The following is a 57,671-nucleotide window of genomic DNA, read 5'->3' as shown; positions in this document are numbered from 1 at the left end:
GAGCGGAGCGCTGATGATTTGTGAGAAGGCGCCGCCGTCTGATACAATCACGGTATTCACACTCCTTTGCACACTGTCCCTTCACGGTATGAAGCACAACGTGAGTGGGTGCAGGCAGAATGCCAACGAGGAGACATGACCGTGAAGCGGATTCAATATTTGTTATACGTCGTTGCCGCACTGACCGTTGGATTTGATCAACTTCTCAAGTGGATTGTGCGTCGAACCTTGCCCATCGGTGACGCTGTGCTGGTCATCCCTGGCGTCGTCGAATTGACGCATCTGCAAAACCCCGGTGCCGCATTCAGCTTGTTTCCCAATCAAACGTGGCTGTTTGTTCTCATTGCCGCGATCGTCGTGGTGGCCGTTATATTCGTTCACCAGCGCTGGCATTTGGATCGCCTTGCACAGGTGGGACTGGGATTGTTGCTAGGGGGAGCGCTTGGCAACATGGTGGATCGCATCATTTCGCCAACGCACACCGTAACCGACTATGTGTACTTCTATACGATTCATTTTCCAGTATTTAATTTGGCGGACGCGTCAATCGATTTTGGCGTATTGTTTCTCCTCATCAGTTCGTTTCGGTCCGGCACGGAGCGATCCGACGACGGGAAGGGGGATCCCAAGTGAGATCCGCGGTGCGGGTTATCTATGAGGTTGCGCCATCCGAAGCAGGAGAACGCCTTGACAAGTGGCTGACTGAGCGCCTGCAAGAGGATGAGGTTGATATCTCGCGGACGGTTGTCCAGCAATGGCTGAAAAGCGGTTGTGTCACACGGCGGCGCCCTGGCAAAGTCAAGGCTTCGGATCCATTGGAGCCTGGCGACGTGTACGAAATTGAGGTGCCAGCCGAGGAACCGTTTGTCATCGTCCCGGACGATGTTGCCATGCACATGATGTATGAGGACGACGACCTGGTTGTCGTGGACAAGCCACGCGGTGTCGTCGTGCATCCCGGAGCCGGTAACGAACGAGGGACCTTGGTCAATGGACTTGCGGCCCGCGGTGTTCGGTTATCGGCACTCGGGGGTGAGATGCGCCCTGGTGTCGTACACCGGATCGACAAAGACACGAGCGGCCTTGTGATGTTTGCGAAGACAGAGCGCGCCTATTATGGCTTGACTGAGCAGTTGCGGGAACACACGGTGACTCGGCAGTACCGAGCTATCGTTCACGGAAAAATGGAACATCGGTCGGGCACGATTGATATGCCCATCGCTCGCGATCCGAACGACCGGCAACGCATGGCTGCGCGCCTCGAAGGCAAACGCGCCGTCACCCATTTTCAGGTCATCGAACAATTCGACCGCTATGCGGTTGTCATGTGTCAATTGGAAACGGGACGAACGCATCAAATTCGCGTCCATTTTGCGGAAATTGGCCATCCACTCGCTGGCGACAAGGTCTATGGCAGACGGCATACGCTGCCGATTGACGGGCAGGCGCTGCATGCCGAGACGCTTGGTTTTGTGCATCCGGCGACAGGGCAGTGGATGTCGTTTGCGAGTCCACTGCCTGCCGATATGGAACAGTTAATCGAGTGGTTGCGTGCGGGTAGAATTGGCTAGTTATTGGCTTGACACAGGAATCCTGACATGATAGTCTTCTTGCAAATCCCATAGTGTGAACTGCCTTTAAACCAATCCCGTGAGGTTGGAAAGGAGTCGGACAGCGCAGAACTGGTGTATGCTAGCCATGTGTTCTGGGCAAACGGCCACCTCCTAACCGGGGTGGTCGTTTTTCGTGTAGATATCCTTTCCAAAATGAAAGAGGGAAGAGTGTGTCGCAAAAAACGCAAATTATGGACGACGCGGCGATGCGTCGGTCGCTAACGCGCATGGCTCATGAAATCCTTGAGCGTAATAAAGGGCTGGACGACGTCGTGCTCGTAGGCATCGTGACGAGAGGTGTCGCACTTGCAGAGCGGATTCGCGAAAAATTGGCCGAGATCGAAGGGCAAACCATTCCCTGCCTGTCGCTTGACCCGACCCCCTATCGGGACGATCGCGCCGATGCGCGTCCGTCTAAGGCACATGTGCCGGCTCTTGATGTTGCGAAACGGCGTGTGATTCTCGTCGACGACGTCTTGTACACAGGGCGTACCGTGCGCGCCGCGCTCGACGCCATCATGGATGCTGGACGAGCACAATCGGTGCAATTGGCGGCATTGGTCGACCGCGGGCACCGCGAACTTCCGATTCGCCCCGATTTCATCGGCAAGAACGTGCCCACGTCGCGGGAAGAACAGGTCATCGTGCGGTTGCGCGAGGTCGATGGCGAAGACGGCGTGTGGATTGCCCACAGGCAGTCTTGACTGAACTGGACTGAGTCAGAACTGGAGTGATTCCTAGATGTTTCACGCACTCTCCATTGCGCAATTCGATGTCGATACGACGTTTCAATTGATTCGCCGCGCTGAAGCGTTGCGCGCAATGCCCCGCCACGAGGCCCGCGCACTGCTCGCCGGCGATATTGTCGCAACGCTGTTTTACGAACCAAGCACGCGCACGCGCCTTTCTTTTGAGGCGGCCGTTTATAGGCTCGGTGGACAGGTCGTAAGCGCCGAAAATGCGCGTGAAAATTCCTCTTCAAAGAAGGGCGAGAGTTTGGCCGACGTGTTTCGTGTCGTCGGCTGCTACGCCGATGCGATTGTCATCCGCCATCATAGTGCAGAGGAATTAGATGCCGCGGCTCCATTTTCACCGGTACCTGTCATCAATGCTGGGGCGGGATCCGGTGAGCACCCTACCCAAGCTTTGCTCGACGCGTACACGATTTGGCGAGAACTTGGCCGCCTGAGCGATTTAACGGTCGCCGTCCTTGGCGACTTAAAATACGGTCGCACGGTCCATTCTTTGTTGCGCCTGCTCGCCAAGATGGATGGTATTCGGATTCGCCTATTCCATCCCGAACCGCTCGGCCTACCGCCCGAACTGGCAGCGGAAATGCGCGATAGCGGGATTCCCATCGAGATTGCGGAAGATTTGGAAGATGCGGTGCGTGGCGCAGATATCGTGTATCAAACAAGGATTCAGGCAGAACGGCTACAAGCGGAACACGAGCTGTGCGCGACTGATGACTACGCCATTCGACGCAGTCACCTGGCGGTGTTACCGGAACATGCGCGCATCTTACACCCGCTACCACGCGTCGGCGAGATCGATCCGGCCATCGATCCTGACGATAGAGCTGCGTACTTTCGCCAGGCGGAAAACGGCTTGTACATGCGCATGGCCTTACTGGATCACATGCTGAGAGGGGAATTGGGATGATTGTACGAATCGACGGTGGTCGCCTGTGGGACGCCGAAAGCGGCCAGTTGCGCGAGACGAGTGTCGCGTTCGACGATGTGACAGGCGAGATTGTCGCACTTGGTCGAGGACTTAGCGCCGAAAAGGTCATCGAACTGCGTGGTGAAGCAGTGTTTCCGGGGTTCATCGACATGCACGTGCACTTGCGCGATCCCGGTTTAACGGCGAAGGAGTCTTTGGAAACTGGTGTGCAAGCTGCGGCCGCGGGAGGTTTTACGCAAGTCGCCTGTATGCCAAACACCAAGCCGCCGATTGATAGTCCAAAACTCGTTGCGGATATCGTAGAACGCGCCAAAGCCATCGGGAAAACAGAGGTACACCCAATTGCCTGCATCACACAAGGCCAGGCTGGGGATGAGTTGGCCGATTTTGAGGCATTGCGTGCGGCCGGTGCGGTCGGCTTTTCCGACGACGGGCGCGGCGTTCAACATGGTGGACGGATGCGCGAGGCGTTCTTGCGTTTAAAGGAGCTTGGGGTGCCTGCCATTATTCACGCGGAGGATGAGACGATTTCTGGAAAGGGCGTACTGCATCCAAACGCAGCCAGGCGCCTTGGACTCCTTGGCATCCCAATTGAAGCGGAGGCCGCGATGATTGCCCGGGACGTGTTACTCGCTGAACAAACGGGTGCTCATTTACACGTCTGCCATGTCAGCACAGAGCCGTCAGTGGCGGTCATTCGCTGGGCAAAAGCGCGCGGTATTCGCGTCACTGCTGAAGTGACACCGCATCACTTGTTGCTTTCTGAAACGGCGATTAAGCGCGACGATGCAAATTGGAAAGTCAACCCGCCTTTGCAAAGCGAACGCGATCGCGAGGCATGCCTCGAAGGTTTCCTCGACGGTACGCTCGACATCATCGCGACGGATCATGCGCCGCACACGCCGGCAGAAAAGGCCCAGTCGATGGCGACGGCACCGTTTGGCATGGTGGGATTAGAAACCGCGTTCGGACTCCTCTACACGTATCTTGTACTTCCTGGCACGGTGCCGCTCAAGCGCATCATCGAAGGGATGACGTCGCGGCCGGCCCGTCTCTTTGGCCTTGCGGGTGGCTCTATTCGGCCAGGGGCGCGTGCCGATTTTGCGATTGTCGACTTACATGCGGAACGGACGATCGACCCAGCCTTGTTCTACACGAAAGGACGCAACACTCCGTTTCTCGACTGGCGGATCGCAGGCGTCATCAAAAGTACCATTCGCAGAGGGCAAGTGATTTATGAAGCGGGAGAGGAGCGGTTGTCATGACGATGAATCGTCGCGCGATGGCGCGGTTGATTTTAGAAAATGGCTTGGCGTTTGAAGGTACGCACTTTGGTGCAGAGGGCACGCGCTTTGGTGAAGTGGTCTTTAATACGGGGATGACGGGCTATCAGGAAGTGCTTACGGATCCATCATACTTCGGGCAAATCGTGACGATGACATATCCACTCATTGGCAATTACGGTGTGAACGTCGACGACGTGGAATCCCGTCATCCGCATGTACGTGGCTTTGTCGTCAAGACATTCGCGGAAAGTCCATCGCACTATAAGCAGACAGACAGCCTGGAGAGGTATCTCCAGCAGCACAACATCGTTGGCATCGCGGGCATCGATACGCGCGAATTGACCAAGGCCATTCGCACGGTTGGAGCGATGCGGGCGGTCATTACGACAGAGGATGCGCCAGTCGACGAATTGTTGGCGAGGATGCCAGAGGCGTTGGTGCCTGATGCGGTAGAGCGCGTGACGACGCAGACCGTGTATCGCAGCCCGGGTCCAGGGCACCGCGTGGTGCTCATCGACTACGGCATGAAGGCAGGCATCTTGCGCAGTTTGCTCGATCGCGGTTGCGACGTTATCGTCGTGCCTGCGACGTCGACGGCGGCGGATGTTCTCTCCTGGCATCCACACGGTGTCATGCTCAGCAATGGGCCTGGCAATCCGGAAGACGTGCCGTTTGCCATTGCGACGTTACGCGACCTCATCGGTCGCGTCCCCATCTTTGGAATATGTTTGGGACATCAATTAATTGCGTTGGCGTGTGGTGCCAAAACGCGAAAAATGAAATTTGGTCATCGCGGAGCCAACCACCCGGTCAAAGACTTGCGCACAGGTCGCGTCGACATCACTTCCCAAAACCATGGCTACATGGTTGATGCGGACTCGCTGGCAGGCACGCCTTTACAGTTGACGCACGTCAATTTGAACGACGGAACGGTCGAAGGATTGGCGCACAAGCAGGAGCCGGTGTTCTCCGTGCAGTATCACCCTGAGTCGCGGCCCGGCCCGACCGACGCAAGGTACCTGTTTGACAACTTTATGGATATGATCAGCCAGGTGAGGGAGGGGCGGTTCACACATGCCTAAGCGGACGGATATACACAAGATCATGGTCATCGGCAGTGGCCCCATCGTCATTGGCCAAGCGGCGGAGTTTGATTATGCAGGGACGCAAGCCTGTCAGGCCTTAAAAGAAGAAGGCTATGAGGTCGTGCTCGTCAACTCGAACCCGGCGACCATCATGACCGACCAAAACATGGCTGACAGGGTCTACATCGAGCCGATCACGCTCGACTTCGTCGCGCAGATCATCCGCAAGGAGCGGCCAGACGGATTGCTGGCGACGCTTGGTGGCCAGACCGGGTTGAATATGGCGGTACAACTCGCCAATAGCGGCATTCTCGAGCAGGAGGGCGTACAATTACTCGGTTCTCCGCTCAGCGCGATCGAAAAGGCAGAGGATCGCGAACTGTTTCGCCAACTGATGAAGGAGATTGGCCAGCCAGTTCCACAAAGCGCCATTGTGCGAAATGAACAAGAGGCAAACGCCTTTGCTGAAGAAGTCGGTTTCCCCATTATCATTCGGCCTGCCTATACCCTTGGTGGCACGGGCGGTGGCATCGCAAACAACTGGCGCGAGTATCAAGAGATTGTCGAGCGCGGTTTAACGCTCTCGCCCATTCATCAAGTGCTCGTCGAACAAAGTATCGCGGGTTACAAGGAAATTGAGTACGAAGTGATGCGCGATGCGGCCGGCACGGCCATCGTCGTTTGCAACATGGAGAATTTCGATCCGGTCGGCGTCCACACGGGAGACTCGATTGTCGTCGCGCCGAGTCACACGCTGTCCGACGAGGACTATCAGATGTTGCGCAACGCCAGCCTCGACATCATTCATGCACTGGGCATCGAAGGCGGGTGCAACGTGCAGTTGGCACTCGATCCGAATTCGTCGCAGTACTACGTGATTGAGGTCAATCCGCGCGTCAGTCGATCCAGTGCTCTGGCATCGAAGGCGACCGGCTATCCTATCGCGCGCATCGCGACGAAAATCGCCGTAGGTTATCGCTTGGATGAACTCAAGAACCCAGTTACCCAGGATTCGTACGCGGCGTTTGAACCGGCGCTCGACTATGTCGTCACCAAAATTCCACGCTGGCCTTTTGACAAGTTTCGCAGTGCGAACCGAGCACTGGGCACACAGATGAAAGCGACTGGCGAAGTGATGGCCATTGGGCGCACGTTTGGCGAATCCTTGTTGAAGGCGATTCGCAGTTTGGAGATTGGAACCTATTCGTTGTGGACCAAGCAGGCTGCGCATTGGTCGGATGTGGACATTGAAAAGAAAATTGCGATTGCGGACGACGACCGGCTCTTTGCTATCGCAGAAGCACTGCGCCGAGGGATAAGCGTCGAGCAGATGCATAAGTGGAGCCAGATCGATCGGTGGTTCCTGTGGCAGCTTGAGAAATTGGTACAACTGGAGCAGGCGATTGCAGACTTGGGACGGACTTCATTGTCTTTGCCGACGCTGCTCGAGCAAAATGAAGAGCTCATTGTACAAGCAAAGCGGCATGGCTTTCCAGACAGAGAACTGGCCCGTCTGCTCGGCACCGATGCACTGACAATCCGCAGTTGGCGCAAAGAGCATGGCATTGTACCCGTGTATAAGATGGTTGACACCTGTGCGGGCGAATTTGCGGCGACAACGCCGTATTATTACAGCACCTACGAGCGTGCGGACGAGGTTGAGGAGTCAAGCAAGAAAAAAATCGTCGTCCTTGGATCTGGGCCGATTCGCATCGGTCAGGGCATCGAATTTGACTACTGCACGGTACACGCGGTATGGGCACTGCAGCGCGAAGGTTATGAGGCGATTGTCATCAACAACAACCCGGAGACGGTCTCGACCGACTTCAGCACCTCGGATCGGTTGTATTTCGAACCCTTGGACGTTGAGGATGTGTTGAATGTAATCGATCGCGAACAACCGGAGGGCGTGATCGTCCAGTTCGGAGGCCAGACGGCCATCAACTTGGCGGGCCCCTTGGCCGATGCGGGTATACGCATTTTGGGTACGTCGCGCGAGAACATCGATGCGGCTGAAGATCGCGAGAAGTTTGACGAGCTCTTGACCGCACTTGAGATTGCGCGACCGCAGGGACGCACAGTGACGACGGTGGAACAGGCGGTTGCCGCTGCCGAGGCGCTGGGCTACCCGGTGCTTGTGCGCCCGTCGTACGTGCTCGGTGGCCGGGCGATGCAGATCATCTCCGATACGTCGGAACTTCTTCAGTATATGGATGAAGCGGTAGAAGTGTCGGATCAGCATCCCGTTCTCATCGACCGTTACGTAAATGGGATTGAGGCAGAGGTCGACGCCATCGCGGACGGCGAGACCGTGATCATTCCAGGCATTATGGAGCACATTGAGCGCGCTGGCGTGCACTCGGGCGACTCGATAGCGGTCTATCCGCCGCAAAACTTGACGGAAGACGTGAAAGCCGTCATGGAGGATTATGCGACTCGAATCGCGCGCAGCCTGCAGGTGCGCGGGCTGATGAACATCCAGTTCATCGTGCACGACGGCAAGGTCGAAGTCATCGAAGTAAATCCGCGCTCGTCACGAACCGTACCGTTTTTGTCCAAGGTCACAGGTGTGCCCATGGTGCAGCTGGCGATGCATGCGGTGTGCGGCGGATCGCTTGCCGAACTGGGGTATCAAAGTGGACGTGTCGCCGAAGCGAACACCGTTGCGGTGAAGGTGCCGGTGTTCTCGTTTGCGAAACTGCATCAGGTCGACATCAGCCTGGGTCCGGAAATGAAATCGACGGGCGAGGTGATGGGGCGCGATACGCACTACGAAAAGGCACTTTACAAAGGCATGTTGGCAGCTGGAACGAACATCCCGACACATGGCACGGTTCTTGCGACCATCGCCGACAAAGACAAGGCCGAGGCCTTTCCTTTACTCGCCGAGTTTGCCCGGTTGGGTTATCGCTTAGCGGCGACCGAAGGCACCGCGCGCTACTTGCGCGACCGCGGACTTGAAGTCAGGATTGTCAACAAGTTGGCGCAAGGGACCCCCAATTTGGCCGACGATATCCGTCAAGGGCGTATCCAACTGGTCATCAACACGTTGACCAAGGGCTTGAAACCAGAGCGGGATGGCTTTCGCATTCGCCGCACGGCTGTCGAGCATGGGGTTCCATGTTTGACATCGCTCGATACGGTGAGGTCTGTACTGGACATCGTCAAATTGATTCACTTCCAGACACTCGCGCTTGGTGACAATCCGACGTCGGCGATCCCGGCAAGTGGGTGGCGTGCATGAATACAGAGCAGATGACGGAGCTTTTGGCGACGACGTACGACGACGTGCGTCGCGCCACTTACATTGCGCTCGACGTGGACACGGAAGCGAAGGCGTTAGCCGTCGTGGATCAGTTGGGACCTGCGGTGGATGGCTATAAGGTCGGGCTCGAATTGTTTCACGGAGCGGGCATGCGTTTGGTTGAAAAATTGCTTGCTCGCGGTCTGCGAGTCTTTTTGGACATGAAGTTGCATGATATTCCGAATACGGTTGCAGGTGCGCTGCGTGCCATTTGTCAATATCCAATCGAAATGGTCAATGTGCACGCGCAAGGTGGCCCACGGATGCTACAGGCAGCCCGCGAGGCGGTCGCCATGAGCCCGTACAGCCCTTTGCTGATTGGGGTAACGGTGTTGACGAGCCTTGGCGACGACGATCTTCAAGCCATGGGTGTCGCCGGCGGTCCTGCCCAGGCTGTCGTACGGCTTTCCAAACTGGTGCAGGAAGCCGGGCTGAATGGGGTCGTCTGCTCTGCGCAGGAACTGCAACTGCTGCAAGGTATTGTACCGCCCACGTTTGAACGCGTTGTCCCTGGAACCCGCTTGCTGGAAGATGCGGCGCAGGATCAAACGCGGGTTGCCACGCCAAAACTTGCGATGCGCGATGGTGCGACGCGCCTTGTATTAGGACGAGCGGTCGTCGCAGCGGAGGATAAGCTGGCGGCTTTGCAGAAGTATTGGCGGGCGATGAAGGAGGGGTTGAACGGATGAGCGATACGTTTTCCATCGAATATGACGGTCTTTCGTATGTCATTGCACGCGGCTTGTTGCAGATTGGCGCAGTCGAATTGCGTCCCAGCCAGCCCTTTACCTGGTCGAGTGGTTGGCGCTCACCAATTTATTGCGATAATCGCTTGCTCTTAGGCTATCCTGTGTTGCGCAACGCTGTCGTCACGGGCTTTGAGGCGATCATCGAGAATGAATTGCCGGCTGTCGAACTGATCGCCGGTGCGGCGACGGGAGGGATCCCGCATGCCGCCATGCTGGCGGATCGCATGGGGCTACCATGTGCGTATGTACGATCCGAACCCAAAGCACATGGTCGTGGCAAACAAATCGAAGGGTACGCCCGGCCGGGGATGAAGGCCGTCGTGATCGAAGATACGCTGTCCACGGGCAAATCAGCCTATAACGCGGCGCAGGCCCTGCGCGACGCGGGGGTCGACGTGATCTCCATCCTCACGATACTGTCTTACGACTTCGACATTGCGAGCGAGAAAGCCATAGAAACGGGCATTCCAGCGTACCGGTTGGTCCCGTATGAGGTATTGCTACAAGTGGCACTGGAGAGGGGCGACATCGAAGAGTCGGATATTGACCTACTGATGAAGTGGCGCAAGTCGCCTGATACCTTTGGGGTGTGAAGGTTTTACCAGCCCGCCTCGACATGAGTGCGTGGCAGTGAAGCCTTCGTGGACGACCTTCGCAGGCGGCCAGCAGGTTGGCTTGGTTTAGCCCATGCGGCTCGCCTGCGTATAGGGGCGCCTCACGAAACCTCGCTGACAGAAGAGGTGCCAGACGGCAACGTCGGTGGCCGCTGCGGCAGGCAAAGCAGGGCGACGCCGAGTGCGGAGACGGCGGCAGAAGCGAGAAACACCGCTGACAGCGACATGTTGTGCGTCAATGCAGTGCTCAGAATGGGTGCGACGGTACCGCGAATGCCAAACAGCAGGTAATGCAAACCAAATGCGGTGGCCTCGCGGCCTGGCGACACTTTGAAGATGTACGCCATGCAGCCGATGTCCCACGCGGCGTCGCCAACCCCAAGGAACATACAGGAGACGATCACGCCAAAGTACGATCCGAACACGACGTACAGAAGAGGCGCGAGGGTATATGCGAGCATGCCGACAAACATGGCGAGCCGCGGCGATGATTTGTCGATGAGCCATCCTAAGACAAAGTAGGCCACGAGAAGTGCAATGTAGTAGGCCACACGAGTCATGCCAATCTGGTCGTTTGACAAGTTGAGCCTATGCACCTGATAGATTTGATAGATAGGGCCCGCAAGCAGGTTGCCAAAGCCGGTCGCTGTCGTTGCGGCCAAAAATAGCGCAAGCGGACGATTTTCGCGCACAAGCAACCACTGTCGGCGAGCACTTGTCAGAAACGACCTGCGCGGCGCACTTAACATGTTCTCGTTGGTTTCCGGGCGCGGTTCGACTTCGCGCACGCGGCAGAACAAGATCACAGAGGCCGTGCCAAAAAGTGCTGCGAGTATAAGTGGCCAGCGATCCCCAGTTGCCTGGCTCCAGATACCTACGACGTAGGCGAGCGGAATGAGTAAAAATCCTTGTGCCACACGGACGTAACCCATGAGTCGCCCGCGCAAGTGCGGCGGATACACGCGCGTGAGCAGCGAAGGGTAGGCGGGTGCCTGAATGCCGTTCATAAAATTGACGACAAAGGATATGAGAACAAAGACGAGGGGAGATAGAAACATCCCCGCGATTACGACGGACATTCGGCCTATCGTCAGCGGCCAAAGCACAAACGGCTTCGGCGAGCGTTGACCCATCAGTCCAGCCCACAAGGGCGACAAAAGCATGCCGATAGCTGGGGCGGCGCTTAACAGACCGACATCCAGGTTGGTTGCGCCGTGGCGAATGGCCATCGGGGCGTAAAATTGATTGACGACAACGTTAAATAATGCAAATAGTACGGAACCCCCAAAATCGATTTGGAAGTTGCGCCAAGTTTCGCGACGCATCTGCATGCCGAGTCGATACGTCACCGATTCTGAATGTGACAGCGCTTTCCCCATGTCTATCCCCAGTTGTCCGGGCGCCGTGGACGGCGCCCTTCGCGAATGATTCTGCTGTCGGCAACAAGCGACGGCGATTCTTCAGGAACTCGATTATACCCAACCGCGCCAACGCATGGCCTCGGCAAACGGGCGAATTCCGACCATATAGGCAGCCAAACGCGGCGATACGCCATAGCGCTCTGCTGTATCGAGGATGTTGTGAACGCTTTGCACCATCATGGCCTCTAAGCGTTGGTTGACCTCATCCTCAGTCCAATAGAAACCTTGGTTGTTTTGTACCCACTCGAAGTACGATACCGTGACACCGCCTGCATTGGCCAGCACATCAGGCACCACGACGATGCCTCTGTCGTGCAGGATTTGATCCGCGTCTGGCGTCGTGGGGCCGTTTGCCGCTTCGATCACCATCGACGCCTGCAATTTGGGCGCGTTGTCTGCGTGGATTTGGTTTTCGAGGGCCGCAGGCACCAAAACATCGCAGGGCTGCACGAGAAATTCTTCTGTTGGCATGACGTTAGCAAGGCGCGGAGTGACCATGCCAAACGAGTCCTTTTGGTCAATCAAGTCTGGAATGTCGAGCCCGCCTTCGCGGTAGACGCCGCCTCCCGCATCGCTGATGCCGACAATCGTCGCACCCATCTCGTGGAGGATACGGGCAACATTGCTACCAACATTGCCAAACCCTTGTACGAGTATCCGTAAGTCTTGGACTTGTTTGCCAAGGCGTCCGGCCGCTTCGCGCAGCGCGATCGCCACGCCAAGTGCGGTGGCCGCTTCACGTCCGCGCGAGCCGCCGAGCACCAAGGGTTTACCCGTGATAAAGCCGGGCGAGTCGGATTCGCGGATACGGCTATATTCGTCGTACATCCAGGACATGATCTGCGCGTTTGTATACACGTCTGGCGCTGGGATGTCCTTGGCCGGACCGACGATTTGGCTGATGGCGCGAACATATCCCCGGGCAAGTCGCTCCTGTTCGCCCAGGCTCATCGTGCGCGGGTCGCAGACGATGCCGCCCTTCGCGCCGCCGTAGGGAAGGTTGAAGATACCGCATTTCAGCGACATCCAGATCGAAAGTGCCTTGACTTCGTCGAGGGTGACATCCGGGTGAAAGCGAACGCCGCCTTTCGTCGGGCCGACAGCGTCATTGTGCTGCGCACGATAGCCTGTGAAGACTTCGGTGCGGCCATCGTCCATGCGCACGGGGATTTGTACCGTCATGACGCGCAAAGGCTCCGCCAAAAGTTCGTAGACCGCCTCTTCGTAACCCAAGCGATCCAATGCTTCGCGAATGGCTTCCTGGGTGTTGGTGAGGACGTTTGTCCCGTGCGCGGGCTTGTTGGCACCGACAATCAAGCGTTTGTTCACTGGGTTGGAACTCATGTCCATCTCTCCTTGAGCTTTGTCCGGGCGAGCAGCCATGGTTTAATTGTGGTTCGTATCCGCCCGACGCTGCAATATCGATTCGACCTCGGTGCGATCCGGGGTGACAAACAGTGTTCGCTGCTGACCGTAAAGCACAAAGCCGGGGCGTGCGCCGTTCGGCTTCCAGACGTTGCGCACTTCCGTGATATCGACAGGAACTGTCGCCGAGTCGCGCGCCCGGCTGAAATAGGCAGCGAGTAGCGCGGCTTCCTCGATGGTCGACTCGGGAATGGACTCGGCCTGGCCACGTTCAATGACGACGTGTGAACCCGGCTCGCCTTTGACGTGAAGCCAAAGGTCATGTTTGGCACTCGTGCGCAAGGTGAGTCGGTCGTTTTGTAAATTGTTGCGGCCCACGCGCATGACGAACCCGTCCTCGGACAGGTACGCAGCCGGTTTCGCCTCCGGATCGCGCGAAGCCTCACGTCCGCGTTTGGAGCCAGGTTTTCGCCGTTGCATTTTGGGCGTGAGAAACCCTTGGCTGATGAGTTCGCGCCGGACCTGCTCCAGGTTGTCGAGCGAGGTATCGGCGAGCGATTGCATCACAGCTTCCAGGTATGCGAGATCCCGCTCGGTTTCTGCCATTTGCGCGGCGACCGCGGTTTGCGCGCGCTTGCGTTTCGTCGCCAGCTTGAAGTAGCGCTGCGCGTTTGCGATGGCATCCAGCGCCGGGTCGAGTTCAATCGAAAGGACCTCGCCCTCCCGGTAGTAATTCGGCAGTTCGACCCGGGAAGCTCCCTTTGGCACTTGATAGGCGAAAGCGGTTAACAGCTCTGCCTGAACTCGATAACGCTCTTCGTCTGCACTATCCGCGAGCGAAGCTTCGAGCTTCACGCGCTTGCCGCGCAACTTGTCAATTTGATCGGCGACGACTCGCACCAGTTCGTCCTGCAAGCGGGAGTGGTACAAGATTTCTCCTGTATCCGCGAAACGCCGGCGAATCGCTTCACTCATGTCCGGGCAGTCGGCATAGCGATCGCGGTGCGTTAATAGGAAGGGGGCGCACTCGACGGCGCGACCCATCTCGTCAATCGCAACAGAAGGCCTTTCGCTCGCTTGCTCGACACAGTCCACGAGCGCCTCGGCGCAGTGGAAGACCGCTTCGCCTGCGTCCATCGCGCGCATGCGACTTGCGCGAAATAGAATTTCGCGCGCGGAAACAGGACCGACTCCGGCTAGGCGTTCGACGACGAGCATCACATTCGCGCGACTCAACCAATGGGCCGCATCGACCGCCGCGAATGCGCCTTTCGTCAAGCTCTGGATGGCCTGTTTGGGTTGTGCAGGCGGCGGCACGTACGCGCATCCGGGCAACACCTCGCGATGGCGCGACATGGCCTCGGTAACGCGGACAATCGCGTCAATGACGCCTTTGGTTCCGTCGTCATGGTTGCGACAGAGAACGATGTTGCTGTGCCGTCCCATCATTTCGCAAACCAGCGAATAGACACGCACGTCGCCCAGTTCGTCGATGGATTCGACGTGCAATTCAATCACGCGATCCCATCCCTGTTGCGCGACGCCGACGATCCTGCCACCTTCCAGATGTTTGCGTAAAAGCATACAGAACATGGGAGGTTCCGGCGGATTGTCCGGTTTCTCATGAGCCAAAAAGTGCATACGTGCAAACTGCTTATGAGCCGAGATGAGCAACCGCCTCGATCCCATCCCCGGAGAGCGCAGGGAGATGACGAGATCGCGTTCGCCAGGCTGATGGATTTTTTCGATCTTCGCGCCGGTCAAGGCGCTGTTTAGTTCGTTGGCCAGACGCCGCATGGTTAGTCCATCCACGATCGATGCTCCTCTCCAAAAAGGAGTATACCGCAGAATCCCTTCGCCTGCGCAGATGGATGGATATTTTGTCGCGTGACAAGGGACATGTTCCAGCTTGGCCGGGCATAGAGATTACGAGACAAGTTGGCGAAGGGGTGGCTCAGTTGGAACAGCACTGGCACGCGCTGAGTGATGCGGAGTGCTTGCAGGCGCTTGGTAGCTCCGCAAACGGTCTTTCTGCCGAAGATGTGGAGGCAAGAAGGCGGACACACGGTTTGAACCTGCTAAGCGAAGGCAGCAAGGTTTCGCTATTGACCGTGTTTTTAAACCAGTTTCGCGATTTTATGATCCTGGTCTTGCTCGCGGCGACGTTGATTTCTGGCTTGCTCGGCGAGTACACGGACGCGATCACGATTATCGCAATCATCGTGCTCAACGGTATCCTCGGCTTTGTCCAAGAAATTCGCGCAGAGCGATCGCTCGCGGCGCTCAAAGAACTGACGGCTCCCGTGGCACGCGTGCGGCGCGGCGGCAAGGTGATTGAGGTGCCAGCCAAGGAACTCGTGCCCGGGGACATCGTGTTGCTGGAAGACGGCGATCGCGTTCCTGCAGACGGGCGCATTCTTAAGGCCGTCGCATTCGATGTCGAGGAATCGGCGTTGACGGGCGAGTCGGTTCCGGCAAGCAAGGACCCGAAGGCTGTGATTGAAGCCAACAGCAACCTTGGGGATCGCAAGAACATGGTCTACATGGGCACCATGGTCACGCGCGGCAAGGCGGAAGTCGTGGTCACTGCAATTGGCATGGCCACGGAGATGGGGAAAATCGCAGATTTAATGCAACAGTCCGAAGAACAGTTGACACCGCTTCAGCAGCGGCTTGACCAACTAGGTAAAACATTGGTCTGGATTTCGCTGGGGATCACGGTACTCGTCGTCATCGCTGGTGTCTTGCACGGTCACGCGCTCTACGAGATGTTTCTCGCCGGCGTCTCGCTTGCTGTCGCTGCCATTCCCGAAGGGCTCCCGGCTATTGTAACGATTGCGCTCGCCTTGGGCGTGCAGCGGATGATCAAGCGCAACGCCATCGTTCGCAAACTGCCATCGGTGGAGACGCTTGGCTGTGCGACGGTCATCTGCTCAGACAAGACGGGGACGCTGACGCAAAATCGGATGACGGTGCAGAAGTTGTTTGCCGATGGCACCTATGTGACCGTCACGGGCAGTGGGTATCAACAGACCGGCGAATTTTTGATCGACAATCACAAAATTGACCCGAATAAGCGACCGGCCCTGAAGAGCCTCGTCGAGATTGCAGCGGCATGCAACAACGCCGCAATCGTCGAGAAGGAGGTCGAGGGCGGTGTCGACTACGCGATACAGGGCGATCCGACGGAAGGCGCTCTACTAGTTCTGGCGCGCAAGGCTGGGTTCTCCGATGTCGCGGCCGTCTACGAGCGCGTCGGCGAACAGCCGTTTGATTCGGAGCGCAAGCTCATGTCCGTATTGGTAAAGGCAGGCACGGACGTGTTTGCGTTCGTCAAAGGTGCGCCTGACGTATTGCTCGAGCGCTGTAGCCGCGTGCTCGCCGGTGGTCGCGAGGAATCGCTTGGCCAAAATACGCGCAAGCAAATTCAGGCTGCCAATCTTGAGATGGCCGAAGGGGCAATGCGCAATCTGGCATTTGCCTACCGGAAGTTTCCGAGCATCGAGGCGGCGCGGGAAGCAGAGTGGGAACGAGAATTGGTATTCGTCGGGCTGTGCGGCATGATCGATCCGCCGCGTGAAGAAGTGAAGGACGCGATCGCAACCGCGCGCAGTGCCGGTATCCGCACTGTGATGATCACGGGTGATCATCAGGTGACGGCAATGGCGATTGCAAAGGAACTCGACATTCTGCCGACCAATGGTCGAGTCATGACTGGCGTCGAGTTGGACGCGATGGACGACGGTAAGCTTGCCCAAGTGGTCAACGACGTCTACGTCTACGCCCGCGTGACACCGGAACACAAGCTCCGCATTGTCCGCGCGTTGCAGGCAAACGCACATGTGGTCGCGATGACTGGCGACGGCGTCAACGATGCGCCTGCCATTAAGCAGGCCGACATCGGGATTGCCATGGGCCAATCGGGCACCGACGTCGCTAAGGAAGCTTCGAGTCTCGTCCTTGCTGATGACAACTTTGCGACCATCGTCGCGGCGGTGGAAGAGGGTCGCGGCATCTACGACAACATCAAAAAGTTTATTCGTTACCTATTGGCGTCCAACGTTGGCGAGATTGTGACGATGTTCGCTGCGATGCTCGCCGGGTTACCGCTACCGCTCGCGCCGATACAGATCTTGTGGGTCAATTTGGTGACGGATGGTTTGCCCGCGATCGCGCTTGGCGTGGATTCGCCGGAAGGCGATATCATGAAACGCCGCCCGCGCGACGTCCATGAAGGGATTTTTGCCAAAGGCATGGCAACCAAGATTCTCTCGCGCGGCATTCTCATTGGTTTGGTGACGCTTGCGGTGTTCGTTTGGTCCTTGAAAACAGACAAAAATCTGGCACATGCCCAAACGATGGCCTATGCGACGTTGACCATGGCACAGTTGATTCTCGTCTTCGACTGCAGAAGTCTTGAAGGCGGTATTATGAAACGCAATCCGCTCGGGAACATCTGGCTCATCCTGGCCGTCATCTCGTCGGTTGTGTTGTTTGCCTTTACGATTTACGTGCCAAAAATCGCGAAGGCGTTCCACACGGTTCCGTTGGGTCTGACCGATTGGATCATTGTCCTTGTGCTCGCCGCCATCCCGACGTTCGCTCTGTCGATCCGCCGCCTTGGGCGCAACGCACTTCGCCCCAAAAGCGGAGCCAACGACGACAGAATGGCTGCCTGAAGCAAGCCGAATTGCCCACCGCCCCGGCGCATTGTAGAATGTTGGGGAACATGGGGACGGGGGTAGCGAAATGGCGTTTCGGAGCATGACCGGGTTTGGCCGTAGTCAAGGCAAGGTTGGGCCATATGACGTGACGTTGGAGGTCAAGTCGGTCAATCACCGTTTTTCAGAATTCACCATTCGTCTGCCGCGGGAATGGGCCCTGTTTGAAGATAACCTTCGCAGTCGCCTGCAAACCGCCGTATCGCGCGGCCGCGTCGACGTGTTCGTCAACGTGGCGGATTTCGCGGTGACCGCTGTCGATATCGATGTCAACTGGCCCTTGCTCGACGCTTTGTTAAAAGCCGAGCAAGGGCTTGTCGCGCGCCTGGGTGCACGCGCCGAGCGACAAACGGCGCGCGAGTGGTTGATGTATCCGGGAGTCTTGATCCAGCGGAAAGCAGAGTTAGAAGAAGGGCAGATTGCCGAGGCTTTGTGCAGTCTGCTGGATACCGCGCTCGCGCAACTCGTCAAGGTGCGTTGCGACGAGGGGGCACGCCTCGCTGAAAATTGCCAAGGAAAATTGGCCATGCTGGAAACACACCTGTCTGCCGTACAGGCCAGAGGCCCCTTGGCCGTCGAGGAGAAACGGCAGACGCTTGCGCGGCGAATCGCCGAACTTGGCATCGAGATCGATCCGGCCCGCATGCTGCAGGAAGTCCTGTTGTTTGCGGAGCGCAGTGCAATCGACGAAGAACTCGTGCGGTTGCAAAGCCACATCGTCGCGTTTCGCGAGGCCATGGCAAAACAGGAGCCTGTGGGAAGGCGGTTGGATTTTTTGGTGCAAGAGATGCACCGCGAGACGAACACGATTGGCGCCAAGTCCGCCGATCCGGAAATCGCACAGCGCGTGGTCGAAATGAAAGTCATTGTCGAACAGTTGCGCGAGCAGGTGCAAAATATTGAATAACAATTCCCCACTTGGCTTTGCGCATAACTCGTTATACAATGATGGGTAGTTTTGAATTTGTGATACGAGCGTGTAGATAGGTAACAGGGGCAGGTTTACGCATGTCCTTGTCCGTTTGAGGTGAACGAACGATGATTTATCCGTCTATTGATCGTCTGTTGGAGGTCTGTGACAGCAAATATGCGCTGGTGGTATTGACCGCAAAGCGTGCTCGTAAGTTGCAGACGGAGACGATGAACCAACCGGGTTCGTCGACGACGCGCAACGTCAGCCGTGCACTGTGGGAGATCAGCGACGGTACCATTCGCTACAGCCGGGTTGAACCAGAATCGCATTAATCTTGTGTCAACGGGAGAGGCAGGGCAACCGCGCGTTGTTCTGCCTCTCTTCGTGATGGGTGATGACATGGTTAAAGGGGGGCAGAGGATGGAACCTAAAACCATTCTTGTCGGTGTCGGTGGCGGCATTGCAGCGTACAAATCGGCCGCGCTTTGCTCGTTGCTTGTCAAGCGCGGGTATGACGTGCAGGCGTTGATGACCGAGCATGCGACGCGTTTTATTCAGCCGTTGACGTTGCAGGCCTTGACGAAGCATCCCGTCATCTTTGACACGTTTGCGGAGCCGAATCCGTCGGAAATCGCACATATCGCAGTCGCGGACCGCGCCGCGCTGTACGTGATCGCTCCGGCCACCGCCAATTTGATTGGCAAGCTGGCGCATGGCTTGGCGGACGATATGGTGACGACGACGGCGCTTGCAGCGACGTGTCCGACCGTGATCGCACCGGCGATGAATGTCCACATGTATGAGCATCCGGCGGTTCAGGCCAACTTGGCGACACTTCGCCAACGCGGCAATTTGGTACTCGACCCTGGCGAGGGCCCGCTCGCCTGCGGTTATACGGGTAAGGGCAGGATGCCGGAACCTGAGGATATCGCCGAGGTCATCGAGGCGTTGCTCCATCAGGAGCGCGATCTCGCCGGGTTACACATCGTGGTCACCGCCGGTCCCACTGTCGAGGATATCGATCCGGTGCGTTATCTGACCAACCGCTCGAGCGGCAAAATGGGCTATGCCATCGCGCAACAGGCCGTTGCTCGTGGTGCACAAGTGACACTCGTGAGCGGCCCGACACATTTGCAACCTGTACCGGGGGCCGAAATGCTCTACGTGCGCTCGACCGACGAAATGCTAGCAGGTGTAGAACGTGCCATGGAGCATGCCGACGTGCTCATCGCCGCGGCCGCGCCAGCCGATTTCCGTCCGGCGGTATTCTACGAACACAAATGGAAGAAATCACAAGGTTTGATGCAGATTGATCTCGTTGAAACGCCAGACATCCTCGCTATCATGAGCCAGCGACGGCGGCGCGGACAAACGATTGTTGGCTTTGCGGCCGAGACGCGCGATCCGATTCAGTACGGCAGAAAAAAGCTTGAGGAGAAAGGCCTCGATCTGATTGTCATCAACGACGTCAGCAAGCCAGGGGCAGGGTTTGACGTCGATACGAATCAAGTGACATTGCTGACCAAATCAGGTGAAGTCAACGAACTTCCGATGATGGCGAAGTATCGAGTGGCAGACCAAATTTTGTCGCGCATCAAGGATCTGCGCGCACAGTTGGGCGGCGAACAAGGCGCATGAGCCACTTTGTGGTAGAGGTTGTCATCGATGCGCCGGGTCTCTTTTTGGACAAGCGGTTCGACTATCTTTTACCACGTGCACTCGCGTCGAACGCAAGACCTGGCGTGCGCGTGGTCGTGCCGTTTCGGTCCGCCTGGAAGGCAGGCGTAATTTGGCGCGTTCGTAGCGAAGCGGACGTCTCGTCGCGCGTGCGCACTGTCGCTTCCGTCGTCGATGAGGAGCCCGTGTTGACCGAGGAACAACTCCGGCTTGCCGAGTGGCTTTGCGAACGATATGCCGCGACCTTGCCGGAGGCCTTGTCGGCCATCCTGCCCGGGGCATTTCGTGTCACAGGAGGTTTGCAATTACAGCCCGCACGCGGAGTGGACGTTCCTGACGACGTACGCGCGTCGTCGACCTGGCAATTCGTTGCACAAAAGAAACCGGACGATCGCGCAGTGGCAAAACTTGATTCGGCCGCCAAGGAGCAAATTGAAGCATGGGTTGAACTGGGCTATTTAGAGCGCGTCTTGCATGTGTCAGAGCAGGTGCAGGCGCGCTTGCAGTCGTTTTTGTCCGCCACAAAGGAGCCGGCTGAACTGCTGCAAGCGGCCGCAGCGCGCGAAACCCGTGCGCCGCGGCAAGCGGCGTTGTTGCGCCAGTTGGCTGTGAGCGGGGAATTGGCTTGGGCGCGCAAAGAGTATGCGCGCACGACCGTTCAGCCGCTTGTCGAGGCCGGACTCGTGCGGGTCGACGAACGGGCCGTCTCGCGATTTATTTGGCCGGATCGCGAGGAACGTCCGGCGCCCGCGTTGACGGTTCACCAGGCTCGTGCAACCGCTCGTTTGGCGCAGTTGATCCAGGCACCTGGAGCGCACATGGCCGTTGTTCATGGCGTCACGGGTAGCGGTAAGACAGAGGTGTACATGCGCGCTATCGACGAAGTCGTGCGCCAGGGCAGGCAGGCGGTGTTGCTCGTGCCCGAGATCGCGCTGACGCCGCAAATGGTCGGTCGCTTTTACAGCAGATTTGGCGATCGCATCGCCGTTTTGCATTCGGCGCTCGCGCAGGGTGAGCGGCGCGACGAGTGGGCGCGCATTCTGCGCGGCGACGCAAGTATCGTCATCGGGGCCCGGTCTGCCGTGTTTGCGCCGGTTCGCAATTTGGGATTGGTCATCGTCGATGAAGAACACGAGCCTTCATATAAGCAGGAGGACGCTCCGCATTACGACGCTCGCGAAATTGCTGTAAGGCGTGCCGAAACGGCGGACGCCTTGGTCGTGTTCGGATCGGCAACGCCGTCACTGTGGGCCATTCGCCAGGTTGAGGACGGGCGGGCGACTTTGGTGTCATTGCCACAGAGGGCGAACGGCAAGCCTTTGCCGAAAGTAGAAATCGTCGATATGCGGGAAGAGCTGCGGGCGGGAAACAAGTCGCTATTTAGCGAGCGACTGCAGCAAGAACTTGAGGCAACCGTGCGCTCTGGGCTACAGGCCATTTTGTTTCTTAATCGGCGGGGCTATGCGAGTTCTACTTTGTGTCGCGCGTGTGGTGAGGGCGTTCAGTGCCCACACTGTGACATCCATCTGACGGTGCATCGCGCGGATGGCGGGATGCGGCTGGTCTGCCACTATTGTGGCTACGAGCAATCGTACAGCGATTGCTGTCCGGCTTGCGGCGAGCGCGCCTTGCGAGCGTTCGGAATTGGTACGGAACAAATTGAATCCGCGATCGCCACGCTTTGGCCAGACTTTCGCGTGTTGCGCATGGATGTGGATACCACCCGTAAGAAAGGTGCGTTGCAACAAATCGTCGCCGATTTCGAAGCCGGGCGCGCGGACGTTCTGATTGGCACTCAGATGATTGCCAAGGGTTTGGATTTCCCGCGCGTGCGCTTGGTTGGGGTCGTCGCCGCGGATACGATGTTGACGCTGCCTGATTACCGTGCGCATGAGCGGACGTTTCAATTGTTGACGCAAGTGGCGGGGCGCGCGGGCCGTGCGGAAACCGACGGCGTCACGCTCATCCAGACGTATCGCCCTGAGCATTTTGCCATCCAAGCTGCGGCTGCGCATGATTTTGTGACCTTTTATCGCGAAGAACGCAGTCAACGGGCGTTTTTCACGTATCCGCCATTTTGTGAACTGGCTGTATTTCTTGCTTCGCATCCGGCCGAACACGTCGCACGTGGCGCGGCCATGCGCTTTGAACGCGAGTTGCGCCGTTCGGGTGCTATAGATTACATGACCCTATTGCCCGCGTCGCCGAGTGGAATTCGGCGTATCGACAACCTGTATCGGTATCAGGTTGTGCTAAAGTATGGTCGGTGGGAAGATGTAGGGCAGGACGTCACGCAAAGTTATCGTGTAGTCAAGGAACGGATGAATCGTCTGGGTGGAAGTTGCCGCCTCGACGTCAATGCACAGAGAATCGGCTAAGTGCCATGTATTCTATTTTAAAGGAGGCCGTATCATGGCCATTCGCATCATTCGCAAAGGGGAAGATCAGGCTTTGCGCCAAAAGGCCAAGCCGGTCACACAATTTGGACCGGCTATCCACAAGTTGCTCGACGACATGGCAGAGACGATGTACCACGCTGATGGCATTGGGCTCGCCGCGAATCAGATCGGCATTTTAAAGCGACTGGTCGTCATCGACGTAGCGCCTAATGAGGATAGTTTTGCGAAACGCGCTTGGATCGAATTGGTAAATCCGGAGATCATCGCGCGCGAGGGTGAGCAACATGAGCGTGAGGCGTGCCTGTCTCTGCCAGGGCTCTCCGGTATCGTGGAGCGCGCGGCATATGTCAAGGTGCGAGCTCAGGATCGAAATGGGGAATTCTTTGAAATTGAGGGGCGCGATTTGTTGGCTCGCTGCTTGCAACATGAGATCGATCATCTCGATGGCATTCTGTTTATCGACTACCTGCGCCCGGATCAAATTGAGCGGGCAACGGTCGGGGAGCGTTCCTAATGTCCGTGCGCGCACTCTTTATGGGCACACCAGATTTCGCTTTGCCAGCGCTTGAGGCCTTGGTGCGACTTTCCTGGGAAGTGTGCGTGGTCACACAGCCGGATCGCCCGGCTGGACGCAAGCGGCTTTTGACACCGCCGCCGGTGAAACGGCGCGCGCTCGAACTTGGCTTACGCGTGTTGCAACCAGAGAAAGTGGGCCACCCTGATAGTGTGCGCGCGCTTTCCGAGTGGGATGCGGACATTCTGGTCACAGCGGCGTACGGACAGTTGCTGCCCGACAGAGTGCTTAAACTCGCAAAGAGTGGCGCGGTCAACGTCCACGCCTCGCTGTTGCCGCGCTGGCGCGGTGCGGCACCGATTCAGCGGGCGATTCTCGCCGGCGATACCAAAACAGGCGTGACGCTGATGGAGATGGTGCGCGAACTCGATGCGGGGCCGATGATTGCGCAGCAGGAGTTGCCAATTGGACCCGACACCACGGCTGGCGAGTTACATGACAAGTTGGCCGCACTTGGTGGCCAGATGTGTGCGGAGATCCTGCCCGCTTACGTGCGTGGTGAACTGCAGGCGATCCCACAACCCGCGGTGGGCGTGACGTACGCAGAGAAACTCACGCGCAGCGACGAGTGGATCGATTGGCGGCTCGCTGCAGATGCGATTGCGCTACGGGTGCGAGCATTGGCCCCATGGCCAGGCGCCAGCGCGATCGCGCCGGATGGTCGGCAACTCAAAATCCTGCGCGGTCATGTCGGCGATGGCCACCTGTCAGGCGAACCTGGTTTGGCTCGCCGCTTGGGTGACACGGCAGTTGTCGCTTGTGGCAATGGCGTCTACGTCGTAGAGCAAGTGCAACCTGCGGGCAAGCGGCCGATGAGCGCTGGAGCCTGGCTCGCCGGCTTACGCACCGATACTGTGGTTTTTGAAAGGATCGACACAAGTGATCTCTCCAGCTAGATGGACCGCATACCACGCACTCGTGCGCGTGGCAAAAGACCGGGCGTATGTCAACTTGGCCTTGCAACACGCACTCGCCAAGCGCGAATTGAGCGATCGCGACAAGGCTTTGGCGACGGAAATAGCTTACGGAACAGTCCGGCGCCAGTTGACCATCGATCACCTGCTCGCGCCGTACGTGCGGCGGGGTTTAGCAGCTGTGGAAGTCGCGATTTTGACCATCTTGCGCATGAGCGTCTATCAGCTCAGTTGGCTGTCGAGGCTCCCAGCTTACGCTGTGACCAGCGATGCCGTCGATATGGCCAAGCGAGTCAACCCGCGATCTGCCTCATTTGTCAACGCCGTCTTGCGTAGCTATCTGCGCGATGGGACAGATTGGGAGTCGCGGATTCATGTGCGACGAACCGACCGTGACGACATCGCACAACTGTCGTTACTGCACAGCTATCCGCGCTGGATGGTTGCGCGGTTGGTCGCGGCATACGGCAGGGAGCGCGCCGAGGCTATACTGGCGGCGGGCAATCGCCCCGGCGCGACGGCGGTGCGCGTCAATCCCTTGCGAGCTTCCGTCGAGTCAGTCGCATCGGCTCTTACCGCGCAAGGCGTCGGTGAAATCGAGCGAGGAGCGCTCTACGACGGGGCCTTGCGGATTACTGGCGCGATCGACGTCGAGCGATTGGACCTTTACCGCCATGGTTCGTTGACGGTACAGGATGAAGGCGCGATGTTAATCGCACCTTTGCTGCGGCCTGAACCTGGCATGCGCGTCCTCGATATGTGCGCTGCGCCGGGGGGTAAGACGACGCAAATCGCCGAATTGATGCGCGACACAGGCGTGATCGACGCGTACGACGTATACATCTCGAAGATACAGACGATTGTGGAGGCCTGCTCGCGCCTGCATCTCACGAGTGTGCGCGCACGCCTTGGCGACGGGCGCGATATATCTGGCAATCCGCCGTATGACGCGGTGCTCGTCGATGCTCCGTGCAGCGGGCTTGGCGTGATGCGGCGTCGCCCGGATATTCGGCAACGGCGGACAGAGGCAGACGTGGCAGCGTTGACGGCCTTACAGACGGATTTGTTGCGCCATGCCTGCCGGATCGTCAAGCCAGGCGGCTATGTGGTCTATGCGACGTGTACGCTGTTGCCCGAAGAAAATGAGCAGGTTGTCTTAGGCGTGGTCGATGAACTGCAAGGGGCGGTCTCCTTGGATGATATCGCGCATGATGTCCCGGCACCCTTGGCGGGTCAGGTTGCTGTCGGCTTGACATTGACGCCTGACATGTTTGCGACGGACGGATTTTACATGGCGAGATTGCGACGAAATTGAGGGGGTGAAATGCATGGTTCACTTGTATAACTTTACCTTAGCCGAACTTAAGGACTGGCTCGCTCACGAATTCGGGGAAAAGCCGTATCGTGCGGTACAACTGTTTGAGTGGATGTATCAAAAGCGCGCGACTGGATTCGAAGAGATGACGAATCTGCCTAAGTCTTTGCGAGAAGCGCTGGCCGAACGGGCCTTTTTGCGCAGTGCTAAGGAAGTGGTCCGCCAGGATTCGAAGGTCGATCCGACCTCAAAGTTTCTACTTGAATGGCCGGATGGCGTGACCGTCGAAACGGTGCTCATGCGTCACAATTACGGCAACAGCGTGTGCGTATCCTCACAGGTCGGTTGTAAAATGGGCTGCACGTTTTGCGCCTCGACGCTCGGTGGCATGATCCGCCAGATGCAGGCTGGCGAAATGGTCGAACAGTTGATGTACAGCCAATCGCTACTCGACGGCCAGGGCGGACGCGTATCTTCCATCGTTTTGATGGGATCCGGTGAGCCTATGGACAACTATGACAACGTCATGCGCTTTATCGATATTGTCAGCGATGCCCATGGACTCAATATCGGCCAGCGTCACATTACCATTTCAACCGTGGGCCTTGTACCTGGTATTCGCCGGCTGGCTGACGAAGGGCGGCCGATCACGCTCGCGGTGTCCCTGCACGCGCCAAACGATGAGCTACGGGGCAGAATGATGCCGGTCAACAAGGCATACCCGATTGCCAAGCTGATGGAAGCATGTCATTATTACTATCAAAAAACAGGGAAGCGCATTTCTTTTGAATACGCACTCGTGGCGGGACAAAATGATAGTCTTGCGTGTGCGCGAGAGTTAGCCGAGTTAATTCGCGACCTGCCTTGCCACGTCAACCTAATCCCGGTCAATTACGTACCGGAGCGCGAATATCGGCGTACAGAAAAGAAACAGATTTACGCATTTTGGAACGCATTGCAAGAAGCGGGCATCAACGCGACGATCCGACGCGAAATGGGACATGACATCGCGGCGGCGTGCGGCCAGTTGCGCGCTCAACATATGAATCGGCGAGCGTGATCGAGCGCTCGTTTGGTTTGAGTATTGAGGTGTTGGCATGTTGTATGCTGCGAAGTCGCACATTGGTCTCGTTCGAACCATGAACCAGGATGGCTTCTCTGTCCTGCCAGAGCTCGCCACAGGAGAGCTATTCGTCGTCGCGGACGGGATGGGTGGTCCGCAGGCGGGGGACGTTGCCAGTCGGTTGGCCATCGAGCGCGTAGGGCTCTACGTGCGCGAGCATCTGCGCCCAGATAGCGATCCGGGCGAGATTCTACTCTCGGCACTCGCTACAGCCAATGCTGCGATTTATCAGCAGGCATGCGAAAACGTTAGTTACCGCGGAATGGGCACAACGATTGTCTGCGCGTTTGCAAAGCCTGGTACGCTATACATTGCCCACGTTGGCGATAGCCGGGCGTATATGCTATCCGGCTCCGAGTTCAGCCAGGTGACCGATGATCACAGCCTGGTTGCAGAGTTGGTGCGCCGCGGGCAACTGACACAGGAAGAGGCAAAACACCATCCTCAGCGAAACATCGTGACGAGATCGCTCGGCACAGAACCGCACAGCCATCCGGATTTAAATTTATATCCCTGGCATTCTGACGATGTGGTGCTCTTGTGTTCAGACGGTTTGACCAATCATGTTGCAGATGACGAAATTCGGTCGTTCATGGAAGACGCTCGCGCGGTCGCAACGGTTGTAGATTTGGAGCAAGTGGTCGACGCGATGATTCAAGCGGCGCTGGCGCGCGGCGGTACGGACAACGTGACGGTTCTTGTCGCGGTGAACCGAGAGGAGGCTGGCAACAAATGACCTCGCGCATTCTTGGAGGCCGTTATCGACTGGAGGAGACGATTGGCGACGGCGGTATGGCAGTCGTCTATCGCGCGGTCGATACGCTCTTGGATCGCGTTGTGGCGGTTAAAATGCTGCGCAGCCAATTTGTCGAGGACGAAGAATTCGTCCGCCGCTTTCGGCAAGAGGCGCAAGCGGCAGGGCGGCTATCGCATCCAAATATCGTCAACGTGTACGACGTGGGAATCTCGGAAGGCGAGCAGTACATCGTCATGGAGTACGTCGATGGACCGACACTGAAGGACGTGATTATCGAGCGGGCGCCATTGCCCGTGGACGAGGTCATCGATATCAGCAAGCAGATTTGCTCTGCATTGCAACATGCGCACGATTTGCACGTCATCCACCGCGATATCAAGCCGCACAATATCCTGTTGAACCGCCACGGGCAGGTCAAGGTGGCCGATTTCGGTATTGCACGTGCAGCGACTGGACACACAATCGCGGACAGACAGGCGACGTCGGTCTTAGGGTCCGTGCATTACTTTTCCCCGGAACAGGCTCGTGGCGCGCCGACCACGGCAAAGAGCGATATTTATTCGCTAGGTATTGTGATGTATGAGATGTTGACGGGTAAACTTCCATTTGACGGGAATTCCCCGGTCAGCGTCGCTTTAAAACACCTGCGTGAGCCGTTTGTCGAACCGCGAGACTTGAATAAATCGATTCCACAGAGTGTGGAAAATATCATTCTTCGCTGTCTGGTAAAAGCTCCGGAAGGCCGATATGACAATATGGCTGCAGTCAAAGCCGATCTCGATACGGCTTTGGAACATCCAAACGTTCCTAAGTTTGAGCCAACGCTTGACTGCGATGACAAGACCATCGTGATACCGGCAATGGGGGAGCATATGGGCGACAAGCTGGCGAACGCTGGGACACAGGAGTCCAAGCCCAAGATGCCGCGCTGGAAGCGGATCAGCATGGTGACCGGTATCGCGGTATTAGCTGTCGCTGCACTCGGCCTTGGCGGATACGCCGCCATCGTCTTGGTTACAAACTTGATGACAGTGCCGAACGTAGAAGTGCCTTCTGTCGTCGGTAAACCCGCAGCAAAAGCGGTCTCTACGCTAGAAGCAGCGGGTTTTTCGCGAAATCAAATCGTTGAAAAGCTGGAGCCAAATTTGCACGAAGCGACCGGGATCGTCTATGAACAATCGCCGCCTGGACGGACACAGGTCAAAAAGACGCGGGATATTACCCTTTATGTAAGTCAAGGCGCGCCGAAAGTGGCCATGCCGGACGTGACCAACGAACCGTTCGATCAAGCAAAGCAATCGCTGATCAGTGCTGGATTTTCGGCGAACAACATCACGGAGCAGACGGAACAGAGCACGACAGTGCCATCGGGTCAAGTCATCTCGAGCAATCCGGCAGCCGGAACTTCGGTACCGTTAAATGCAAAAATCACCCTCACCGTGAGTGAGGAGAAATATGTCACGGTGCCGAAACTGGTTGGCTTGCCACTACAGCAGGCGGAAGCGGCGATTCAAGCCGCCGGGCTGACTGTAGGTAGCGTAACGCCAAGCAATCTGGTAAATCAGGATCCGCTGGTGTCGTATGTGTACCCGTATATTGAGGGTGATTCTGTACCTGCGGGATCGACCATCAATATGTACGTCGTCAGCAATCCGTCTGTTGCACCGGACAATAGCACCTCGAACTCGAACAGCTCGGATCAGGGAGCGGGTGGGAACCCCACAGGAAACTCTGCAGGTACGAATGGCACTGGCAATGGTACAGAGCTCGGTAATGGTGTTGGAAATTCCGTAGGCAACGGCGTTGGCAATGCGACAACACCTCCCACCAACAACGCTGTGGCGAACGCTTTAGATGAGCAACCGCACAGTGTACAGGTGACCGTCGATCCGCCGAAAGGCCCGCCGACTGACGTGGAAATTATGATCGACGACGCGCGTGGAACTGGGCAAGTGGTTGTCAATCAGCGAATTCGTCGACACACCTCGTGGCAGGAAGTACTCTATCTGACGCCAGGTGAAAAAGGCGACGTCAAAGTGTACGAAAACGGGCAACTGGTTCGCGACTACCCTGTACAGGGATAATGAGGAGGGCGCTGTGGCGGAAGGACGCGTGATTCGGGCTATCAGTGGTTTCTTCGATGTTCAAGACGGTGAAAAAGTTCGTCGCTGTCGCGCGCGCGGTGTGTTCAAAAAGCGTGGCACGACGGTACTTGTCGGCGACAGGGTCCTTTATGAACCGATCGGTAGCAACGAGGGCGTGATCGGCGAGGTCCTTCCGCGCACGACCGAGTTGGTGCGACCGCCCATTGCCAACGTCGACCACGTCGTCGTGGCTTGTTCCTTCGTCACGCCTGATTTAAACCTATACATGCTTGACAAGACGCTCGTCGCCGCCGCTCTAGCAGGCGTCGAGCCGACAGTTGTGTTGACGAAGTCCGATCTTGTTGTGTCCGAACGCGTCGAGGAAATTGTTAAACTTTATCGCGGCATCGGCTATGAAACGTACGCTATTGCGGCCAAATTTGGCTCCGGCGTCGCCCAGGTCCGCGCTCGCTTAAAAGGTCGCATAAGTGTCTTTGCGGGACCATCTGGAGCAGGCAAGTCAACCTTAGCGAACGCCTTGTTGCCCGGTTTACATTTGCAAACAGGTGAAGTCAGTGAGAAGATTGGCCGCGGTAAGCAGACGACGCGCCATGTTGAACTATTTCAAATGGACGCGGAGAGTTGGGTGGCGGATGCGCCGGGATTCAGTCAACTGCAGCTTGAACTTGCGTCGCGCGATTTGCGCGAGTATTTTTTGGATTTTGCCGAGCCGGCCCAAGCGTGTGGTTATCGTGGCTGTTTACACCTAGACGAAGAGGGATGCGGCGTCAAAGATGCAGTGGAGCGGTCGCAAATCGCTCTGTCGCGCTATACGTCGTATCGCCAACTGTACCACGAGATTCGCGAACAGGAGCTGAACGAGTATTCATGAATGTCACCAAGATTGCGCCATCGATTCTGTCAGCGGATTTTGGATGTTTGGAGAAGGAAGTAGCGTCCGTCGTCGACGCGGGATGTGACTGGATACATATCGATGTGATGGATGGTCAGTTTGTCCCGAACATCACCATGGGTCCTCTCGTCGTGTCCGCGTTGCGGCGCCGGTTTCGTTGTACCCTTGACGTACATCTTATGATCGAAAAGCCTGAGTCTATGATTCCATCTTTCGTGGAAGCTGGTGCAGACGTCATCACCATTCACCAAGAGGCGACTCATCACCCACATCGGGCTTTACAGATGATTCGCAGTTCTGGACTGCGGGCGGGATTGGCAATGAATCCTGGAACAGGACTCGACAGCCTTCCATACTTGGTGGGCGAGATGGACCTGTTGCTGATCATGACGGTGAATCCGGGGTTCGGCGGGCAGACTCTGATTCCCGCGACGGTCTCGAAAGTTGCCTCGGCCCGGCGACAATTGGTTGAATTGGGGCGTGGCGACGTTCTCATCGAAGTGGATGGGGGCATCAATGAGGAAACGATACGAGAGGTCTACGAAGCGGGAGCAAACGTGTTTGTTGCGGGATCGGCGGTGTTTGACCGTTCGGATCGTACAGACGCGGTTGCACGGCTCACAAAGGCCTTGACGATGTAAGTGAGCCGCTTCTCCGGTTTTTAGGCTCGTCCTGGCACATTTCGACAGAATGCGCATATACATAGCTAGCGACACAGGCCTATGCCCAGCGGCAGAGCGGGATTTGCGGCAGTCAGACTCGCTCGGATGATGTTGCGCTGGTTGCACGAGGGGGGAAGTGGTCTTGAAAGTTTACACGATCAAGCTGCCGCGGTTTCTAGGTGGAATCGTCAAAGCGGTTTTGGGTACGTTCACCAAGGATTCTTGAATTCTTTCTGTACATCAGTGGGTCATCAGCGCAATTTCATAGCATGAAAAAAGCACCTGTTCGCAGGTGCTTTTTTCTCATGTTCAGAGTTATACGGCGCGCGTAACTTTGCCCGCCTTTAGGCAACGCGTACAAACGCGGATGCGCTTGGTCGTTCCACCGACGTTCGCGCGTACCACTTGCAGATTTGGAAGCCAGCGACGCTTGGTCAAAATGTGCGAGTGGCTGACCTTGTTGCCAACTTGGGGTCCGCGTCCGCAAATTTCACACCGTCTTGCCATGCGAACACCTCCTTCACCAGGCCTGTATCCGTAATTCAAGCACATGCGTTGACATGCTTGGCGAAAATGACCCTGCCTAGCTTAGCATATCGTCCCGGATCCCGCAACCATCCTTCCGGGGACGAATCCGTTTATAGTACAATGAGGAAAATACGCGCCGAGAGCGGAGGGGTTCCATGCCAAAAACGTTTGATACCCAATACGGGACGATTGCGGTGTCTGAGGACGTAATCGCCACCACGGCAGGGCTCGCGGCCATCGAGTGCGATGGGCTTGCTGGTATGGCATCGCGTCGCCAGGTGGTAGATAGGCTCACTGAAGTGTTTGGGCGTGAGAATCCAGGACGCGGTGTGGAAGTGCGAATCGTAGGAAATGAAGACGTCCAGGTGGAGCTGTTTATCATTGTGCAGTATGGCGTCAACATTTATGAAACTGCACAGCGGGTTCGGCAGAAGGTCGAGTATGTATTGGCTGAAACCGCAGGAATTGAGACGCCAAATATTCAGATCTACGTGCAAGGTGTTAAATTTTAAGCTTTCGTTTTGGAGTGGCCAGGTTTGAATCTGAAACAGCAGAGCGTGCGTGGCTTGCCAGGGGTGGGACCCGCCAAGGAGCATGCCTTGGCGGCTCTTGGCATTCATTCAATTCACGACTTGTTGCACTATTTTCCATTCCGATACGAAGATCGGCAAATTCGACCGCTTGCCGAGTGGCAGGACGGTGCGCGAGTCACGGTAAGAGCTGTTGTCAGCGGCAACGCCATAGTGCGTTGGCGTGGCGCCAAGTCGATGTTGACCGCGCGTTTGCGCGTGGACGGTCAACATCTTGTCCTATGTACTTGGTTTTCACAACATTACCTTAAGTCGCGTCTTACGGATGGGCGCTTGCTTATCGTCACGGGCCGATGGGATGCGAAAACACAGCGCATCGTCGCTGCCGAAACATCGTTTGATGTCGCGGAGCCACGGGGCGGCGCCAACGGTTTGCTACCTGTCTATCGAGCCAATAAGGAAATCGGATCGCGCCAAATCCACCAGTTGATTGGTAAGGCCATAGATTTGCATGCCGACGAGTTACCGGATGTCCTACCGTATGCTTTGGCAAAGAAATATAGGCTATGGAATCATCGCGATGCGGTCGTCGCCATGCATCGTCCTCGTTCGGCCGAAGATTTGCGACAAGCTCGACGGTGCTTGGCATTTGAAGAGTTTCTATTGTTTCAAATTCAACTACACTGGTTTCGCATGCACCGGAAGGAATCCGCCGGCGTTGCACGGCGCGTACCTGATGATGCTGTCGACCGCTTCGCCCGTTTCCTTCCTGCGCCACTCACAGATGCGCAAAGACGGGCGTGTATGGATATTCTTCACGATCTCCAGGCCGACCGTGCCATGGCGCGATTGGTACAAGGCGATGTCGGTTCGGGTAAAACATGGGTTGCGCTGTTCGCGTGTTACGCTGCCTACCTGGCTGGTTTTCAGGCTGCCCTGATGGCACCGACAGAAATTTTGGCGGAACAACATGCGCGAGAGGCTGAACGCGTGCTTACAAGCGCTGGTATCTCCATCCGATTGTTAACCGGATCTGTCGGAAGCAAGGCGCGACGAGAGATTCTTGAAGGTTTGGCGTGCGGTGCAATCCATCTGGTTGTTGGCACACACGCTTTACTTACAGAGGATGTCACGTTTTGCAATTTAGGCCTTATCGCGACCGACGAGCAACATAGGTTTGGCGTATCGCAACGCTCTGCCCTGCGCAGTAAAGGGGCGTCCCCGGACGTTTTGATGCTTTCGGCGACACCTATTCCACGTACATTGGCATTGGCTGTGTACGGTGACATGGACGTGTCATTGTTGGACGAGCTGCCGAAAGGCCGTCAGCCGATTGAGACAATCGCGCTTTCCAAGCATCAAGAAGCACAGGCTATTCGCTTCATCCGGCGGGAACTGGCTGCGGGCCGTCAGGCGTATATTGTAACGCCAGCTATTGAGCAGTCGGAGACCGTGGATTTTACCGCTTTGCTCGACGTATTCGATAAGCTAAGCGAGGAGCTGGTGGGATTTCGACTGGGTCTTTTACATGGCAAAATGGCTGCCGATGAAAAGGATAGGATCATGCGGGCGTTTCGTGACGGAGAGATCGATGCACTTGTTGCAACCACAGTGATCGAGGTTGGCATCGATGTAAAAAACGCCACGGTCATGGCTATCTACAACGCGGAAAGGTTTGGCTTGGCACAGCTTCATCAGTTGCGTGGCCGCGTTGGACGTGGATCACATAAGAGCTATTGTATTTTGCTCAGCGAAGCGAACAACGAAACGGCGCATGCCCGAATTCAGACGATGCTGGATACACAGGACGGTTTTCGCATTGCGGAGCGCGATTTGGAATTGCGCGGGCCGGGTGAGTTTTTAGGCGTTCGCCAGAGTGGTTTACCACAGTTTGCTGTCGGCGATATCGTTCAGGACCAGCGGATGATGTCGGTGGCACGTGATGAGGCAGCACGGCTGCTAGCATCTGACTCGTTTTGGTACTCGCCCGCGACTGAAGCGCTGCGGGAAGCTGTTCAGGTGCCCGTTGAGGAAACGGTCTACCGCGATTAAGGCGTTGGGCGTAAGTGGCAATTATAAATCCTCCCTTGTCGAACATACTACGTGTACCACGCAAGAGGAGGTGAACACATCATGGCGAATCAAAGCGGCAGCAACGAAGTCTTGATCGCAAGCGCAAGCCGTGCACTCGACCAGATGAAGTACGAAATCGCTTCCGAATTCGGCGTGCAACTCGGTGCCGAAACGACCGCTCGTCAGAACGGTTCGGTCGGTGGTGAAATCACGAAGCGTTTGGTGGCATTCGCGGAGCAACAGCTCGCAGGCCGCTAACCGTTGAGCAACAAGAAGAAGGGCTAGCCGAATTGTCGGCTGGCTCTTTTTCTTTTGGGAGTGAAGTGTCTACAATAGGATTTGGCGACGACATGATGAAGGGTGATGGCGTATCCATATTGTGAAAGCGGCATTGCACGCATTTCCGAAGCGAACGTATACCGCATGCGTAAGGTGGTTTGTGCGAACCCGGTTAAGCCGTCGTGCCATCCCGTGGTTTGTTCGCCATTACAAAGTCGATCTTGACGATTTGTCATGTGCCTTGTCGGAGTTTGCCTGCTTGGGCGATTTTTTCGCCCGCTCGCTTAAGACTGGCGCAAGACCGATTGAGGAAGGTGTCATTTCCCCTGTCGATGGCTGTGTCAGCGAGATTGGAAGACTATCCGACAAGCAACTTCTGCAGGTGAAAGGCCGTCCCTACAGCCTGGTTGACTTACTGCAGGATGAAGAATCTGCCGCAAATTTTGTCGACGGCCAATACGCGACGATATATTTGAGCCCCAAAGATTATCATCGGGTACATGCACCGCTTGATTGCGTTCCGGAGTGCCTCGTGCATGTTCCTGGCACTCTTTTTCCTGTGAACGCATTATCGGTGGCACACATTGATCAATTATTCGTTAAAAACGAACGAACAATTACATATTTTCAATCGCCCATCGGCAGGTTTGCTCTCGTTATGGTAGGGGCGGCTGGAGTACGTACCATATGTCTGCACTATGCAGAAGCAGATGGACATAGGCGCGGTTCACTTCGTCTAGGCGCGACGACTTGTTTTCAACAGGGAGATGAACTCGGCTACTTTGCACTCGGATCCACGGTTATTGTGCTTTTTCCTGCGGATGCCCGCGTGGAGTGGACGGTACAATTCGGGGACTGTGTTCGGATGGGACAGACGATTGGGCTATGCCAACGCTAAAAGCGATAAATCAACACTTGCGCCATCGGTTCGATTCCCCGTATACTTGCCGGGCATGCTGAAAACTTGTACATTGGTAAAGAAGTGATTTGCGTCTAACTGAATGTTGGGGTGAATGATCAACGTGAAAATTATGATTGCCGGCGGTGACGGATTCTGTGGGTGGCCTACGGCCCTGCACTTTTCCGAGCGGGGGCACGAGGTTGCCATCGTGGACAACTGCGTTCGTCGCGAATGGGATAAAGAACTCGGGACACAGTCGTTAACGCCCATTGCTACGATGGAAGAGCGCCTGGCTGCATGGAAGCAGCTTTCCGGCAAAGACATCAAGTTCTACTTCGGTGACTTGCAGAACTACGAATTTGTCGAGCATGTTTTTCGAGACTTCCAACCTGAGGCATTTGTTCACTTCGCTGAACAGAGATCTGCCCCGTATTCGATGATTGATCGCGAACACGCCGTGTTCACCCAGGTCAACAATGTGGTCGGGACGCTGAATGTGCTGTTCGCAATGAAGGAGAATACACCTGATTGCCACCTGATTAAGCTGGGTACAATGGGTGAATACGGGACGCCGAACATCGACATCGAAGAGGGTTACATCCGCATCCAGCACAAGGGTCGCGAGGACGTGCTTCCGTATCCGAAACAGCCGTTTTCGTTCTATCACTTGTCAAAGGTGCATGACAGCCACAACATCATGTTTACCTGCCGCTCGTGGGGCATTCGTGCAACCGACTTGAACCAAGGTGTTGTCTACGGATTGTGGACAGCCGAGACCAAACGGGACGAGCAGTTGTATAATCGTATCGATTACGATGGTGTGTTTGGCACCGCGTTGAACCGGTTTTGTATCCAAGCGGCCGTCGGTCACGATTTGACCGTTTATGGGAAAGGCGGTCAGACGCGTGCGTTTCTCGATATTCGCGACACTTTACAATGTATTGAACTCGCCGCGTTACATCCTGCGGATCGCGGTGAATTCCGCGTCTTTAACCAGTTTACCGAGCAGTTCTCGGTACTCGAATTAGCCGAACGCGTACAGCGTGTCGCCGGTGAGATGGGGCTTGACGCTAAGATTGCACACCTGCCGAATCCGCGCGTCGAGAAGGAAGAGCACTATTATCATGCTGTGCACACCAAATTGCTCGATCTCGGACTGCAACCACACCTGTTGTCTGATGAGATGATTCGCGAGTTGATCGAGACCGCACAACGCTATCGCGAGCGCGTTGATTTCAATGTCATTCGTCCGAATGCGACCTGGAGGTAACCTATAGCCATGAGGATTGCGATGTTTACGGAGACGTTCCTGCCGTCGACCGACGGGATCGTCACGCGCCTATGCGCCACATTGCGTTATCTGGAGCGAGAAGGTCACGAGGTGCTGCTGTTCGCGCCGTCTGGATCGCCGCGGGAGTACGCCTCCGCAACCATCGTTGGCATTCCTGCGATGCCATTCATCCTCTATCCGGAAAAGCGGTACGCCTTGCCCATGCCGCGAATTGGGCGTAAGGTCAAGGCGTTTCGCCCGGATCTGATTCACGTCGTCAATCCCGCTTTTCTGGGGATAGGTGGGATTTACTACGCTTGGCGCTTCCATTTGCCCCTCATTGCTTCCTATCACACCAATGTGCCAGCATATGCTCATCACTATAAGCTCGATTTTCTGGAACCTGCACTTTGGTGGTACTTCCGAACCTTACATAATCGGGCGCAGCTGAATCTGGCCACTTCGCGTGCTACGTTGCGCGAGCTTGAGAAGCACGGGTTCCAGAATCTCGAACTGTGGGAACGTGGTGTGGATGTCGACCTCTATCAGCGGGCGCAGCGCAGTGAGGAAATGCGCAAACGCTTAGCTCCAAACGCTGGGCCCAGTGATCCAGTGCTTCTGTACGTCGGCCGTTTGGCTTCGGAAAAGAATATTGAGCGCATTCGGCCATGCATGGATGCTATTCCCAACTTGCATCTGGCGATTGTCGGGGACGGGCCGCACCGCCCTGAGTTGGAACGCATTTTTGCGGGGACGAAGGCTCATTTTACGGGATACATGCATGGCGAAGAGCTTGCGCAGGCCTATGCCTCGGCAGATGCATTTCTCTTTCCGTCGACTACCGAGACGCTCGGTTTGGTGTTATTTGAGGCGATGGCAACGGGGTTACCGATTCTCGCCGCGGATAGCCCACCGACGCGCGAGGTGTTGGAGGATGGACGAGCTGGGTTTATTTTTAATCCGAATTCGACAGACGAGATGATCGAAACTGTGAAGACGGTCATGTCCGACGAGGGCAAGCGTAGCGCTGTGCGCGAGCGCGGTCTTCAGATCGCCCGGTCGCTCGACTGGGAGGGACCGAGCAAGCAGTTGCTTGGCCATTATCACCGGGTTTGCGAGATGTATGGCGTGCTGGCGGGCGCCGTGCAATCGAGCACCCGCTGAGCCTATGCGAGAAAGATCATAACACGTTCTGCAGTGCAGTTTCGATGATATGGGCCATGTGGACGAGCTTTGCGTCTTGTCCGCGTGGCCCTATTATTTGCAAGCCCATAGGCAAACCATCCACGTTGCCGGCTGGTATTGAGATAGCAGGTAGCCCAGAAAGGTTCCACGGATTGGTGAAGCGAGTTAAAAGCGGCCGCACGGCTTCTGATTTACCTCGTACCGTCACGGTCTCTGCACCGAGTGGGGGTGCGGGAACAGGAACAGTGGGCAGTAGCAAGCAGTCATATTGTTGGAGAAAATCATCCATAGTTGTACGGAAGGCTCGTTGGAATGTCAGGCTTGCGATATAGTCTGCGGCCGACACGTCACGACCCGCCTGCAGTCTGGCTGCGACGTCAGAGCCATAATCGGCTGCATGGTTTGCCAGTGCTTGCGCATGCGTCGCATAGGCCTCGGCGCCCAGAATGTTACCTTGATGAATGGCGATTTCCTCGCCATCGACAGGCACAAAACCAGCTACAGCAACGACTCTTTCTCGGGAAAGTCGTGTGCAGATGGCGGTGAACCATTCGGAGACGTCTTCGGATGCGTAGGCGTCAACGAGGGATTGCACCAGTCCGGCCCGGATGGGGTGTGCCGTGTCAGCTTGTGCATCTACTTGGCTCCATGTTCCCGGGGCAAGGCCCGCCATGACTTCCGCCGTACGCGCTGCGTCGAGCACAGACGTGGCAAACGAGCCCACGTGGTCAAGCGAAGGTGCAAGCGGATAAACACCATCCGTGGGGATAGCTCCAAAGGTCGGTTTAAAACCAACGACGCCAGTCAGCGCTGCCGGAATGCGAACACTACCACCCGTGTCGGTGCCGACGCTGACGAGCGCCATGCCGGCTGCCACGGATGCGGCACTGCCGCCGCTCGATCCGCCGGTGATACGAGATGGATTGAACGGGTTGCGCGCAGGTCCAAAATGTGGATTCTCATTGGTTACGCCAAAGGCAAATTCATGGAGGTGGGCCTTGCCCATGATGATGGCGTGTGCACTCTGCAGCCTTTGTACACAGACTGCGGTCGCTTTTGGCACATGTCCTTGATATTTCGCTTGGCCGTACGTCGTTGGCGCAAACGTGGTATCAATCAGGTCTTTAATCGAAACTGGCACACCCGCAAGCGGTCCGAGGGCTTCCGGATAGCCGCTGGCCAGACCATCCAGGGCGATGGCGTGGCGTTCTGCCTGCTCGGTGCAAACGTGTAGATAGGCCCGCAAGGTTTCGTTTTGCTGTGCGATCCTCTGTAGGTATTCAGCAACGATTGCAGCGGCGGTCTGCGATTGGGTCGCGAGTGCGGTGCGCAACTGAACGACGCCATGGGGCGACTGCTCTTGGGTCATGAACACTGCTCCTTTTGCCATGAGGTTAGTCTAAGTGGCCTTTGGAGCATTATACTACGCCGTCCAGGCTGGTGGCTGCGATGGCGATGGTGTCCAGGAACAGAAAAACCTCACGCCCGGGTACGCGTGAGGTTTTCTGGTGTCAGGCCAGCTGACACGTTCTGGGAGAGGAGAAACCGGAGGAAGAGTGGATGGGGATTGCCTCTTCACACACGGTTGCCTACAACAGCTGTCGCCGTTGATGTTTCTATTCTCGACCACGCGATTGGAAGTTATACCAGAGGCGGTTTATCACTGCAGGATTTGGTGCCGACAAACGGATGTGGTACTTTGAACGTACAGATATGGTTGGAGAGCCGTCATTGCGGTGACAGGTGGTGCTCGACAAGTGCGCGTGATCGCAGGGAAATGGAGAAGTATGCCTTTAGTTGCGCCAAAAGGGGCGGCGACGAGGCCGACGACCGACAGGGTAAAGGAGTCGATGTTCAATTTAATTCCGCACAGCCTTTCGGGGGTTGTGGTCGATTTGTTTGCCGGCTCTGGTGCATTGGGGATTGAGGCTTTGAGCCGGGGGGCAGAGCGAGCCATCTTTGTCGATCGCGACGGCCGGGCCTTGCGGACGATTCGTGACAATCTAATGCGAGTGCAAGGTCTTGCACAAGCTGAACTATGGCAATCGCACTGGCGGCAAGCTATCGACCAGTTGTACAACATAGGCGACACCTTGGCGTATGTATTTGTCGATCCGCCATATGCAGATCGCCTATGGCAGCCGGTTTTAGAGGCTTTGCCGGCGGATCGCATCATCGGTGGCGTCGTCTGTGAACTCCCTAAGGAGATGGAACTGCCGGACGTAATCAGCGATTTTGCCAAGGTGAAGTATAGGGTGTATGGCGACATCGCCATCGCTCTTTATGAACCTGTCCTTGGCAGCAGGGATAAAGGGGATGACCATGCGTAAGGCGGTGTACCCAGGTACCTTTGATCCGTTTACACGCGGCCACTTGGATGTGGTTGTGCAGGCCGCGACCTTGTTTGATGAATTGGTTGTCAGCGTGCTGCACAATCCGAACAAACGGCCATGGTTTGATGTGGCGACGCGTATGGATTTGATCCGCGACGCGGTTTCTTCAATAGAAAATGTTCGCGTGGATTCGTTTGAGGGTTTGCTCGTAGATTATTATCGGCGGGAATCGTTCGCATGTGTCGTCCGCGGTGTCCGCAATGAATTGGACTTCCAAGCGGAGCTGGCGATGGCACACGTCAATCGGTCGCTGGCTGAAGACCTGCGGGTCGTATTCATACCAACTTCTTCGGTCTATGGGTTTGTCAGTTCTTCGTTGGTTAAAGATGTCGCGATGCACGGCGGCGACGTCTCGCAATTTGTCACGCCGCGCGTAGCCAAGGCGCTACTGGAACACATGTCGCGCTGAGGGGGCGATACTTGTGGCGGATGTCCGCGTAGGCTTGGCCTTAGGGTCTGGCGGCGCAAAAGGTTTTGCACACATCGGAGTCATTGCGGCTTTGACCGACAGTGGGGTACCTATCCACGCAGTGACCGGATCCAGCATGGGCGCTTTGGTTGGAGGCGTCTATGCGATGGGCGTCGGCCCGAACATGTTGCGAGCCTTGGCAACAGGGCTGCGCCGGCGGCATTGGATCGACTTTACGGTGCCGAAGATGGGGCTGATTCAGGGGGATAAAGTGCACGAGGTGGTCTCGCTCATGACGCGCCAGGGCACCTTTGCCGACACTCAGATTCCCCTCGCCATCGTCGCCACGGACTTGGTTGCTCGCAAATTGGTTGTCTTTCGCACAGGGCTTATTGCCGACGCCATTCGCGCGAGCATTTCGATCCCGGGAGTGTTTGTGCCCGTCGTTCGCGAAGGAGCGGTTTATGTCGATGGCGGCGTCATCGAACGCGTGCCAGTCCAAGCGGCGTGGGATTTAGGGGTCGATGTCGTGATTGGCGTCGACGTATCGTACACGCCCGTCGGCACTGTGCCGACGTCCATGCTGGACGTGATCGTGCAAAGTTTAGGGCTGATGCAAGACGAGGTGTATGCACATCGTACGCAGCTAGCGACGGTCAATATTGTTCCTGATGTCGCTCATATTGGTACGTCGCAATTTGGACGCGCCAGCGAAGCCATTGACATCGGTTATCGGGCGACGATGGAGCAGATGGACGCGATTTGGCAGGCCATTCGCCAGGCGCAGGCGTTATTTTCATAAAAAGTGATGAAGCTTCCGCCAATGGCGCGGCAGGAAGGGGATACGGTTACGATGAAAATCGACGTTCAGGAATTAAAGCGAGAGGGACAACTCGATGTGGCAGAAGTCGTCTCGCTGCCGCGCGTCGCAGAGTTGGTCGTCGATATTGAGGCGGTGGACGATGTCCATGTGAGCGTCCATGCAACCTATCGGCAGCCCTTGATCGAGGTGGACGGTGGTCTGCGCACTGTGGTTCATTACCGTTGCAGCCGATGCCTTGGCAGCTTTGCACGACCCTTGGAAGCGCCGTTGCATGAAACTTACACGCTTTCTGCCGATTCAGTCGACGACGAGATTCGACAGGTTGCGGATGATGAAATCGATTTGACGCCAGAGCTCGAACAAGCGATGTTTTTGGCGATTGATGAGCGCCCCTTGTGCAGCGAAACGTGTCGAGGTTTGTGTCCGGTCTGTGGCTGTAATCGGAATGAGCGGGACTGTAGCTGTGATACCCGTACCATCGATCCGAGGCTGGAAGCGCTCAAGGGGTTGCTTTCCGACGGCCCTTCGGAGTAAGATAACTTGCGGTAGTCTGTAAAGGGGGTGTCCTGTGTGGCGGTTCAACAACATCGTTCTTCGAAAACCAGAAAACGGCTGCGTCGAACGCACTTCAAGCTTGAAAAACCAACGCTGGTCACTTGTCCGCAGTGTGGGGAGTACAAGCTTCCGCACCATGCGTGCAAAAACTGCGGTACGTATAAAGGGCGGACTGTTCTCGCGGTGAAATAAGTTTGAGCAGGAAAAAGGGCTGTCCTAGCGGGCGCAGGATCTCGACGCGCACAAAGGACAGCCCTTTTGCCTCTTGCCAAGTATGTCGAATCGTATATCAGTACATAGGTTTAGGGACATGGATCATAGACTGGTCCATAAAATCAATATATGATTAGGTGGTATTCTGTCTCTGCTTCAACAGAGACTTGAGCACGCGTTGAAAGAGGGTATTCATTCTGAAGAAATCCGAGCGCCGGTACGCGCTTGTCGCACTTCTCGAACAAAATCCGTTTGCAACCGACGAGCAGTTGGCGGAACAGTTCGGCGTCAGCGTCGCAACCATCCGGTTGGATCGCAGTGCGCTTCACATTCCCGAAGTTCGAGAGAGGATTCGCCGGATGGCGTCGGACCGACAGGATGATTTGCGGTCGCTCGACGAACAGGATTTGGTCGGGCGGCTAATTAAGCTTGAGTTGAACCGGTATGCCGAATCGGAGTTGACCATTCAACCCGCTCACGTATTCCGGAGAACCAATATTGTCCGTGGACATGTGTTGTTTTCACAAATTAACTCGCTGGCCATCGCCCTGATGGACGCTGATATCGCCGTGACTGCCAAGACCGAATTGCGTTTTGCACGGCCTGTGCACCTTGGAGAGACGGTGCGTGCGCGCGTCGACGTGATCGGAGAGCATGGGGATATCGTCCGCTGCCGAGCGGTCAGTCACGTCCATGGGGAGATTGCGGTACAAGGGGTAATCTGGGTGCACAAGGACCCGTCAAACCTAGGGGCGCAGTTCATGGATGAGGGGGATGCCGAGTGATCACGATTGTCGTGGATGCAATGGGTGGCGATTACGCTCCGGTTGCTCCCGTGGAAGGGATCTGCGAGGCGGCTGCCGCATTCTCCGACACGCGCTTTATTGTCGTTGGCGATGAACAGAGAATTGTTGAACTGGCGAAGGGACGCTTTCCTGCGAACGTGACAGTTAGGCACACCGACGTCGTCATCGCGGGAGAAGAGGAACCTGTTCGCGCTGTGCGCCGCAAGCCGAATTCGTCGTTGGTCATGGCAGCGCAAATGGTGGCAAACGGCGAGGCAGACGTCATGGTTTCCGCTGGCAACACGGGAGCCATCATGGCGGCAGGTATGCTCGTTATTGGTCGTTTGCCGGGCGTGGAGCGCCCTGCTTTGGCTCCAATTCTCCCCACATTTGACGGCAAAGGAGTCCTCCTGCTCGATGCGGGTGCGACGATGGATGCGTCAGCCGAAAATCTGTTGACCTATGCGTACATGGCAGACGCCTATGTAAAACACGTTCTCGACATCGAGAACCCGCGGATCGGGTTATTGAACGTAGGAACAGAGGATTCAAAGGGGAACGCGGTGGTCAAACAGACGTTCACTCTGCTTTCACAATCCCAACTTCATTTTATTGGTAACGTAGAAGCGCGGGAGATGATGGCAGGGTGTGCTGATGTCGTGGTTTGTGACGGCTTTGTCGGGAATGTCGTGCTCAAACTGGCGGAGGGCATCGGCATCGGTCTGTTCTCAGGCATTCGTGAAGCGCTGACGAGCAATTTGACGTCGCGTTTAGGCGCCATGCTGGTGGGTGGCAGGTTACGTTCTTTACGCAATCGTTACGATTGGGCTGAGCATGGCGGTGCGCCTTTTCTAGGAGTCAATGGCGGCTGCATCAAAGCGCATGGCAGCAGTAATCCACGTGCGTGGTTTATGGCTTTGTCGCAAGCCCGCAAGTTTATTGCAAATGACCTGCTGAGTAAGCTTTCCACCGCAATGGAGGAGCGCAACGCTCGTATTTCGGTGCCAGATCATCAGTATGGAGATGTTGAACGATGAACGTAGCGTATGTGTTTCCTGGCCAAGGTGCGCAGTACGTAGGTATGGGTCAGGCGCTTATCGATCATTATCCAGTTGCGCGAGCGGTCTTCGAGGAAGCCGACGACGTGCTGAATATGAACCTCACCAAGTTGATTTTGTCCGGACCCGATGACGAATTAAAGTTGACCTATAACACGCAACCGGCTTTGTTGACGATGAGTGTTGCGGTGTTGCGAGTGCTCGCCGAGCGCGTGGATATCCAGCCGGCGGCTGTTGCTGGGCACAGCCTTGGTGAATATAGCGCCCTGGTCGCGGCAGACGCCATCTCGTTTCAGGATGCGGTACGTCTAGTCTATCAACGTGGACGAATGATGGACGAGGCCGTTCCCGCGGGTCACGGCGCGATGTCTGCCGTGCTTGGCCTTGACGAAGACTCGCTTGCGGCCGCGTGTTCACAAGCGGCGGAGGAAACAGGGGAAGTCGTCGAGTTGGCCAATATCAATTGCCCCGGACAAATCGTCATTTCCGGCACCACGGCTGCAGTCGCCAGGGCCTCTGAACTTGCGAAGGCGAGCGGTGCCAAGCGGGTCTTGCCGTTGGCGGTGAGCGGGCCATTTCATTGCAGCTTGATGCGGCCTGCGGCGGACGCGTTAGGAGAACTTTTGGACAGCACGGAAATCCATGATGCAAAGGTACCCGTTGTCGCCAATGTCGATGGACATCCTCGGACAACGGCAGCCGACTTGCGCGAGGCTTTGAAACGACAGCTATACACGCCGGTGCGCTGGTGGGATGGCGTGCTGGCAATGCGCCGCCTCGGCGTCGACATCGTGATCGAATTGGGACCAGGAACGGTGCTCTCTGGGTTGGTGCGCAAAATAGACAAGTCGCTCGAGACCTTGCACGCGGAAGATCCCGCCACGCTCGACGCGGTTTGCACACGTATGACGAGCGGAGGCGAAGAAGCGTGAGCGAGCAAAAAGTTGCCATTGTCACAGGGGCGTCACGGGGCATCGGACGAGCCATTGCGATCGCGCTGGCAGACGCCGGACATCATGTGGTCGTCAACTACTTGGGCAGCGCAGAAGCGGCTGCACAAACGGCCGATCTCGTCGCAGAACGCGGTGTTCGGGCACTCGTGGTAAAGGCCGATGTGAGTCAAAGTGAAGAGGCGGCCAAATTGGTCGACACTGCGCTTGAAGAGTTTGGGCGAGTAGATATACTCATCAATAATGCTGGGATTACGCGCGATGGTTTGTTGATGCGGATGAAGGACGACGATTGGAATGACGTGCTCAATACCAACCTGCGCGGGGCATTTTACATGACGCGTCAGGTTGCGCGACCGATGATGAAACAACGCTCTGGAACCATTATCAACATCACCTCTGTCGTCGGTCTTATGGGCAACGCTGGGCAGGTCAATTATGCTTCCGCCAAGGCGGGGCTCGTCGGTTTAACCAAAGCCTCTGCGAAGGAACTAGCGCCCCGCAACATTACGGTGAACGCGATTGCGCCAGGATACATTGAAACGGACATGACGGCGGCGCTTGGCGCGGAGGCTCTGGATGCTTTGCTTCAACACATTCCGCTGGCGCGCAGAGGTACGCCCGAGGACGTTGCAAATGCCGTTGTGTTTTTGGCATCGGATAAGGCGCGTTATATAACGGGTCAAGTACTAGCTGTCGACGGCGGCATGGTCATGTAGTATACTGCAAAAGGAGGTGAGACGATGGCAAACGATGTGTTTGAACGCGTAAAAAAGATTATTGTCGACCGACTCAGCGTCGATGAAGATAAGGTGACACTGGACGCTACCTTTAAAGACGACCTCGGTGCAGATTCTCTCGATATCGTCGAGCTGATTATGGAGTTGGAAGACGAGTTTGACTTGGAAATCTCTGATGAAGACGCTGAAAAAATCAGCACCGTGGGCGATGTAGTTACATACATCACGGAGCACCAGGGATAATCAAGCTGATGTTTGGCATAGTCCCGTGCGCGAGCCGGGGCTTTCTGCTATGTAAGGGGGTGAATGCATGGCACGACGCGTGGTTGTGACAGGGCTAGGTGTGGTCTCTCCAGTCGGCAACGACGTCCCTACCTTCTGGGATAGCCTGCTGTCTGGCAAATCGGGAATTCGCGAGATCGATCGCTTTGATACATCCGACTATCCCTGCAAAATCGCCGGATTGGTGAACGATTTCGACCCCGAGCGATATATCGATAAAAAAGAACTTCGACACATGGACATGTTCACCCAGTATGCCTTGTACGCAGCGCACGAAGCGGTGGCGCACGCCGGGCTCGTCATTACCGATGAAAATCGGGATCGAATCGGCGTCTACATCGGATCGGGAATTGGCGGTATCGGGACGACGTTGAGCAATTATCGCATTTTACTAGAGCGTGGCCCGAAGCGTGTTAGCCCATTCTTGGTGCCCATGATGATTAGCGACATGGCGACTGGACAAGTCTCCATCGAATTCGGGGTTCGCGGTCCGAACAGCTCCCCTGTTTCCGCGTGTGCGACCGGTTCGAACGCAATCGGCGATGCGTTTAAGATCATTCAGCGCGGAGCGGCGGATGTAATGATCGCTGGCGGTGCCGAAGCTGCTGTGGTCGATATCGCACTGGCTGGGTTTAGCAATATGAAAGCTCTCTCGCTTCGCAACGACGAGCCGACGCGCGCGAGTCGACCGTTTGATAAAGACAGAGACGGTTTTGTCATGGGCGAAGGAGCAGGTATTCTCATTTTGGAATCCCTGGAGAGTGCACAAGCTCGAGGGGCACATATCCTTGCCGAAATCGTCGGTTATGGGATGTCTGGCGACGCATACCATGTCACAGCGCCGGATCCTAATGGCGATGGAGCGTACCGCGTGATGAAGGCTGCCCTTGAAGATGCCGGTCTGCAGACGACGGATATCGATTATATCAATGCGCATGGAACGTCGACGGAGTTTAATGATCGGATTGAAACATTGGCTGTTAAGCGACTGTTTGGCGACCACGCCTACAAACTGGCGATGAGTTCGATTAAGTCAATGACAGGCCATCTGTTAGGGGCTGCTGGCGGCGTTGAGGCGGTAGCGTGCGTCAAAACGCTTCAAGAAGGAATGATTCCGCCAACGACGAATTATGAGACACCAGACCCAGAATGTGACTTGGATTATGTCCCGAATGTCGCCCGCAAGAGCGATGTGAAGGTCGTGATGTCCAACTCGTTTGGCTTCGGTGGCCACAATGCGTCCTTGATCTTCCGTAAATATGCGGCCCAATAAAGTCAATTGCAGTGAGACAAGCCCCTGGTCCTACCGGGGGCTTTTGTACCATGAGGGTTTTGAGGGACCGCCGCAGCCGCGTGCTCAACTTAGGGTGAGCGGTTTCGCGCGTTGAGGCTGCGCCTCAAAATCCCCGAAGGGGAGAGGAAGCTTTGCAAACGAAGTGGGATCAATTGCAAGACATTGTGGATTTTCGCTTCACAGACCTCAATTTGTTGAAACAGGCGTTCACCCATGCGTCCTACCGCAATGAACATCGCAAGGCGCATGTGGAAGACAACGAGCGTCTGGAGTTTCTCGGCGACGCCGTGTTGGAACTCATCATCAGCGACTTCTTGTATCATACGTATCCCCGCTTGCCCGAGGGTGAATTGACGAGAATGCGGGCTGCGATTGTCTGTGAACCGTCCCTGGTCGTATTTGCTCGGCGACTGTCGTTTGAGCAATTTATTCGCTTAGGCCGAGGGGAAGAACGAAGTGGTGGTCGTTCGCGACCGGCGTTGCTGGCGGATGTGTTTGAGGCGTTTCTCGGTGCTTTATACATCGATCAAGGCATTGAGGCTGTCCGCAAATTCGTGCACACACATGTCATTCCACATCTTGCGGACGCGCGAGTCGGTGTCGACTATAAGACGGCGTTGCAGGAGCTTGTGCAGCAAAGGCTGTGCACATCGTTGCGGTATACCATCGTCGAGGAGCGCGGCCCGGCGCATGCTAGGGAATTTGTTGTACAAGTGGAACTGGGTGACGAGGTTCGTGGTGTCGGGATCGGGAGATCGAAAAAAGAGGCTGAACAACAGGCGGCTGCCAAAGCATTGGCGGCCCTGGCCGAACTTAACTCCGGGGAGCAGATGACTGGTGTATCTCAAGCAGATTGATATTGTTGGTTTTAAATCGTTTGCAGATAAGAGCCAGATCGTATTGTCGCCAGGGGTTACCGCTGTCGTGGGACCAAACGGCAGTGGCAAGAGCAATATTGCGGACGCCATTCGCTGGGTACTCGGCGAGCAGAGTGTGCGCAATCTGCGCGGCAGTAAGATGGAAGACGTGATTTTTGCCGGCAGCGAACTGCGTAAACCGACAAACCTTTGTGAGGTTTCCTTGACCTTGGACAATAGTGACCGCCATCTGCCGGTGGTATTCGACGAGGTCACCATCACACGCCGTGTCTTTCGCTCAGGCGAAAGCGAGTACTACATCAATCGCCAGCCCTGCCGCTTGAAGGACATTCATGAGTTGTTCATGGATACAGGGCTGGGGCGCGACGCGTATTCCATCATCGGGCAAGGCAAGATTGAAGAAATGTTGTCTACGCGACCAGAGGATCGGCGCGGGCCCTTCGAGGATGCGGCTGGGATTGTGAAATTTAAGCACCGGCGCAAAGAAGCGGAACGAAAGCTGGAGGATACGGAAAACAATCTGATTCGCGTCGACGATATCCTGGCGGAGTTGACACAGCAATTGGCCCCCCTCGCCGAAGAACGGGCTCGGGCCGAGCAATATCAGCAATTGAGCGATGCCTTGGAAGAAGCAGAAATTACATTGTTGGTCGTCGAGATCGATCGGTTGCACGAGCGTTTTCAACAGGCGACTGCGGCGGTGTCTGGGCAGCAGGCTGTGCGAGACGAGGCGCAAGCGGCGCTCGCGCAGGCGGAGGCCAATTGGCGCGAGGCGCGGGCAAGCTTTGAGGAAACCGTGTCCCAGGTCGAGGCTTTGCAACAGCGCTATGTGCGATTGGTCGAAGAGCGCCAACGCTCACAGGGCGATCTCGCCTTGATCGATCAGCGCCTCGAGCATCTCGCTGCCGCGGCGGAAGCGCGGCAGACGCGGCGGATGGAGCAGGCGCGCGAATTGGAAGATATCGAGCGAGAGTTGTCACATGCGAACACGGCCTTGCATGAGGTAACCGAGAAACTCGGTGAACGCGCTGCACAGCTGAATGAGGTTGCGACCTCTGCCAGTGAAGAACGAAAAAACGTGCTCACGGCCGAGATCGAAGAGATGAGCGCGGAGTTGATCGAGGTCAACCATCGCGCTGCCTCGTTGCGCAACGAACTCAAAATGCTGGCAGAACAAGCCGCTTCAGATGCTGGCAAACGAGCTCGCTTCGAGCAGGATCAAGCCCGCTTTCAGGCGCAGATCGACGAGGCGGCGGCAGCGCACCGCAAGCTGGTCGAACAAGTGGTGACGCTTGAAGCTGATATGGAACGGGCGGCGGCACGCATAGAAGAGCACGATCGGGTTCGCGAAGAGGCGGCCGAGGCGGAAGCTACCACCGTGACCGAACTGCACCGTCTGCGTGCGGAAATGCAAGCGATGCAGGCGAGACTCGAACTTTTGCGCGACCTCGAACAGGGCTACGACGGTTATGCACTTGGTGTGCGAACCGTGTTACAGCAAGCTCATCGCGGAGCCCTAACAGGTATTCACGGTTCCCTCGCGGAGCTTGTGCATGTGGATAAAAAGTACGAGATTGCCATCGAAACGGCCCTTGGCGGCGCTTTGCAAAACGTCGTCGTCGATCGCGAGGCCGACGCTCGGGCCGCCATCCAATTGCTCAAGCAACGGCAGGCTGGACGCGCGACGTTTATGCCACTTGACGTCATCAAATCCCGCCGTTTACGGGAGGGCGACTTGGACTCTGTACGCGGTCAAGATGGCTTTCTCGGCGTTGCGAGCGACTTGGTCGATGCCGATCCAGTCTACCGACAAGCCGTCGAGCACCTGCTTGGCAATGTCCTAATCGCCGCAAACCTCGAGCGAGCCAATGCCCTGGCGCGGGACTTGCAATATCGCTACCGAATCGTTACGTTGCAGGGCGATGTCGTGTCACCCGGCGGTATGATGACGGGCGGACACGTCAACCGCAAAGGGCCCGGGTTGCTTGGCCGATCGCGCGAGAGGCAAGACGTAGAGCAAAAGCTTCGCGAGTTGCAGGAGTCGGAGCGGACTCTGATCGAACGCCAGCAGCTCTTGCGCGAGCAGGTGAGCCAGGCACAGCAAGCACGCTTTGACGCCCAGAAGCACCTTGAGGGTCTGGCAAATGAGCGGCAACAGTTGCAAGAGCAGATGCGCCAACTCGAATATCAGCAAAAATCGGCTGCGGAGCGCCTGGAGGCGTTGGCATGGGAGGCTGAGCAACTGCAATCCGGAAGTGACGCCATCGCCTTGCGCGAACAGACTGCCCAACAAGGCCTTGTTGACGCGGAGACTGCTTTGGCGTCGCTGACGGAAGCCCTTGCCGCTAAACGCAAAGAATTGACTGAATTGGAACAGCGTCTGGCAGAGGCGCAGGAGCAGGTCACAGGATTGCGCATCGAAGTGGCGACTTTGCGTCAAGAGCGAGAGGGATTGCGGGTTCGCGAGCAAGAACTCGCAAACCGAGCTGCGCGCTTGCGCGAGGCGATTGCGATACTCGATGTAGAAGCGCAGACAGCCGCAACGGAGGAAAGGGATCTCAGACAGCAGGCCGATTCCAAACGAAGCGGCGTGCAATCGTTGTTTGATGCGGTAGCTGAAGGCGAGCAACAATTGGAATTGGCTCGTCAAACCCGGTTGGAACGAGAGGCTACGGCGCGCCAACTGGAAGGGATCGCACACGAGGCTCGGCAAGCTGTCGCCCGCGAAGACGAACTTTTGCATCGAGCGGTGGTCGCAGCGGAACGCGCCGATGCGGATCTGGCTCACGCGCTACAAAAAATGGGTGACAATCACGGAATGACCTACGAGTGGGCAAAATCCCGTTATCCGCTTACGGGATCCGTGGATGATTTGGAGCGTGAGGTGCAGTCTTTACGCCGTCGGCGCGCCGCGTTGGGCGACGTCAACCTCGGTGCCATTGAGGAACACGAGCGTTTGTCCGAACGCGTGACTTTCCTTACAGAACAGCGCGACGATCTGGTTGAGGCGCAGCAACAACTGGAGCGGCTCATCGACGAGATCGATACCGAAATGGCCAATCGGTTTATGGAAACCTTCCGGCAGATACAAGCCGAGTTTGCGCACGCGTTTCAAATTCTGTTTAATGGCGGCGAAGCGGATTTGTCGCTAACCAATCCGGAGGATCCACTCACAACCGGGATCGAAGTGGTCGCGAAGCCACCCGGGAAAAGGCTGCAAAACCTGAATCTGCTGTCGGGTGGTGAGCGTGCGCTGACCGCGATGGCTCTGTTATTTGCGATTCTACGCGTGCGGCCTGTGCCGTTTTGCGTGCTGGACGAGGTCGAAGCCGCACTCGACGAGGCGAACGTGTCGCGCTTTGCGCAACAACTGAAGGTCTTCGCGGCAGAGACTCAATTTATCGTGATCACGCATCGACGCGGAACCATGGAGGAAGCCGATGCGCTGTACGGTGTCACGATGCCAGAGCGAGGCGTCTCCTCGCTTGTCAGCGTGCGCTTGGCGGACGAAATCGACTACGAGACGGCATAAGAAGCGCAAGAGGAGGAGGTAGTCGGTATGGGGTTGTTTGAACGGTTCCGCAAGGGGCTGCAGAAATCGAGAAATGCCTTGGCGGACAAGCTCGCAAGCATCTTTCGCGGGCGCAAATTGGACGAGTCGCTGTTTGAGGAGATGGAAGAGGCGTTTATTGCGGCCGATATGGGCGTGGAGACCGCGCTGGAATTGGTCGATCGCGTTCGCGTTGCCGCGCGTAAGCGCCGGATCGAAAACGCGGATGACCTGCCCGATGTGATGGTCGACGTGATGCGGGACATGCTCGATATCGGATCGTCAGACATGAACTTGCAGTCGGAGGGTCCAACACTTGTTTTGGTCGTTGGCGTCAATGGTGCAGGGAAGACGACGACCATCGGCAAGTTGGCTCATTATTACCAAGCACAAGGTAAAAAGGTCTTGCTGGCGGCTGGCGATACGTTCCGCGCAGCGGCGATCGAACAACTGCTGGCCTGGGGGAACCGGGTTGGCGTCGATGTGGTGCGACACAGCCAGGGGGCGGATCCGGCGGCTGTCGTCTACGACGCCATCGCGGCCGGAAAGGCGCGCGGGATCGATATCATTATTTGTGACACGGCAGGTCGCCTACAAAACAAGTCGCATCTGATGGCGGAGTTGGCCAAGATTCGAAAGGTCGCCGCAAAAGAAATGCCTGGCTCGCCCCATGAAGTGCTCTTAGTGCTTGATGGAACAACAGGTCAAAACGGCCTTATGCAGGCGAAGGTTTTCAAAGAGGTCGTCGATGTGACCGGCATTGTCATCACCAAATTGGACGGGACAGCGAAAGGTGGCATTGTTCTGCCCATTGTGCACGAGCAAGGAATACCGGTGAAGTGGATTGGCCTTGGCGAAGGGGTCGAAGACTTGCAGCCGTTTGATGCGACCGCTTACGCGGAGGCGGTTTGCAGGCCATAACGGCCGATTTGTGGTGTAAAGGAGATTTGCTTGACAGTGACGCAGAACCCAGATAGTATGAGAGAGGTCACTCGCATAGGCGATCTCTATGCGTTCTACGAACCGCTGCTTACGGAGCGTCAGCGACAGATCGTCGAGTTGTACCATTTTGAAGACATGTCGCTCGCGGAAATTGGTTCTGTTCTGTCGATTAGTCGACAGGCGGTGCATGATCAACTGCGTCGCGTCGGCGAGCAGCTTGAAGTGTACGAAGCGGCACTTCATCTGCAGGAGATTGCGGCGAAACAGCGTACGGCTTGGGCGCTGCTCATCGACTGCTGGCAGGCGGTTCGGGCGCGCTTGCCGGAAGCGGATCGCACGCGTATGCAAAGGGCCATAGAGCAGATGGCTGCCACGCTGTCGAGCTTGACGGGAGGTGAGGCGGATGCTTGAGAGTTTGTCGAACAGTCTGCAGTCTGCACTCAATCGATTACGCGGAAAAGGACGTTTGACGGAGGCGGATGTGCAAGAGGCGATGCGTGAAATTCGGCTCGCATTGCTTGCGGCAGACGTCAACGTCAAGGTTGTACGCGATTTTGTCAATCGCGTGCGGGAGCGGGCGGTTGGCCAGGATCTGCAGAAGAGTTTGACGCCAGGGCAACAGGTCGTAAAGATCGTTTACGAAGAGCTGACGGAGTTGATGGGCGGCGCGCAGGCACGCATTCAAATGGCGCCAAAGCCGCCGACTGTCGTCATGCTAGTGGGGTTGCAGGGCGCGGGTAAGACAACCGCGATCGCTAAACTGGGCCTTGCATTCCGTCAACACCAGCACCGACCTTTGCTCGTCGCCGCCGACGTGTATCGCCCTGCCGCCATTGACCAACTCAAGGTGCTCGGCAAGCAGATCGATATTCCGGTATTCGACCAAGGCGCGGATGCAAATCCAGTCGCTATCGCGAAGGCGAGTTTAGCAGAGGCTGAGAAGGCCGGGGCCGACATCGTTCTCATTGATACCGCAGGTCGCTTACACATCGATGACCAGTTGATGGAGGAACTCGAGGGGATGAAGGCGGCTGTGCAGCCGACCGAAATTCTTTTAGTGGTCGACGCGATGACGGGGCAGGATGCTGTCCATGTCGCCGAGACGTTTCATCAGCGGTTGGGTGTCACAGGTGTCATTCTGACCAAGCTGGATGGCGACGCTCGCGGCGGGGCGGCACTCACCGTACGAGCGGTGACGGGATGCCCCATTAAGTACGTCGGGCTTGGTGAGAAGATTGAGCCGCTGGAACCATTCCATCCGGATCGGCTTGCATCCCGTATTCTCGGGATGGGCGATGTGCTGAGCTTGATTGAACGCGCTCAAGAGCGCATCGACTTGGAAAAGGCCAAAGAGATGGAAGCGCGGATGCGCACATCGAGCTTCACCTTAAATGACTTTCAAGAGATGTTTCGCCAAGTGCGCAACTTAGGGCCGCTCGATCAAGTTCTGAAGATGATTCCTGGCATGAATCGCATGAAAGGCCTCGAGAACATCGATTTGAATGATCGGCGGTTCTTGCGGATGGATGCCATCATCTCATCGATGACGCCTGCTGAGCGGGAAGATCCAAGCGTGATGAACGCGAGTCGCCGACGGAGGATTGCCAATGGCAGCGGGACGACAGTGCGTGAAGTGAACCAATTGTTAAACCAGTTTGAACAGACCCGCGAGATGATGAAACGGTTCACGGGTATGGGTAAGCGAATGAGCCGACGAAGTGCGATGAGTGCTTTGAAAGCGATGGGCGGGCTCGGGGGGATGCCTGGGCTTAAGGACATGCCGTCGTTGTCGGACATGCCAAGCAACTCAGTTGCGGGCAGTGGTGGCGAGCCTAGGCAGCGCCAGCATCGCAAGAAAAAGCGAAAATAACGATATGGAGGGCATTACAAAATGGCAGTGAAGATTCGTTTGAAGCGCATGGGTGCAAAGAAGCGTCCGTTCTATCGCGTTGTTGTTGCGGAGTCTCGTTCTCCGCGCGATGGTCGGTTTGTCGAGGAAATTGGCACGTACAATCCACTGACTGAGCCTGCGCAAATCCAGATCGACGAGGAGCGCGCTCTGTACTGGTTGGGTACGGGAGCACAACCTTCCGACAAAGTGCGCTACTTGTTCCACTTGGAAGGTATTATGAAGAAGTTCCATGAACAAAAATTTCAGAAGTGAACTGTGGGCGGCCTAATGGGCCGCCCTTCGGAGTGATCGCCAATGAAAGACTTGGTTCAATATATCGTTAGCTCTCTTGTGGATCATCCCGAAGCTGTTTTGGTCTCCCCAATCGAAGAGGGCGACACGGTCACATATCAGGTCAAGGTGCACCCGGACGACGTAGGGCGCGTGATCGGCCGACAGGGGCGGGTAGCCAAGGCCATCCGCAACGTGGTTAGTGCCGCAGCGTATCGTCAGAAAAAACGGGTGTTTGTCGACATTCAGTCATAAGAGGATGCGAGGAGATTTTAAGTGGTTATTCGGCAGCCTGTGGCAGTTAAGTTTATTTTGACGGAAGCCGCGAAGCAGCAAATCATTGCAGAACAACGCCGCCAGATCGAGCAGGTCATGAATGAATTGGAACAGATTGAGGAACAAGGCAAGCAAGCTATCGAACAGGCCATGGCGCAAAGCGGTGAGTTGGCGCAGCAGGTGCGCCTGCAGGTAGAGAATGAAAAGCGTGTGCGTGAGCAAAGACGGGAAGAATTATTTCAGCAAATGCAGCAGTTTCAGCAAATGGAACTTGGTACAGAGATTCAGAATATGACGGTTGAAACCATGGTAGAGGTCAAGCCTGGAGACGATTGGACGAAGGTGTTGCTCGGTTCGGAAATTATTGTGCGCGACGGCATTGTCGTCGAGATTCGCCAAAACGGGCAGCGGATCGAAGGGTGACGACGTACTATACAGTCGGCGTGATGACAAAACCGCATGGACTACGCGGCGAAATGCGCGTATATCCGCGGACAGATTTCGCGGAGGAAAGGTTCGCGCCGGGGTCCAGGCTGTATGTTCGACCTGAAGGTGGAACACCGATTACGGAAGTTGAGGTTCGCAGCGGTCGCAAACATCAAAATATGTGGATCGTTGGTTTTAAGGGGCTAAACAGCATTCACGACGTGGAACATTGGCGTGGCCTTGAGCTCTGTGTTTCTGAGGAGCAATTGTTGCCTCTGCCTGAAGGGACGTACTACATTCATCAGCTTGTGGGTTTGGATGTATGGACGGACGCGGGGGAACGGCTTGGGACATTGGTGGAGGTACTGACGCCGGGTGCGAATGACGTCTATGTGATCCGTCGCCCTCAAAGGCAACCCGACGTTCTCCTGCCAGCGATTCCAGACTGTATTTTGGCGGTCGATCTCGCTGCGAAAAAGATGACGGTTCATCTTTTGCCAGGCTTACTGGACGATGACAGCGAGTCGGAGGGCTGATGATGGCACTTGCGATTCACGTGCTCACACTCTTTCCGAATATGTTTTCGGGTGTGCTTGGTGAGAGTATGATGAAGCGTGCTGCAGAGATTGGCGCGGTGGATGTTGAACTGATCGATTTTCGGCAATATGCAAAGGACCGGCATCGCACTGTCGACGACACGCCTTACGGTGGTGGCGCAGGCATGTTGCTAAAGCCGGAGCCGTTGTTTGAAGCCATCGATGATCTTTGCAACCGCTTGAATACTAGATTGGAATCGCCACGCGCGCGCGTGGTACTGTTGTCACCGTCCGGCCGCAGATTCACCCAGCAGGTAGCAGAGGAGTACGCCCAGTCCGAGCGGATTGTGCTGATATGTGGCCACTACGAAGGGTTTGACGATCGCGTTCGGCAAGCACTTGCAACCGAGGAACTATCGTTAGGCGATTTTGTGATGACGGGTGGCGAGATCGCGGCGATGGCAGTGATCGATGCAGTGACCAGATTGCTGCCGGGCGTCTTGGGCAATGCGGCGTCTCTCGAGGATGAATCGCACGTTCAGGGCTTACTTGAGTATCCGCAATTCACGCGTCCGGCTGTATATCGGGATCTGGCGGTGCCGGAGGTTTTGGTGTCGGGCAACCATCAACGGATCGCAGAATGGCGGGAGCGACACGCCTTGTATCGGACTTGGAAAGAACGGCCGGATCTTTTGCGGATTGAGCAGCTTACCCCGCGCCAGAGGGCGTGGCTAACTGCGTTTGAGCAAGGTGATTTGACGGGGATTGACGTTGAATAAGTGTTTTGAGCTGTTTTGAGCTTCAGCAGGCGCACAGTTTTGATGGCTGTATCCCGGGGAAGGAGCGCCTGCTGAAGCTTACTGTATCGTATGGAGCCTTTTCGTCGTAGGTTCGAGTAGCTTTGTTGAAGATGGCATAGGAATCACAAACACACATCTGGGTGGGATTTGCTGCTCGTGTGACAAGGAACAGAAACGCTTGACACAGGCGGCGAAGAATGTTACTATGCTTTTCGCCGCTGTGATGGCGGCGCTCATCTTGCCAAACTACGCGTTGTGGGGTTCCTCAAAGATGAGTTGGGTCACCAACATCTTCTAGTGGACAACCAACGTCCTGCGTAGTATAGTAGTCGATGCCGCTTGGGACGGCGCCCTACGGCAAAGCCCGGTGGCCAGTCGGTGAAGATGCTGAGCTCGCCAGTGAGTGAGCGATGCAAAACTTACCGGTTGACGATGAAGTGTGAGATGTGATATATTGATTGGGCTGCTTCGAACGGCAGCGTCGCTCCTTGAAAACTAAACACACACCACGCCAGTTCATCTGTCTCGCGTATGCGGGATAGTGAGATTTCATTGAGAGTTTGATCCTGGCTCAGGACGAACGCTGGCGGCGTGCCTAATACATGCAAGTCGTGCGGACATCTTCGGATGTCAGCGGCGGA

56 protein-coding genes and 1 rRNA gene (1 of these 57 running past the window's edge) are annotated in these 57,671 nt (G+C 56.3%); 51 read left to right on the top strand and 6 right to left on the bottom strand.

What is annotated here, in order from left to right; all coding sequences use genetic code 11:
- On the bottom strand, positions 1-51 hold the start of the coding sequence (locus QMF38_RS05725) for a phosphosulfolactate synthase (RefSeq protein ID WP_281758909.1). Its footprint begins 786 nt before the window's first position; the window shows 51 of its 837 coding nt (coding positions 1-51); its start codon is at positions 49-51; its stop codon lies beyond the left edge, outside the window.
- A 90-nt stretch (positions 52-141) separates the two neighbouring features.
- On the opposite strand from QMF38_RS05725, the gene lspA reads away from it, so the two are divergent.
- From lspA to pyrE, 9 genes are all read left to right on the top strand, one after another.
- On the top strand, positions 142-633 hold the full coding sequence (gene lspA / locus QMF38_RS05720) for a signal peptidase II (RefSeq protein WP_281758908.1): 492 nt from the start codon (positions 142-144) through the stop codon (positions 631-633).
- On the top strand, positions 630-1,571 hold the full coding sequence (locus QMF38_RS05715) for an RluA family pseudouridine synthase (RefSeq protein WP_281758907.1): 942 nt from the start codon (positions 630-632) through the stop codon (positions 1,569-1,571). The genes lspA and QMF38_RS05715 overlap by 4 nt, the downstream gene beginning before the upstream one ends.
- Before the next feature lie 212 nt (positions 1,572-1,783).
- On the top strand, positions 1,784-2,317 hold the full coding sequence (gene pyrR, locus QMF38_RS05710) for a bifunctional pyr operon transcriptional regulator/uracil phosphoribosyltransferase PyrR (protein WP_058094013.1): 534 nt from the start codon (positions 1,784-1,786) through the stop codon (positions 2,315-2,317).
- Between the two features lie 37 nt (positions 2,318-2,354).
- Positions 2,355-3,275: an aspartate carbamoyltransferase gene (pyrB, locus tag QMF38_RS05705; protein WP_281758906.1), complete on the top strand. Its 921-nt coding sequence runs from the start codon at positions 2,355-2,357 to the stop codon at positions 3,273-3,275.
- Positions 3,272-4,561, top strand: a complete 1,290-nt coding sequence (locus QMF38_RS05700) for a dihydroorotase (protein WP_281758905.1) — start codon at positions 3,272-3,274, stop codon at positions 4,559-4,561. The genes pyrB and QMF38_RS05700 overlap by 4 nt, the downstream gene beginning before the upstream one ends.
- Positions 4,558-5,664 carry a glutamine-hydrolyzing carbamoyl-phosphate synthase small subunit gene (carA, locus tag QMF38_RS05695; protein ID WP_281758904.1) on the top strand — a complete coding sequence of 369 codons (1,107 nt, stop codon included), beginning with the start codon at positions 4,558-4,560 and terminating at the stop codon, positions 5,662-5,664. Before QMF38_RS05700 ends, carA begins: the two co-directional genes overlap by 4 nt.
- Positions 5,657-8,911, top strand: coding sequence for a carbamoyl-phosphate synthase large subunit (gene carB, locus QMF38_RS05690; protein ID WP_281758903.1), 3,255 nt, complete (start codon positions 5,657-5,659; stop codon positions 8,909-8,911). The genes carA and carB overlap by 8 nt, the downstream gene beginning before the upstream one ends.
- The gene (gene pyrF, locus QMF38_RS05685) at positions 8,908-9,660 is read left to right on the top strand and encodes an orotidine-5'-phosphate decarboxylase (RefSeq protein ID WP_281758902.1); all 753 of its coding nucleotides are present in this window, start codon (positions 8,908-8,910) and stop codon (positions 9,658-9,660) included. Before carB ends, pyrF begins: the two co-directional genes overlap by 4 nt.
- Entirely contained in the window at positions 9,657-10,313 is a 657-nt protein-coding gene (gene pyrE / locus QMF38_RS05680; RefSeq protein ID WP_058094008.1) for an orotate phosphoribosyltransferase, read from the top strand. The genes pyrF and pyrE overlap by 4 nt, the downstream gene beginning before the upstream one ends.
- 122 nt (positions 10,314-10,435) lie before the next feature.
- Here the strand turns inward: pyrE and QMF38_RS05675 are convergent, their stop codons facing one another.
- The 3 genes from QMF38_RS05675 to QMF38_RS05665 all read right to left on the bottom strand — a co-directional run bounded on the left by QMF38_RS05675 (position 10,436) and on the right by QMF38_RS05665 (position 14,932).
- A complete protein-coding gene (locus QMF38_RS05675; protein ID WP_281758901.1) occupies positions 10,436-11,713 on the bottom strand; it encodes an MFS transporter in 1,278 nt (425 codons plus the stop codon).
- A gap of 93 nt (positions 11,714-11,806) precedes the next feature.
- Positions 11,807-13,099, bottom strand: a complete 1,293-nt coding sequence (locus QMF38_RS05670) for a Glu/Leu/Phe/Val family dehydrogenase (protein ID WP_281758900.1) — start codon at positions 13,097-13,099, stop codon at positions 11,807-11,809.
- A 42-nt stretch (positions 13,100-13,141) separates the two neighbouring features.
- Positions 13,142-14,932 carry an Rqc2 family fibronectin-binding protein gene (locus QMF38_RS05665; RefSeq protein ID WP_281758899.1) on the bottom strand — a complete coding sequence of 597 codons (1,791 nt, stop codon included), beginning with the start codon at positions 14,930-14,932 and terminating at the stop codon, positions 13,142-13,144.
- A 146-nt stretch (positions 14,933-15,078) separates the two neighbouring features.
- On the opposite strand from QMF38_RS05665, the gene QMF38_RS05660 reads away from it, so the two are divergent.
- The 14 genes from QMF38_RS05660 to spoVM all read left to right on the top strand — a co-directional run bounded on the left by QMF38_RS05660 (position 15,079) and on the right by spoVM (position 31,398).
- Positions 15,079-17,799, top strand: coding sequence for a calcium-translocating P-type ATPase, SERCA-type (locus QMF38_RS05660; protein ID WP_390854104.1), 2,721 nt, complete (start codon positions 15,079-15,081; stop codon positions 17,797-17,799).
- A gap of 70 nt (positions 17,800-17,869) precedes the next feature.
- Entirely contained in the window at positions 17,870-18,748 is an 879-nt protein-coding gene (locus tag QMF38_RS05655; RefSeq protein ID WP_281758897.1) for a YicC/YloC family endoribonuclease, read from the top strand.
- A 131-nt stretch (positions 18,749-18,879) separates the two neighbouring features.
- Positions 18,880-19,086 carry a DNA-directed RNA polymerase subunit omega gene (gene rpoZ, locus QMF38_RS05650; protein WP_006446890.1) on the top strand — a complete coding sequence of 69 codons (207 nt, stop codon included), beginning with the start codon at positions 18,880-18,882 and terminating at the stop codon, positions 19,084-19,086.
- A gap of 88 nt (positions 19,087-19,174) precedes the next feature.
- Complete coding sequence (gene coaBC / locus QMF38_RS05645) at positions 19,175-20,392, top strand: bifunctional phosphopantothenoylcysteine decarboxylase/phosphopantothenate--cysteine ligase CoaBC (protein ID WP_281758896.1); 1,218 nt, start codon at positions 19,175-19,177, stop codon at positions 20,390-20,392.
- Positions 20,389-22,809 (top strand): primosomal protein N', encoded by a 2,421-nt coding sequence (gene priA, locus QMF38_RS05640; RefSeq protein ID WP_281758895.1) that lies wholly within the window; start codon positions 20,389-20,391, stop codon positions 22,807-22,809. Before coaBC ends, priA begins: the two co-directional genes overlap by 4 nt.
- 34 nt (positions 22,810-22,843) lie before the next feature.
- Entirely contained in the window at positions 22,844-23,344 is a 501-nt protein-coding gene (gene def / locus QMF38_RS05635; protein WP_006446893.1) for a peptide deformylase, read from the top strand.
- On the top strand, positions 23,344-24,300 hold the full coding sequence (gene fmt, locus QMF38_RS05630; protein ID WP_281758894.1) for a methionyl-tRNA formyltransferase: 957 nt from the start codon (positions 23,344-23,346) through the stop codon (positions 24,298-24,300). Before def ends, fmt begins: the two co-directional genes overlap by 1 nt.
- On the top strand, positions 24,284-25,633 hold the full coding sequence (gene rsmB, locus QMF38_RS05625; RefSeq protein WP_281758893.1) for a 16S rRNA (cytosine(967)-C(5))-methyltransferase RsmB: 1,350 nt from the start codon (positions 24,284-24,286) through the stop codon (positions 25,631-25,633). Before fmt ends, rsmB begins: the two co-directional genes overlap by 17 nt.
- Before the next feature lie 13 nt (positions 25,634-25,646).
- Positions 25,647-26,693 (top strand): 23S rRNA (adenine(2503)-C(2))-methyltransferase RlmN, encoded by a 1,047-nt coding sequence (rlmN, locus tag QMF38_RS05620; protein WP_058094000.1) that lies wholly within the window; start codon positions 25,647-25,649, stop codon positions 26,691-26,693.
- 37 nt (positions 26,694-26,730) lie between these two features.
- Complete coding sequence (locus QMF38_RS05615; RefSeq protein ID WP_281758892.1) at positions 26,731-27,492, top strand: Stp1/IreP family PP2C-type Ser/Thr phosphatase; 762 nt, start codon at positions 26,731-26,733, stop codon at positions 27,490-27,492.
- On the top strand, positions 27,489-29,597 hold the full coding sequence (gene pknB, locus QMF38_RS05610; RefSeq protein WP_281758891.1) for a Stk1 family PASTA domain-containing Ser/Thr kinase: 2,109 nt from the start codon (positions 27,489-27,491) through the stop codon (positions 29,595-29,597). The genes QMF38_RS05615 and pknB overlap by 4 nt, the downstream gene beginning before the upstream one ends.
- Before the next feature lie 13 nt (positions 29,598-29,610).
- Complete coding sequence (rsgA, locus tag QMF38_RS05605; RefSeq protein ID WP_281758890.1) at positions 29,611-30,489, top strand: ribosome small subunit-dependent GTPase A; 879 nt, start codon at positions 29,611-29,613, stop codon at positions 30,487-30,489.
- A complete protein-coding gene (gene rpe, locus QMF38_RS05600) occupies positions 30,486-31,151 on the top strand; it encodes a ribulose-phosphate 3-epimerase (protein WP_281758889.1) in 666 nt (221 codons plus the stop codon). The genes rsgA and rpe overlap by 4 nt, the downstream gene beginning before the upstream one ends.
- Before the next feature lie 157 nt (positions 31,152-31,308).
- On the top strand, positions 31,309-31,398 hold the full coding sequence (gene spoVM, locus QMF38_RS14795; RefSeq protein ID WP_074693176.1) for a stage V sporulation protein SpoVM: 90 nt from the start codon (positions 31,309-31,311) through the stop codon (positions 31,396-31,398).
- A gap of 89 nt (positions 31,399-31,487) precedes the next feature.
- Here spoVM and rpmB read toward each other — a convergent pair whose 3' ends face one another.
- Positions 31,488-31,679: a 50S ribosomal protein L28 gene (gene rpmB, locus QMF38_RS05595; RefSeq protein ID WP_040289405.1), complete on the bottom strand. Its 192-nt coding sequence runs from the start codon at positions 31,677-31,679 to the stop codon at positions 31,488-31,490.
- Between the two features lie 176 nt (positions 31,680-31,855).
- On the opposite strand from rpmB, the gene QMF38_RS05590 reads away from it, so the two are divergent.
- The 6 genes from QMF38_RS05590 to QMF38_RS05565 all read left to right on the top strand — a co-directional run bounded on the left by QMF38_RS05590 (position 31,856) and on the right by QMF38_RS05565 (position 37,917).
- Complete coding sequence (locus tag QMF38_RS05590) at positions 31,856-32,212, top strand: Asp23/Gls24 family envelope stress response protein (RefSeq protein WP_006446902.1); 357 nt, start codon at positions 31,856-31,858, stop codon at positions 32,210-32,212.
- A 24-nt stretch (positions 32,213-32,236) separates the two neighbouring features.
- Entirely contained in the window at positions 32,237-34,282 is a 2,046-nt protein-coding gene (gene recG, locus QMF38_RS05585) for an ATP-dependent DNA helicase RecG (protein ID WP_281758888.1), read from the top strand.
- Positions 34,283-34,360: 78 nt separating this feature from the next.
- Positions 34,361-34,561 carry an alpha/beta-type small acid-soluble spore protein gene (locus QMF38_RS05580; RefSeq protein WP_100218627.1) on the top strand — a complete coding sequence of 67 codons (201 nt, stop codon included), beginning with the start codon at positions 34,361-34,363 and terminating at the stop codon, positions 34,559-34,561.
- A 181-nt stretch (positions 34,562-34,742) separates the two neighbouring features.
- On the top strand, positions 34,743-35,480 hold the full coding sequence (asd, locus tag QMF38_RS05575) for an archaetidylserine decarboxylase (protein ID WP_281758887.1): 738 nt from the start codon (positions 34,743-34,745) through the stop codon (positions 35,478-35,480).
- Between the two features lie 124 nt (positions 35,481-35,604).
- Positions 35,605-36,753, top strand: a complete 1,149-nt coding sequence (locus QMF38_RS05570) for an NAD-dependent epimerase/dehydratase family protein (protein WP_040289435.1) — start codon at positions 35,605-35,607, stop codon at positions 36,751-36,753.
- A 9-nt stretch (positions 36,754-36,762) separates the two neighbouring features.
- Entirely contained in the window at positions 36,763-37,917 is a 1,155-nt protein-coding gene (locus QMF38_RS05565; RefSeq protein ID WP_006446907.1) for a glycosyltransferase family 4 protein, read from the top strand.
- A 16-nt stretch (positions 37,918-37,933) separates the two neighbouring features.
- Here QMF38_RS05565 and QMF38_RS05560 read toward each other — a convergent pair whose 3' ends face one another.
- Positions 37,934-39,307 carry an amidase gene (locus tag QMF38_RS05560; protein ID WP_040289409.1) on the bottom strand — a complete coding sequence of 458 codons (1,374 nt, stop codon included), beginning with the start codon at positions 39,305-39,307 and terminating at the stop codon, positions 37,934-37,936.
- A gap of 388 nt (positions 39,308-39,695) precedes the next feature.
- Here QMF38_RS05560 and rsmD point away from each other — a divergent pair, with 388 nt between their 5' ends.
- The 22 genes from rsmD to QMF38_RS05450 form a co-directional block, all read left to right on the top strand.
- On the top strand, positions 39,696-40,268 hold the full coding sequence (gene rsmD, locus QMF38_RS05555) for a 16S rRNA (guanine(966)-N(2))-methyltransferase RsmD (RefSeq protein ID WP_040289410.1): 573 nt from the start codon (positions 39,696-39,698) through the stop codon (positions 40,266-40,268).
- On the top strand, positions 40,255-40,740 hold the full coding sequence (gene coaD, locus QMF38_RS05550; protein WP_006446910.1) for a pantetheine-phosphate adenylyltransferase: 486 nt from the start codon (positions 40,255-40,257) through the stop codon (positions 40,738-40,740). The genes rsmD and coaD overlap by 14 nt, the downstream gene beginning before the upstream one ends.
- 13 nt (positions 40,741-40,753) lie before the next feature.
- Entirely contained in the window at positions 40,754-41,542 is a 789-nt protein-coding gene (locus QMF38_RS05545; RefSeq protein WP_006446911.1) for a patatin-like phospholipase family protein, read from the top strand.
- A 21-nt stretch (positions 41,543-41,563) separates the two neighbouring features.
- Positions 41,564-42,097: a YceD family protein gene (locus tag QMF38_RS05540; protein ID WP_237716441.1), complete on the top strand. Its 534-nt coding sequence runs from the start codon at positions 41,564-41,566 to the stop codon at positions 42,095-42,097.
- 36 nt (positions 42,098-42,133) lie between these two features.
- The gene (rpmF, locus tag QMF38_RS05535) at positions 42,134-42,310 is read left to right on the top strand and encodes a 50S ribosomal protein L32 (RefSeq protein ID WP_081503930.1); all 177 of its coding nucleotides are present in this window, start codon (positions 42,134-42,136) and stop codon (positions 42,308-42,310) included.
- 215 nt (positions 42,311-42,525) lie between these two features.
- A complete protein-coding gene (gene fapR / locus QMF38_RS05530) occupies positions 42,526-43,116 on the top strand; it encodes a transcription factor FapR (RefSeq protein ID WP_040289413.1) in 591 nt (196 codons plus the stop codon).
- Entirely contained in the window at positions 43,116-44,153 is a 1,038-nt protein-coding gene (gene plsX, locus QMF38_RS05525; protein ID WP_192811470.1) for a phosphate acyltransferase PlsX, read from the top strand. The genes fapR and plsX overlap by 1 nt, the downstream gene beginning before the upstream one ends.
- Positions 44,150-45,106 (top strand): ACP S-malonyltransferase, encoded by a 957-nt coding sequence (gene fabD / locus QMF38_RS05520; RefSeq protein WP_006446916.1) that lies wholly within the window; start codon positions 44,150-44,152, stop codon positions 45,104-45,106. The genes plsX and fabD overlap by 4 nt, the downstream gene beginning before the upstream one ends.
- A complete protein-coding gene (fabG, locus tag QMF38_RS05515; RefSeq protein WP_006446917.1) occupies positions 45,103-45,843 on the top strand; it encodes a 3-oxoacyl-[acyl-carrier-protein] reductase in 741 nt (246 codons plus the stop codon). The genes fabD and fabG overlap by 4 nt, the downstream gene beginning before the upstream one ends.
- 24 nt (positions 45,844-45,867) lie before the next feature.
- Complete coding sequence (gene acpP, locus QMF38_RS05510) at positions 45,868-46,107, top strand: acyl carrier protein (RefSeq protein ID WP_006446918.1); 240 nt, start codon at positions 45,868-45,870, stop codon at positions 46,105-46,107.
- Between the two features lie 67 nt (positions 46,108-46,174).
- Complete coding sequence (gene fabF / locus QMF38_RS05505; protein WP_040289414.1) at positions 46,175-47,419, top strand: beta-ketoacyl-ACP synthase II; 1,245 nt, start codon at positions 46,175-46,177, stop codon at positions 47,417-47,419.
- 152 nt (positions 47,420-47,571) lie between these two features.
- Positions 47,572-48,297 (top strand): ribonuclease III, encoded by a 726-nt coding sequence (gene rnc, locus QMF38_RS05500; RefSeq protein WP_006446920.1) that lies wholly within the window; start codon positions 47,572-47,574, stop codon positions 48,295-48,297.
- Positions 48,278-51,850 carry a chromosome segregation protein SMC gene (smc, locus tag QMF38_RS05495; protein WP_040289415.1) on the top strand — a complete coding sequence of 1,191 codons (3,573 nt, stop codon included), beginning with the start codon at positions 48,278-48,280 and terminating at the stop codon, positions 51,848-51,850. Before rnc ends, smc begins: the two co-directional genes overlap by 20 nt.
- 27 nt (positions 51,851-51,877) lie before the next feature.
- Positions 51,878-52,789, top strand: a complete 912-nt coding sequence (gene ftsY / locus QMF38_RS05490; protein WP_006446922.1) for a signal recognition particle-docking protein FtsY — start codon at positions 51,878-51,880, stop codon at positions 52,787-52,789.
- A 36-nt stretch (positions 52,790-52,825) separates the two neighbouring features.
- On the top strand, positions 52,826-53,221 hold the full coding sequence (gene ylxM, locus QMF38_RS05485; protein WP_237716443.1) for a YlxM family DNA-binding protein: 396 nt from the start codon (positions 52,826-52,828) through the stop codon (positions 53,219-53,221).
- Positions 53,214-54,680: a signal recognition particle protein gene (ffh, locus tag QMF38_RS05480; protein ID WP_040289416.1), complete on the top strand. Its 1,467-nt coding sequence runs from the start codon at positions 53,214-53,216 to the stop codon at positions 54,678-54,680. The genes ylxM and ffh overlap by 8 nt, the downstream gene beginning before the upstream one ends.
- A gap of 21 nt (positions 54,681-54,701) precedes the next feature.
- A complete protein-coding gene (gene rpsP / locus QMF38_RS05475; protein ID WP_006446925.1) occupies positions 54,702-54,974 on the top strand; it encodes a 30S ribosomal protein S16 in 273 nt (90 codons plus the stop codon).
- Between the two features lie 42 nt (positions 54,975-55,016).
- Positions 55,017-55,247, top strand: coding sequence for a KH domain-containing protein (locus QMF38_RS05470; protein WP_006446926.1), 231 nt, complete (start codon positions 55,017-55,019; stop codon positions 55,245-55,247).
- A gap of 21 nt (positions 55,248-55,268) precedes the next feature.
- Positions 55,269-55,691 (top strand): YlqD family protein, encoded by a 423-nt coding sequence (locus QMF38_RS05465; RefSeq protein WP_006446927.1) that lies wholly within the window; start codon positions 55,269-55,271, stop codon positions 55,689-55,691.
- Positions 55,688-56,230: a ribosome maturation factor RimM gene (gene rimM, locus QMF38_RS05460; protein WP_052012294.1), complete on the top strand. Its 543-nt coding sequence runs from the start codon at positions 55,688-55,690 to the stop codon at positions 56,228-56,230. Before QMF38_RS05465 ends, rimM begins: the two co-directional genes overlap by 4 nt.
- Before the next feature lie 2 nt (positions 56,231-56,232).
- Positions 56,233-57,009 (top strand): tRNA (guanosine(37)-N1)-methyltransferase TrmD, encoded by a 777-nt coding sequence (gene trmD, locus QMF38_RS05455; RefSeq protein WP_006446929.1) that lies wholly within the window; start codon positions 56,233-56,235, stop codon positions 57,007-57,009.
- 569 nt (positions 57,010-57,578) lie between these two features.
- Positions 57,579-57,671, top strand: a 16S ribosomal RNA gene (locus tag QMF38_RS05450); the annotation flags it as partial.

The sequence above is a fragment of the Alicyclobacillus hesperidum subsp. aegles genome, assembly GCF_027923525.1.
Classification (GTDB): domain Bacteria; phylum Bacillota; class Bacilli; order Alicyclobacillales; family Alicyclobacillaceae; genus Alicyclobacillus; species Alicyclobacillus aegles.
This window is presented reverse-complemented; position numbering and strand designations above follow the sequence as displayed.

Coding starts and splice junctions, on each gene's coding strand:
- pyrB (WP_281758906.1), top strand. CDS start 2,355: ATGTTTCACGCACTCTCCATTGCGCAATTCGATGTCGATACGACGTTT.
- QMF38_RS05700 (WP_281758905.1), top strand. CDS start 3,272: ATGATTGTACGAATCGACGGTGGTCGCCTGTGGGACGCCGAAAGCGGC.
- carA (WP_281758904.1), top strand. CDS start 4,558: ATGACGATGAATCGTCGCGCGATGGCGCGGTTGATTTTAGAAAATGGC.
- carB (WP_281758903.1), top strand. CDS start 5,657: ATGCCTAAGCGGACGGATATACACAAGATCATGGTCATCGGCAGTGGC.
- pyrF (WP_281758902.1), top strand. CDS start 8,908: ATGAATACAGAGCAGATGACGGAGCTTTTGGCGACGACGTACGACGAC.
- pyrE (WP_058094008.1), top strand. CDS start 9,657: ATGAGCGATACGTTTTCCATCGAATATGACGGTCTTTCGTATGTCATT.
- QMF38_RS05675 (WP_281758901.1), bottom strand. CDS start 11,713: ATGGGGAAAGCGCTGTCACATTCAGAATCGGTGACGTATCGACTCGGC.
- QMF38_RS05670 (WP_281758900.1), bottom strand. CDS start 13,099: ATGAGTTCCAACCCAGTGAACAAACGCTTGATTGTCGGTGCCAACAAG.
- QMF38_RS05655 (WP_281758897.1), top strand. CDS start 17,870: ATGGCGTTTCGGAGCATGACCGGGTTTGGCCGTAGTCAAGGCAAGGTT.
- rpoZ (WP_006446890.1), top strand. CDS start 18,880: ATGATTTATCCGTCTATTGATCGTCTGTTGGAGGTCTGTGACAGCAAA.
- coaBC (WP_281758896.1), top strand. CDS start 19,175: ATGGAACCTAAAACCATTCTTGTCGGTGTCGGTGGCGGCATTGCAGCG.
- priA (WP_281758895.1), top strand. CDS start 20,389: ATGAGCCACTTTGTGGTAGAGGTTGTCATCGATGCGCCGGGTCTCTTT.
- def (WP_006446893.1), top strand. CDS start 22,844: ATGGCCATTCGCATCATTCGCAAAGGGGAAGATCAGGCTTTGCGCCAA.
- fmt (WP_281758894.1), top strand. CDS start 23,344: ATGTCCGTGCGCGCACTCTTTATGGGCACACCAGATTTCGCTTTGCCA.
- rlmN (WP_058094000.1), top strand. CDS start 25,647: ATGGTTCACTTGTATAACTTTACCTTAGCCGAACTTAAGGACTGGCTC.
- QMF38_RS05615 (WP_281758892.1), top strand. CDS start 26,731: ATGTTGTATGCTGCGAAGTCGCACATTGGTCTCGTTCGAACCATGAAC.
- pknB (WP_281758891.1), top strand. CDS start 27,489: ATGACCTCGCGCATTCTTGGAGGCCGTTATCGACTGGAGGAGACGATT.
- rpe (WP_281758889.1), top strand. CDS start 30,486: ATGAATGTCACCAAGATTGCGCCATCGATTCTGTCAGCGGATTTTGGA.
- rpmB (WP_040289405.1), bottom strand. CDS start 31,679: ATGGCAAGACGGTGTGAAATTTGCGGACGCGGACCCCAAGTTGGCAAC.
- QMF38_RS05590 (WP_006446902.1), top strand. CDS start 31,856: ATGCCAAAAACGTTTGATACCCAATACGGGACGATTGCGGTGTCTGAG.
- QMF38_RS05565 (WP_006446907.1), top strand. CDS start 36,763: ATGAGGATTGCGATGTTTACGGAGACGTTCCTGCCGTCGACCGACGGG.
- QMF38_RS05560 (WP_040289409.1), bottom strand. CDS start 39,307: ATGACCCAAGAGCAGTCGCCCCATGGCGTCGTTCAGTTGCGCACCGCA.
- coaD (WP_006446910.1), top strand. CDS start 40,255: ATGACCATGCGTAAGGCGGTGTACCCAGGTACCTTTGATCCGTTTACA.
- QMF38_RS05540 (WP_237716441.1), top strand. CDS start 41,564: ATGGCGCGGCAGGAAGGGGATACGGTTACGATGAAAATCGACGTTCAG.
- fabD (WP_006446916.1), top strand. CDS start 44,150: ATGAACGTAGCGTATGTGTTTCCTGGCCAAGGTGCGCAGTACGTAGGT.
- acpP (WP_006446918.1), top strand. CDS start 45,868: ATGGCAAACGATGTGTTTGAACGCGTAAAAAAGATTATTGTCGACCGA.
- fabF (WP_040289414.1), top strand. CDS start 46,175: ATGGCACGACGCGTGGTTGTGACAGGGCTAGGTGTGGTCTCTCCAGTC.
- ftsY (WP_006446922.1), top strand. CDS start 51,878: ATGGGGTTGTTTGAACGGTTCCGCAAGGGGCTGCAGAAATCGAGAAAT.
- ffh (WP_040289416.1), top strand. CDS start 53,214: ATGCTTGAGAGTTTGTCGAACAGTCTGCAGTCTGCACTCAATCGATTA.
- rpsP (WP_006446925.1), top strand. CDS start 54,702: ATGGCAGTGAAGATTCGTTTGAAGCGCATGGGTGCAAAGAAGCGTCCG.
- QMF38_RS05470 (WP_006446926.1), top strand. CDS start 55,017: ATGAAAGACTTGGTTCAATATATCGTTAGCTCTCTTGTGGATCATCCC.
- trmD (WP_006446929.1), top strand. CDS start 56,233: ATGGCACTTGCGATTCACGTGCTCACACTCTTTCCGAATATGTTTTCG.